Raw genomic sequence first — 49,587 nt, 5'->3', positions numbered from 1 at the left:
AGAAGAATGAGATCTTCGCCGGGATTTTTGACTTGCCCGAAACCCTTGACAGAGGCCCGCCCCATTACGGAAGCGGGTTTACTCCGGATCGACGGAGCCGCGCAGCGCCTTTTTCTGGCCCGTCGCTTTCTTCGCCTCGATCCGGCGGCGCTGACTGGCGCGGGTCGGCTTGGTCGGGATGCGCCGCTTGGGGCGATGAAGGGCGGCGCGGATCATGTCGATCAGCTTCTTTTCCGCCTCCTCACGGTTCATCGCCTGCGAGCGGTGTTTTTCGGCGGTGATGATGAGCGCGCCATCTTTCGTCCATTTGCGCCCCGCGGCCCGGCGCAGGCGCGCCTTCACGTCGCCCGGCAGATTGGGGGAGCGTTCCGCCTCGAACCGCAATTCCACCGCTGTAGAGACCTTGTTGACGTTCTGGCCACCGGGACCGGAGGACCGGACGAACTGTTCCGTCAGCTCCCAGTCCTGCAACGTTATCTTGTCATTGATGACGATCATCCGGTTTTCCCCGCAAAGAGAAAGGGGCCACATCGTGCGGCCCCCTTCCATATCTGAATTCGTGAGCTGGGGCGAATGACCGGAGGTCACTGACCTGAGCGAAAGGACGCTGATGGGGGCTGCCCCTTCAGCTAACAGCCTCGCACTTGAACCCGACCACATGCTCCTGCATCTCACTCGACATCAGGTCACCTCCTTTCTGTTGTTACGTTCAGAGAGGAGCCTGCCATATCTTGTGGATAAATCAAGTCTCGACCTGCCGCACCGCGATGCGGAACGGGATCAGCGCCACAGCCGCCAATGACAGCTTCACCGCGAAGTCGGCCACGGCGAGGCTGATCCACAAAGGCAGAACCGGTCCGACGCCCAGCAGGGGGACAGCCTCGCGCGCCCAGGCGTTCGGCTGACCGGGGTCGAGGAACACGAACAGGGCCGAAAACGCGATGCCGAAGAAGATCGCGGTGTCGAGCGCGGAGCCGATCAGCGTGGAGGCCAGCGGCGCCCGCCACCATTCACGCGCCCGCAGCCTGTCGAAGATCGCCACATCCACCAGTTGCGCCACGATGAACGCGATCCCCGAACCCAGCGCGATGCGCAATGTGACCAGGGGGCCGAATTCCCCCTGTATCTGGCTTGCGATCAACGAACAGATGACGCCGACGGCAAAGCCCACGATCACGACGCGACCTGCGGCATCGCGGCCCAGAAAGCGGTTCGTCAGATCGGTGATCAGAAACGCCACCGGATAGGTAAACGCACCCCAGGTAAGCCAGTCACCCAGAAGGTGCTGCACCAGAATGTTCGATGCAACGACGACGGCGGCCATGGCGGCGACGCCAATGAAAAATCCACGGGACATGAGTGATCCTTTCCGTTTTTTATAGAGGGTCGCGGAAGACCTCTCCCACCAATATGGGGGATTGAGGGGGCTTAGTGCGAACAGGGCGTGGGTGCAAGTCCCGCAGGAACGGCGAAATTCTCCGTTGAAGTCCCTCGGGCCAATTCTAATTCCGATTCATCGGAGGACACGACATGAAGACACTACATTTTATTGCAGTGCTGGGCTTTGCGACCTCGGTCGCAGCATCCGCTGCAAGTGCGCAAAACTGGACGTTCGGTCTGGGAACGGACGGGGCGTATTCCAGCGATGAACAGGAGGCCGCTTCGCTGGAGGGTGTCTGGACAGACGCGCCGCGCGGAACCTTTGCCGGGTTCGATTACGGATGGGGCGCAGGGTTCGAGGTGGACGCCGACGGCGACGTCTGGGCCGGCGCCGGCCTGCACGCTCAACGCGATTTCGATGCGGTGCGACTGTCGCTGAGCATCATGCCGGGTCTGTACGAGGCCGGGACGAGTGACACCGAACTGGGCGGACCGGTCGAGATTCGCAGCAGGCTGGGCGTGTCGGTCGCGGCGGGACAGGGACGTCTGGGTCTGTCCTACGCACATATCTCGAACGGGGGTCTGTATGACGACAACCCGGGCAAGAACGCGGCCTATCTGACCTATGGCTGGGCCTACTGAACCGGCAAACCTGCCTTGATCAACGCCGCACGCAGGCTGGTGGGGTCGGTGAACAGATGTGTCTGCCAGCCACGGCTGGCGGCCGCCTCGATATTGTCGGCCCGATCATCGGTGAAGAACAACTGGTCCCCTGACAGACCGCAATCCGCCTCGACCATCTGATAGATCTCGGCATCGGGTTTCGCCGTACGCATATGGCCCGAGATGTAGCGGCGGTCGAATTCCGCCAGCAGGGGATAATGCGTTTCGGCATAGGCGAAGCTTTCGACCCCGAAATTGCTGAGCGCATAGCACGCCACACCCGATGCGCGAAGCTGTCGCAGGATCGACACGGAGCCGTCGATTACCGGGCTGGCCATCTCGATCCAGCGATCGTGCCACAGGCGGATCATCTCAGACCATTCGGGATGCGCGTCGGCATGGGCATAGATCGTATCGCGGAACGGAGCGCCCCGGTCGATGCGGTCATTCATCAGGTGGGGGTCCACCTCCGCAAAGAAGCGGGCCATATCCTCCGCCGGCATCAGTTGCGCATAGAGACGTTCCGGTCGCCACTGGATCAGAACATTGCCGATGTCGAAAATCACGGCGCGGGGGCTCTCACTCATGCAGGGTCAGCCATTCTGACAGAGGTGCGCGTTCCGTTTGAAACGTGGCGAGCGGGTGGTCGGGGTCCGGTATTCCGATCGACAGCCCGCAAAACAGCATATGATCGGCTGGCGCGCCGCAGAATTCGGCCACGGCGGTATGTTGCATCGCCCAAGCCTCCTGCGGGCAGGAGGCCAGACCGTCCTCCACCAGCAACAGCATCAGGCCGTGCAGGAAACCACCCAGATCGGACCATTGTGCCGCACCCATCGCGCGATCCACAAACAGGAACAGACCGGCGGGGGCGTCGAAGAACCGCCAGTTGCGGCGAAACCAGTCGAGGCGGGCGGCCTTGTCCGTGCGCGGAATGCCAAGGCGGTCATACATCTGTTCCCCCACGGCAAAACGGCGCGTGCGGTAGGGTTCGCTCAGGGACTCCGGATATATTGGATATTCGGTTGCTTCGACCTGACCAGCATCCAGCCGCGGTTCCATCATGGTGCGAAACCGGGTCATGCCCTCACCGTTCAGCAGATGCACATGCCAAGGTTGCAGGTTCCCCCCCGAAGGCGCACCGGCGGCCTGTTCGATCAGACGGGTCAGGCGGGAGGTGTCCACCGGGCTGTCCAGAAAGGCCCGGGTGGACCGGCGGGCGGCGATGGCGTCATGTACCTGCATTGTGCCCCTCACTATTTTGGCGACGACGATTTGATGCGTCCGTGATAAGCGAGCCCTCGCTGGACGGAAAGGTGATGCGCGTGGATTTCAGAGCTTTGATGATGGGCTGCGGCTTCGCGCTGATGTGGTCCTCGGCGTTCACCTCGGCCAAAGTGGCGGTGGCCTATGCGCCGCCTTTCGCCATTTTGGGGGTGCGGTTCCTGATTTCGGGCCTGCTGGCGGTCGGCATTGCGTGGGCGATGGGTCAGCGGGCGCGATTGAGCCGCAGGCAATGGGCCGCGCTGGCCGCGTTTGGCGTCTTGCAAAACGTGATCTATCTGGGCGGAAACTTCTACGCCGCGCAGGTTATCGATGCCTCGCTGGCCGTCATCATTGCCAGCCTGCTGCCGCTGCTGGTCGCTGGCGCGAATGCGTTGCGGGGGGAGCGGTTGGGTGCGATGGCAACGCTGGGGCTGTTCGCGGGGCTGGCCGGGGTCTTGCTGATCATGGGCGCGCGGCTGGATGGAGGCGCGGACGTGACCGGCGTCCTCATCATCGTGTGCGCAGTGCTGGCCCTGACCCTCGCAACATTGCTGGTGCAGGGCGCATCCTCGGGGGACAACGTCATCATGGTGGTGGGGTTGCAGATGCTGGTCGGCTCCACCGTGTTGCTGCCGCTGAGCCTGGCCACGGAATCGTGGATCATCGACTGGCAATGGCAGCTGATCGTGGCATTCACCTATACGACGCTGGTGCCCGGCCTGCTGGCAACGATCACGTGGTTCATGCTGGTGAACCGGATAGGCGCCACGCGGGCCGCGACGTTCCATTTCCTCAACCCGTTTCTGGGTGTCGCTATCGCCAGTTTCATCCTAGGCGAGGCGTTGGGACTGACAGACATGCTGGGTGTGGTGGTCATCATGGCGGGCATTCTGGCGGTACAACTGTCCCGCCGTGCCTGAGCCTTCCTTATTCCGGCAAGCAAATGCCCCTCAGGACAGCGCCAGCGGGGGGGATGAGCCGTCATCCTCGAATTCCCATTCCGCGGTCCAATCCTCACCCCGGCGGCGAATGCGCAGATAATTGCGTTGCGAGACGTAGCGGTTGCGTTGGCCCGCAGGGGGGCGAATGGTGATCGGATAGCCTGACAGCGGATCCTCACCGAAAATGGCCAGCGCACCCAATGTGCGGGCGTAACCCGTACCCGGCGGGGTATGGCTGATCCCCGAGGAGACGAGCTGATGGATCACGCTGCCGGATTTCAGTTTCATTGTCGCGCGGGTGGCCACGTGGATCTCCCCTGAGAGCAGCGTCACCGGTTGATCGTTCTGCTCTACCTCCCGCACCATGATGCCGAGGAAGCGTTTCCATTCCTCGCGGTGAGCGCGGCTTTGCCACTGGTCGCGCAGGTCGTCCTCGTACTGGTTCACGCCCGGCCAGAAGGTGTCGATCATGAATTCCACCCAGCTGAGCCGGGGACCGAGGGCGGGAACCGACGACATCACCAGGCAATGATTGCCGTCACGGCGTTTGAGCATGACCTGATCGAACCACTCCCATCCGGCGTCGTTCATCACCCGCTCCGGCGTGCGGGCGGTGCGCAGATCCGGCGCGATAACGGAAAATCCGGGCGCGTCCAGCTTTACCCCAGCGCCGACAGGGGCGATATTGTCTGCCGCGCCCCGTTGGAACAGGTTGAACATGCGTTGGGCGATTTCGAACAGACCCTGCCCGACCGGGCTGTTCTGCTTGGGGGCGGGATGGCTGCCATATCCATCGAAGATGTCGTGATCGTCCCACATCATCACGGATGGCACACGGGCCAGCATGTGCGCGATGGCCGGGTGCGCGTAGAGGTCGATATAGCGGTTCAGCAGATGTTTTTCCGCCTGTTGCTGCATGTCGTGGGTCCACTCGAAGGTGGACTTTCCCTCGGGCTCGGCCTCTTCCCATTCGACGATTTTGGGGTGGGAGGCGAGGATATCATCGGCGTAGATCTGATCGCCGCCATGCAGGAACAGACCGAAGGGCGTGGCCTCGTGATCCCGGGCGAGGCGGGACCACAGGGCGTCGCGATGCTCCACCGGCCAATCGGCGTCCTCGTCTTCCTCCCCGTTGCATGAAACATAGGCGATGTTCGCGTCCCCGGTCAGGTCGGTGCAAACCTGATAAGAGGTTTCGTCCACACGATAGGACGTTTGCGATGCAACCGGCAGGGTGAGATCGGCACGGTATATGACGCGACCATGCCCGGACCACAATATTTCGACCTGCGCAGGATCGCCTCCCTCAGCCGCGATTTCCGGCAGGGGACCACCATCCTCGTGCACCAGGATCACGCTGATCTGGTAGCGCACACTATCAACATCGCGTGCGAAAAGGATCGGTCCTGCTAGGGGGGTGCGTGTCATCTGGCGTCCTGTAAGTCGGGTGACCACGGCATAAGGCCGGGTCGTTGCAGTTCAAGAAACGCAACGACCCGCGTATGGTTCGTTTTTAAGTCGTTTGGCCGATTTAGGTCGCTTGGCCGCCCGTGCGAGTCAAGGCATCCGCGATGGTATCGCAGAATGCGTCCAGATCGTCGGGATTGCGCGACGTGATGACATTTCGATCCGTCACGGCAGGTTGGTCCACCACATTCGCGCCCGCATTGCGCAGGTCAGTGCGAATGGATGGGAAGGATGTCAGCATGCGCCCCTCGGCCAGTCCGGCCTCGATCAGCAGCCACGGCGCGTGGCAAATCGCGGCGACGGGTTTGTCAGCCTTGGCGAAGGCTTCGATGAATTTTATCGCATCGCCGTTCGTGCGCAGAATATCGGGATTGATCTGACCGCCGGGCAGGACCAGTGCGTCGTAATCGCCGGGATTCGCGGCCGACAGGCCCTTGTCCACCGGAACGGTGTCGCCCCAGTGATCCTCGTCCCAGCCCTTGATCGAATCTTGTTCGGGGCTGACCACGTGCACGGTCGCGCCTGCTTCGCGGAATTTTTCGAGGGGGACGGTCAGTTCGACTTGCTCGAACCCGTTGGTGGCCAGGATCGCAATCGAATAGTTGTTCAAATCTTTCATTCTCAATTCCTCCGTTCAGGGGCCGGAATATGACCCGTGTGATCCTAACGGATGGACTATGGCTGGCGTTCCGGCCCTGCGACGATGTGATCCGTGATGAGGATGCCATCGAGGTGATCGACCTCATGCTGAAACGCCCGCGCGGCGAAACCGTCCAGCGTGCCGCCGATCGCTGATCCGGTCAGAGACGATCCGCGCCAGACGATCCGCGGCGACCTGCGCACGTCGATGCGCCCCCCGGACACCAGGGTCGAGGGGATGGAGAGGCACCCCTCCGCCCCGGTGACGGGCTCCCCCTCATGGTGGATGATGCAGGGGTTCGCGACCACCAGCCGTTCGATGCCCGCGTGGCGCGGCAGGACGGTCCCATCGCGTTGCGCGGCGTCCAGCAGAAACAACCGCACGCCCTCACCCACCTGCGGGGCGGCAATGCCGGCACCGCCCATCGCGCGGCGGATGCGCGCCATGTCCGCCACCAGATCGTACAACCACGGGGTTGCGAAATCCTCTATCGGTTTGGCGGTCGCGGACAGGATGGCGGCGGGTGCAGTGACGATGCTGCGCATGATCTCTCCAGTTTTTGGCCACGCCGCATCTTCCGTCGGGGCGTGGGCTGTGTCCATATGGTGCGACGATGGAGGATGAGATGAGCGGATATCTGACGACACATGTGCTGGACACGGCGCGCGGCGTGCCCGCGGCGGGAATGCGCATCACCCTGACCCGCCTGACCGGCGGCGCACGGGTGGTGCTGACCACCGTGACCACCAACGCAGACGGGCGCACGGATGCGCAGATCCTGCCCGCCGAAGCCTTCGCCACCGGGGAATACGAACTGGAATTCGCGGTGGGGGATTACCTGGCGGCGAACGGATTGCCGACGGGGTTCCTGGACACGGTGCCGTTGCGCTTCACCATGGGGGCCGAGGAGCATTATCACGTGCCGCTGCTGGTCAGTCCGTTCAGCTATTCCACCTATCGGGGCAGTTGAGATGTACGAATTTGCCATCATGTGGGACTGGCTGGCGTTGAGCGTGCGCTGGCTGCACGTCGTCACCGCGATCGCGTGGATCGGGTCGTCGTTCTATTTTATCGCGCTCGACCTGGGGCTGAACCGCGATATCGACGGTCCGGCGGATGGTGAGGAATGGCAGGTCCACGGCGGCGGCTTTTACCACATCCAGAAATATCTGGTCGCCCCCTCGGCCATGCCCGAGCATCTGACCTGGTTCAAGTGGGAGAGCTACGCCACCTGGTTGTCGGGCGTCGCGATGCTGGCGGTGGTCTATTGGACGGGGTCCGAGCTGTACCTGATCGACCCGGCCAAGGCGGATCTGGCGACGTGGCAGGCGATCCTGTTATCGGCGGGATCGCTGGCCGTGGGCTGGGTGGTCTATGACTTCCTGTGCAAGTCGAAACTGGGGGAGCGCCCGACCACGCTGATGCTCCTGCTGTTTGGCCTGCTGGTCGTCATGGCGTGGGGATACGATCAGGTGTTCACGGGCCGCGCGGCGCTGCTGCATCTGGGGGCGTTCACCGCCACGATCATGACGGCAAACGTCTTTGCCATCATCATGCCCAACCAGCGGATCGTCGTCGCGGACCTGAAGGCAGGGCGCAAGCCCGATCCGAAATACGGCAAGATCGCCAAGCTGCGCTCGACCCACAACAACTACCTGACGCTGCCGGTGATCTTCCTGATGCTCAGCAATCACTATCCGCTGGCGTTCGGCACGAAATACAACTGGATCATCGCGGGACTGGTGTTCCTGACCGGGGTCACGATCCGGCACTGGTTCAACTCGCAACACGCGCGGTCGGGCAAGCCGACTTGGACCTGGCCCGTCACGGTCATCCTGGTGCTGATCATGGCGTGGCTGTCCACGGAGCCCGATTTCGTGGCGGAGGCGAACGCCGCCATCCCCGCGCGGACGCAAGGCTTCATGCAGCATGAGCAGTTCGAGGCGGTCGCCAACACCGTGCGCGGCCGCTGTTCCATGTGCCATGCGGCGGAGCCGTTCTATGACGGTATCCGCTGGGCACCCAAGGGCGTGATGCTGGAGACGGACGCGCAAATCGCCACACGCGCCCGCGAGATCTATCTGCAATCGGGTGTCACCCACGCGATGCCGCCTGCCAATGTCAGCTATATGGAACAGACCGAGCGGGACATGATCGCGCAGTGGTTCGAGGATGCCAGATGACCGATTACGCCACCCCGCCCGCCGGATTGCCCGGACAGAACGTGATGAGCACGGACCGCGCCATGTTCACCACCGCCTATGCCGTGATCCCGCGCGGGGTGCAGCGCGATATCGTTACCAGTTATCTGCCCGGTTGGCACGACACACGCCTGTGGGTGCTGGCCCGTCCGCTCAGCGGCTTCGCCGAGACGTTCAGCCATTATATCATGGAGGTCGCGGATGGCGGCGGCTCCACCACGCCCGAGCCGGAGGGGGACGCGCAGGGTGTCCTGTTCGTGGTCGCGGGCACGGGAACGTTGACGGTGGCGGGACAGGACCATGCGATCGCGCCCGGCAGCTACGCCTATCTGCCGCCGGGCTGCGACTGGGCGGTCAAGGGGGAAAGCGGCCCGCTGACCTTCCACTGGTTGCGCAAGTTGTGGGTGCCGGGCGTGGGTCTGGAACCTGCGGCGGCCTTCGTGACGCGTGAGGCCGACGGCACCACGGTTGAAATGCCGGGCACAGACGGTGCGTGGTCCACGACGCGCTTCGTCGATCCGGGCGACCTGCGCCATGACATGCACGTCAATATCGTGAACTTCGAGCCGGGGGGCACCATCCCCTTTGCCGAGACACATGTGATGGAACACGGCCTCTACGTGCTGGAGGGCAAGGCCGTCTACCGCCTGAACACCGATTGGGTGGAGGTCGAGGCCGGGGATTACATGTGGTTGCGCGCCTTCTGCCCGCAATCGTGCTATGCGGGCGGGCCGGGACGGTTTCGCTATCTGCTCTACAAGGACGTCAACCGGCACATGCCGTTGAGGCCGCTCTAGTGGAGCCGGGCTATGACGTTCCCGCCAGCATCGGCATGGCCGAGGTGGACGTGCAGACCCCCGCGTTGATCGTCGATATGGATGCGTTCGATCACAATCTGAAGGTGATGCGCGGCATCGCCGCGGCCTCGGGTCTGCGGTTGCGCGTGCATTCCAAGACCCACAAATCCGTCGATATCGCGCTGGCGCAAATGTCGCGTGGCGGGGCCGTGGGGATATGCTGTCAGAAGGTGAGTGAGGCGGAGGCGATGGTGCGCGCCGGCCTGAACGCTGGCCCGCACACCGATCTGTGCGATATCATGGTCTCGAACCAGGTGCGCGGCGCGGCCAGGGTCGCGCGGCTGGCCAGGCTGGCCGGACAGGCCGACATGTCGGTCTGCGTGGATGATGTGGAGGGTGTGGCAGAACTGTCGAGAGCCTGTCACAGCGCCGGAACGCAGTTGACAGTGCTGGTCGAAATCGAGGTCGGGCAGAAACGGTGCGGTGTGCAACCCCACGACGCGGCCCGTCTGGCAGGGGCCATTCTTGCCGCGCCCAACCTGCATTTCGGCGGCTTGCAGGCCTATAACGGCGCGGCGCAGCATCAGACACTGGAAACGGAACGCGCCGAAATGATGGGCAACGTCACCGCCGCCGTGAGGGAGGCCTTGGCCGCCTTGGACGCAGCGGGCATTCACTGCCCATGCGTGACCGGCGCGGGCAGCGGCAGCTATCCGGCGGAGGCGTCGAGCGGGCTTTATACCGAGCTGCAATGCGGGTCGTATATCTTCATGGATGCCGATTACCGCGCAAGGGGCGGTCCGGGGGTGGAGCCGTTTCGCCACGCGCTGTTCGTGCTGTCCGAGGTGATGAGCACGGCAGTGCCGGGGCGTGCGACCTGCGACGCAGGTCTGAAATCCATGTCGATGGAAAGTGGCGTGCCGACCGTCTGGGGCCGGACGGATGTCAGCTATGACCAACCCTCGGATGAGCATGGCGGCCTGGCCGATCCGCTCAACATGTTGCGCGTCGGGGATCAACTGCGGCTGGTGCCGGGACATTGCGACCCCACCTGCAACCTGCACGACTGGTATGTCGGCATTCGCGATGGCCGCGTCGAATGCCTGTGGCCTGTAACGGCGCGGGGAAAGCTTTGGTGAGGTCCGCCTAAGCCGTGACGGTCAGCGGCGTGTCGAACCAGTGCTCCTGCAGATTCTCACCGTCACCGATCCGGTCCACCACCGCGAACAGGCCGGGGGCGTGCAGCGGCGTCAGCACGCCGTGCCACGTGTTGCGGTGATAGTTCACGCCTTGGCCAGCCTGGGTCAGGAACGCGCGGGGTGTATCGGGCCGCCCCCCGGCATCCGCCGCGACGATTACCAGAAACGGGGTGTGGGTCATCGGGATGAAGGCCTGCGATCCCAGCGGATGCCGCTCCATCATGTCCAGCCTGTGGGGCAGGCTGCGTGGCTGCGCGTCGAACAGGCTGATCCCCGCGCGCCCAGCACCGAAATCGAGGGTCGCGCGGTCGTGGTAGCGCCCGCACAGGCCCTGATTGATCAGCTTGTCCGGCTTGCCCGCCACCTCCAGCACGTCCCCGAACGGGGCGAAGGCTGTCTGGGTCAGCGGCTCCACCACTATCATGGCAGCATCTCGGCCAGACGCAGTTCCGCGATCCGCTCCACCTGAGTGCAGGCGGTGGCGAATTCCGTATCGCGGTCATTGTCGATGCGGCTGCGAAAGGCGGCTAGGATGCCGGCCTTGTCGTGGTCGCGCACGGCGATGATGAAGGGAAAGCCGAATTTCGCGACATAGGCATCGTTGAGGGCGGTGAACTCCGCCCGCTCCGCGTCGGTCAGCGCGTCCAGACCGGCGCTGGCCTGTTCCGCCGTGCTTTCCTGCGTCAGACGTTTTGCGGCGGCCAGCTTGCCCGCCAGATCGGGGTGAGCGGTCAGAACGCCAAGGCGCTGTTGCGGTGTCGCGGCGCGAAAGACGCGGGCCAGTGCATTGTGCAGACCGATCGCGCTGTCATGCGCGGGGCCAAGCTCCAGATCGTGGGCGCCTTCGGTGATCCAGGCGGAATGCTCGAAAACACCACCATAGCGCGCGACGAAGGTGTTCCGGTCCATCTGGCTGGGACGCTCGCGCCGGATATGGGGGTGCTGGCGCATCCAGTGCTCGGCGATGTCGATGCGGCGTGCGAACCACACATCGTCGAAGCCGCTGGCATATTCGATGAACCGTTTTAGAGCCATTATCCGCCCCGGTCGCCCGATCAGACGGCAGTGCAGCCCGATGGACATCATGCGCCCGCCCTCCGCGCGCAGGCAGTCGAAACTGTCCTTGAGGTATGAATAGAACTGATCGCCGGAATTGAACCCCTGCGGGGTGGCGAAACGCATGTCGTTGGCATCCAGCGTATAGGGCACGATCAGCTGGTCATGTGCGTCGAACTCCATCCAGTAGGGCACATCGTCGGCATAGGTATCTGCCAGATAGGCGAATCCGCCTTCCTCCGCCGCCAGACGCACGGTGTTGTCGGAGCAGCGCCCGATATACCAGCCCTTGGGCCGGGTTCCCGTCACCTCGGTATGCAGCCGGATCGCCTGCATCATGTCGGCACGTTCGACCTCGGGGTCGGCGTCCTTGTACTCGATCCATTTCAGACCGTGGCTGGCGATCTCCCACTGAGCGTCCTGCATTGCGCGGACCTGTTCGGGGGACCGCGCCAGCGACGTTGCCACGCCGTAGACCGTGACGGGAACGTTCATCGCGGTGAACAGCCGGTGCAGGCGCCAGAAGCCGACCCGTGCGCCGTACTCGTAAACCGATTCCATGTTCCAGTGCCGTTGCCCGGGCCATGGGGTGGCGCCGACGATTTCGGACAGGAATGCCTCGGAGGCGGCATCACCGTGCAGAACGTTGTTCTCGCCACCTTCCTCGTAATTGATGACGAACTGCACGGCGATCCGCGCATCGCCGGGCCAGTTCGCTCGGGGCGGGGTTTGGCCGTGGCCACGCATGTCTCTGGGATAACGGTTCATCAGGTCCTCCACGTGCAGGTTCCCTGCATTTGTGCGGCAGGCGCGGGCGACGGGCAAGGTCGTGGCGCGTTTCTAACGCAGAATGGATGAGGGTGGTCGCAGTACGGTGGCGCTGATAGCGTACGAGTGATCTGGACCGCCGCAGGGATTTATCTGATCCCGGCCCGCCTTAACCGGTTCCGCAAGCGAGATCGCGAAAGCCGCTGTTTGCGAAACAGCGGCCTCGCCGGGCAGGGGTCAGCCCTCTGCCTGAGTCACCTGGCGCAGGATGGCGCTGTAGTTTTCCACGCCCTGCGCCCCCGTCACCAGATGCTTGCGGTCCAGAACCACGGCGGGAACACCGGTAATGCCCTGATTGATCCAGAACTGTTCCTGTTCGCGCACGACCTGCGCGAACCGCTGGTCCTGCATCACCGCGAGGGCTTCGTCCCGGTCCAGACCGATTTCGCCCGCCACGTCCGCCAGCACCGTGTTGTCCGACAGGTTGCGCCGATCGGTGAAATGCGCCGTGAACAGCGCCATCTTCAGATCGTGCTTCCGACCTTGCTGATCCGCCCAGTGCAGCAATTGATGGGCGACGAAGGTATTGTGCATCCGAAATTCCTCCGTAAACCGGAAGTCGAAGCCGAGTTGCGCGCCCAGAGCCGTCATCTGCGCCCGGTTCTGTTCCGATTGTTCGGGCGTGGCGCCATATTTCTCGACGATATGTTCGCGCATGTTCTGCCCCTCGGCCGGCATTTCGGGGTTCAGTTCGAACGGGTGCCAGTGAATCTCGTGCGGTACGCCGGTTTCCTCCAGCGCGCGGGCCAGTTGGCGATAGCCGATAATGCACCATGGGCACATCACGTCCGATACGATGTCGATCACAAGAGGTTGGGTTGTCATGGTCAGTTCCTTTCGTCCGGCGCTGTTCTCGCAGCCAGAGCAAGTCGTTCCGCCTTGGCTGGCACATCCACGGGGGGAGCGGCGCTGAAATCCGTCTCAGGTGACCGACACGACTGCGTCGATCACCTGGCCCCGATCATGTTCAGCCCGCCATGGCTGATCCGGAAAGCCCGATCAGAAATCGAGGTTCTGGACGCTCAGGGCGTTTTCCTGAATGAACAGGCGGCGCGGTTCGACCACGTCACCCATCAGCTTGGTGAAGATTTCGTCCGCGCTGTCCAGATGGTCGATCTTGACCTGCAACAGGGTGCGGGCGTCGGCGTCCAGCGTGGTTTCCCACAGTTGGTCGGGGTTCATTTCGCCCAGACCCTTGTACCGTTGCAGACTCAGACCACGCTCCCCCTCCGCGATCACCAGGTCGAGCAGTTCGGTGGGCGCGTTGACCGTCGCGTGCTTGTCGCGACGGTGCAGCTTGGCAGGGCCGGAATAGATCTCCTGCAAGGCTTCGGTCATCTGGGCCAGACGCCGCCCCTCGACCGAGCGGAAGACCCCGCCCTCCAGAGTACGGGTTTCCTCGACGCCGCGCAGAACGCGTGAGAACCGCAAGCCGCTGTCCTGTGTCGGGCGTCCGGTCCAGCCGCGCTCCGTATCGGGGGCGATCAGGTTCAGACGGTCCGCCACACGGTCGGCGGCGGCCTGCGGTTCGCCCTGAATGTTTTCGGGCAACAGCGCACCGGCGATCGCGGCCTGTTCCAGCACCACACGCGGCACATGCGTGGGAAAGGCGTTGACGATGTTGCGCACCTGACGCGCGGTGCGCACGACCTCCGCCAGATCGGCACCGGAGCGTTGCTCACCCGTAGCCAGTTCCAACGTCGCCTCGTTCAGACCCTGGTCAATCAGGTAATCGTCGAGCGCGGCCTGATCCTTGAGGTATACCTCGGACTTGCCCCGCGCCACCTTGTAGAGCGGCGGCTGCGCGATGTAGATGTGACCGTTCTCGATCAGTTGCGGCATCTGCCGGTAGAAGAATGTCAGCAGCAGCGTGCGGATATGCGCGCCGTCCACGTCTGCATCCGTCATGATGATGATCTTGTGATAGCGCAGCTTTTCGATATTGAACTCATCACGCCCGATGCCGGTGCCGAGCGCCATCACAAGGTTGCCAATCTCCTGCGAGCCGAGCATCCGGTCGAAACGGGCGCGTTCCACGTTCAGGATCTTGCCGCGCAGGGGCAGGACGGCCTGCGTGCCGCGATCACGGCCCTGCGTCGCGGACCCACCGGCGGAATCGCCCTCCACCAGCAGCAGTTCGGTCTTGGACGGATCCTTTTCCGAGCAATCCTTGAGCTTGCCCGCGAGGTAGCTGACATCCATCGGGCTTTTGCGGCGGGTCAGTTCGCGGGCCTTGCGCGCAGCCTCCCGCGCCTGGGCGGCCTCGACGATCTTGCTGACGACCATGCGCGCCTCAGCCGGGTTTTCCTCGAACCACTCGGACAGCTTCTCGTTCATCAGGGATTCGACGGCGGGGCGCACCTCGGACGAGACGAGCTTGTCCTTGGTCTGGCTGGAGAATTTCGGGTCCGGCACCTTGACCGACAGAACGCAGGTCAGCCCCTCACGCGCGTCGTCACCGGTCAGCGTGACCTTTTCCTTCTTCGCGATGCCCGAGGAGGCGACGTAACTGTTGATCGTCCGCGTCAACGCACCGCGGAAGCCCGCGATATGCGTGCCGCCATCGCGCTGCGGAATGTTGTTGGTGAAGGGCAGCACATTCTCATGATAGCTGTCGTTCCACCACATCGCGACCTCGACCGCGATATCGTCCTTCTCCCCCACGATGAAGATCGGATCGGGGATCATCGCTGTTTTGGAACGGTCGAGGTAGCGGACGAATTCCCGTACGCCCCCCTCGTATTCCAGTGTGGTTTCAAGCGGTTCGACCTCACGCTCATCTCGGACGGTGATGCGAACGCCGGAGTTCAGGAACGCCAGTTCGCGCAAGCGGTGTTCCAGCGTCGCAAACTTGTAGTCCAGGTTCGAGAAGGTCTGGGTCGAGGCGAGGAACCGAACCTCGGTTCCGGTGCGGTCCGTCGGAGCCAGCCGTTCGAGATGCTTGACGGTATCGCCATGCTCGAACCGTGCCACATGCTCGTACCCCTCACGCCAGATGCGCAGTTCCAGCCAATCGCTGAGCGCGTTGACGACCGAGACGCCGACGCCGTGCAGACCGCCCGAGACCTTGTAGGAATTGCTGTCGAACTTCCCCCCGGCATGCAGCTGGGTCATGATGACCTCGGCCGCGGAGACGCCTTCTTCCTCATGCAAGCCGACGGGAATTCCCCGGCCATTGTCGCTGACGGAAACGGAGCTGTCCTCATGCAAGGTCACGCGAACCTCGTCGGCATGGCCTGCCAGTGCCTCATCAATGCCGTTGTCCACGACCTCGTACACCATGTGGTGCAGGCCCGATCCGTCGTCCGTGTCGCCGATATACATGCCGGGGCGTTTGCGGACGGCCTCCAAGCCTCTGAGAACCTTGATGGAATCCGCGCCGTAATCGCTCTGGTTCGCGGGTGTGTCCGCCATGTCCGAAATCCCTTATATTGTGGCCTTCCTTTTATCCGCTGCGGGGGGGATTGTCACGCCTTTGCCATGAAATTGCAGGGGGTGCGGTGCGACGGGGATATGGCGGACGGTTTTCGGTGTGAACATGGCGAAGCCCCCCGATGCGGGGGGCTGCCTGCGGCGCGGATATTTAGGGAAAGTGAACGCCCGTGCTCAGTGCGGAACAGTCAGCGAATGCTGCGCTGCGGTGCCGGAGACATAGGTGTGCACCGAATCCGGACGGCGGGTCCAGGCTGCCGTTTGCGCCACCTTCGCCTTGAGGTGCAGCACATCGAAACCCGCGATGATCCGGTAGCCGTGGGCGAAGCGTTCCGCCGCGTCCTGCTCCGTCATGGCAATGCCCCCGAGCGGGATGCCGGCGCCACGTGCGGCCTGCTCGACCTTGGCACAGGCCTTGACGAAATGCGGGTGGTCGAACTGGCCCGGAATGCCCATCGTCGCGCTGAGGTCGAAGGCCGCGAGGATCATGTAGTCGATGCCTTCCTCCGCGACGATGGCGTCGATATTGGCCACGGCCTCAACAGTTTCGATCAGAATGCCGCAGGTCAGACGATCCTCGATTGTGCGCGCGTAAGTCATCATGTCGGACGGCCAGCGCGAATGGGCGATGAACGGTCCGAACCCGCGCGCGCCCATTGAGCCGGGATAGCGCATCGAGGAAACGGCAAGGCGCACGTCCTCCACATCGCGGACCAGCGGGAAGATGATGCCCTCGGCCCCCAGATCGAGCACGCGCTTCACCTCGGCCGTGTTGATGTCCGACACGCGCACGACGGGGGCGCATTCGGTTCCCTGGGTTGCGGCGATCATCGCGTGGCAGGTGCCGTAATCGACCGCGCCATGTTCCCGGTCGATCACGACCACATCAGCGCCCGAGGCGGCGATCGCCTGGGTCGTTACGGCGGAGGGGATGACGTTGACATGCATCGAGAGGCGCTTGGCCGGGTCAGCGAGCTTGGCTTTGAAGTGGGTCATGTTACTCTTCCTTAAGTTGATGATGAGATCATCGACAAATGGTTAATCCGAGTAAATCCTATAAGTTGTTATCATTTTTACTAAAATTTTAACTTTTAAGTAACCGTTGCCTCGCAGGCTATACTGGGGCCTTCCGTGTCTTCGGGAGGTGAAAGTATGGTTAACGCAGGCCGGATCAGTGGCGCGTAATGGTGGAGTGGCCGTCGCTGTCGGTGACTTCCAGATTCAACGCATGGTTGTTAAGCTCGCTGAAAAGCGTAGCGTCCGTGCCGGTCATCCAGGCCTGAATCCCAAGCTCCAGAATCTCCGCATACAGCGCCCCCCGGCGCGAGGGGTCGAGATGCGCCGCGACCTCATCCAGCAGCAGGACCGGTGTGCCCTTGCCATCCGCGGACAACGCGCGTGCATTGGCGAGCACGAGGGAAATCAGCAGGGCCTTCTGCTCCCCGGTGGAACAGTTTCGGGCCGGCACGCCCTTCGCAGCGTAGAGCGCGGTCAGATCGGCGCGATGCGGCCCGATCAGCGACCGCCCGGCAGCCAGATCGCGGCGACGGTGATCGGCCAGACGCGCGGTCATCTCGTCGCTCTCCTCCGGCAGACCGTCGGGCCCGGTGAGGCTGAGGGTGGAGGACGGAAAGGCGGTGGTGGCATTTCCCTGCGCCTGCGCAAGCCGTGCGATGGTGTCGCGTCGTGCGGCGGTCACCCGTACGGCGGTGTCACCCATCTGCTGTTCCAGGGCGGCGTACCAGGATGGATCGGTGACCTGATCGCGCAGCAGGCGGTTGCGTTCGCGCATCGCCTTTTCATATCGCAGTACGGTGTCGCCATGTTCGGGGTCGAAGCTGAGGGTCATGCGGTCCAGAAACCGCCTGCGATCCGCCGCACCCTCCAGCCACAAACGGTCCATCACGGGAACCAGCCAGACGACACGCAGCAATCGGCCGAGCGCGGCCTGCGAGGTCGCCTTGTCGTCGATGCGCACGGTGCGCGGGTCGCCCCCCGTCGCCCCGGTGACGATCCGGTGATCCGCATCGGCGGTTATGTCGGCCCGCACCCGCCAGCCCAGGTCGTCAGGTCTGCGGCCCAATTCGTCCGCCGTGGCGCGCCGCAGCCCCCTGCCGGGCGACAGAAGGGAGATCGCTTCGAGGATATTGGTCTTGCCCGCGCCGTTCGCCCCCCAGATCGCCACCGGACGCATATCCGCCTCGATCGTGGTCTGGATATGCGAGCGGAAATGCGACAGGCGAAGCGAGGTGATGTGAGGCAAGGTGGCCCGCGTCAGACCCGCATCGGCATGACGACGTAAATCGCGCTGTCGTCATTGCCTTCGCGCATCAGGGTCGGATCGCCGGAGGAGTTGAACAGGAACACCGCGTTTTCGCGGTCCACCTGACTGGCGATTTCCAGCAGGTACTTCGCGTTGAAGCCGATTTCCAGCCGTTCATCCGCATAGGCGACGGCCAGTTCCTCATCCGCGGCTCCGGAATCGGGCGCGTTGACGGACAGGATCAGGCGATCCTCATCCAGGGCGAGCTTCACCGCGCGTGAGCGTTCGGAGGAGACGGTGGAAACCCGGTCCACCGCCTTGGCGAAATCGGAGGCATCGACCTCCATCCGCTTCTGGTTCTGCTGCGGGATCACACGGGTATAATCGGGGAACGAGCCGTCGATAACCTTGGATGTCAGAGTGATTTCCGGAGTGGCGAAGCGGATCTTCGTCTCGGACACGGACACCGCGATGTCGGCGTCGTCATCGGCCAGCAATTTGAGCACTTCGGTCACGGTCTTGCGCGGAACGATCACGCCGGGGATCGCATCCGCACCATCGGGCAGTTCGGCGTCGATGCAGGCAAGGCGGTGCCCGTCCGTGGCCACGGCGCGCAGCATCTGGCCGGCCGGGGCGGTCGCGGAATGCAGGTAGATACCGTTGAGGTAATAGCGTGTTTCCTCGGTCGAGATCGCGAATTTCGCCTTGTCGAACAGGCGGCGCAGGATCGCGGCCTTGGTCGAGAAGTTGGTGTCGTACTCGCTCGACGCCATCACGGGGAAATCCTCACGCGGCAACGTGGCCAGCGAGAAGTGCGAGCGCCCCGCGCGGACTTCCATCCGGCCGGTTGCGGCATCGGCGTGCAGCTCAACCGTGGAGCCGTCGGGCAGCTTGCGCACGATTTCGTGCAGCAGGCCCGCCCCCACGGTGGTGGAGCCTGCCTGCGAGACCATGGCGGCGGCCTTGTCCACGACCTCGATGTCCAGATCGGTGGCGCGGAAGGAGATGTCGGCGCCGTCCGCCTCGATCAGCACGTTGGCGAGGATCGGAATGGTGTTGCGACGCTCGACGACCGATTGTGCGCGGCTCATCGCCTTGAGCAGGGCGCTGCGTTCGATGCTGGCTTTCATCGGTCGGGACTCCATTCCGGGGGTAATTCGGACGGAAACGGTAAGGGGAACCGGGGCGGAGTGCAAACCCCTTTCGCTGAGCAACGCGATTTGCCCGGCTGATCGGGTCAATCGGCCCCGCCGCGACGGTCCCGGGATCGGGGATCGGATAAGATGATCGGATCAGCGCGCCTGCAGATCGTCGATCAGGAATTTCATCTCGTCGATCTCCTTGCGCTGTGCCTCGATGATCTGCTGCGCCAGTTCCGCCACACGGGGGTCGGAGATGTGCGCCCGCTCCGATGTCAGGATCGCGATGGAATGGTGCGGAATCATCGCCTTCATCCACGCCACGTCACCCACCGTATCCTGCGAGCGCACCAGATAGAGCGATGCCGCGAACACCAGCGCGGACCCGGCGAAGATCGCCATGTTCACCTTGCGGTTCGAATACATGCCCAGCATGAACGCCAGCATGATGATCGCCATCACGGCGCCCATGTACAGCGCCATCCACGATCTGGTCTGACTGAAGTAGACATGATCAATGGCATAGGTGTTCAGGTACATCAGCCCGTACATCACCAGCGTCGACGTTGCGATCATTGCGAAAAAGCGGCCGTAGGACATGGGATCTTCCTTCCTGCTGTCAGTTCCATGCAGGAGAAACGCGATTCCAGCGCTGGAGGGTTCCATGACAGCGGCTGGACCGCACCCTGTCCCTGGGTCTAACCTGTGCCGGACGGAGGTATTCATGGATTTGAACGAGGCGATCGAGGCGCGGCGCGAGGATTTGATCGCACTGACGCAGGACCTGATCCGCATGCCCACGTTGAACCCGCCCGGCCGCGGATACCGCGAGATTTGCGAGTATCTGCGCGACCGGCTTGCCGGCTCCGGCTTCGACGTGACGCTGGTCCGCGCCGAGGGGGCGCTGGGTGACAGTGACAGGTATCCCCGCTGGAACGTCATCGCCAGGCGTGAGGGGGCGCGGGCCGGGGAGTGCGTTCACTTCAACTCCCACACAGATGTGGTCGAGGTCGGGCACGGCTGGACCGTCGATCCGTTCGGCGGCGAATTGCGTGATGGCAGGATCTATGGCCGTGGGGCCTGTGACATGAAGGGCGGGCTGGCAACCTCGATCATCGCGGCGGAGGCGTTCATCGCCACCTATCCCGATTTCGCAGGCGCGATCGAGATCAGCGGCACGGCGGATGAGGAATCCGGTGGTTTCGGCGGGGTGGCCTATCTGGCCGAACGCGGCTGGTTCGATCCGGCGCGCGTGCAGCATGTCATCATCCCCGAGCCCCTGCACAAGGATCGTGTCTGTCTGGGCCATCGCGGCGTCTGGTGGGCCGAGGTCGAGACGCGGGGCCGCATCGCCCACGGCTCCATGCCGTTTCTGGGCGATTGCGCGATCCGGCACATGGGCGCGGTGGTGGCCGAAATGGAGGCCAGCCTGTTTCCCGCACTGGCGCTGAAACGCACCGCGATGCCGGTGATCCCCGAGGGGGCAAAGCAATCGACGCTCAACATCAACTCCATCCATGGGGGCGCACCGGTGCCGGAAGAAGGCTATACCGGCCTGCCCGCGCCCTGCGTCGCGGACCGGGCCAGCATGATCATCGACCGGCGTTTTCTGATGGAAGAGGATATCGCGCAGGTAAAGGCCGAGATGCGCGACGTGCTCGACCGGGTGGCGGCGCGGCGGGATGGCTTCGACTACACGCTCAGCGATATGTTCGAGGTGCAGCCGAGCATGACCGACCGCGCGGCCCCGGTGGTTACGGCTGTCAGCGATGCGATCCGTGACATACTGGGCAACGAGCCGGATTATGTCGTGTCCCCCGGAACCTACGACCAGAAACATATCGACCGGATCGGGCGGCTGAAGAACTGCATCGCCTACGGCCCGGGGGTTCTGGACCTCGCCCATCAGCCCGACGAATGGATCGGCGTGCAGGATATGCTGGATTCGGCGAAGGTGATGGGACAGGCTTTGAAAACACTGCTCGGTTGTGCGGATGCGAAGTAGTATTGCGCATGCGTGCGGTCCCGGTGGATTTTCGATATGGTCTGGCGCATGCTTCGGACCGACTGTCGAAAAAGGCAGATAATAGGGGAGATACCGATGAAGCAACTGGGCCTGACCTTCGCCGCCGCGATGTTCGCGACCACGGCGATTGCGCAAGAGACGTCGATCACGCTGGGTATGCAGCTGGAGCCGCCGAATCTCGATCCGACGGGCGGTGCCGCCGCCGCCATCGACGAGGTCGTCTATGCCAATATCTTCGAGGGGCTGACCCGCTTCGGACCCGATGGCGCAATCCTGCCCGGGCTGGCGCGCGCATGGGACATCAGCGATGATGGCACCGTCTATACCTTCACCCTGGTCGAGGGCGCGACGTTCCATGACGGCACCGCCTTCGATGCGGAGGACGTGAAGTTCACTCTGGATCGGGCGCGGGCGGAGGATTCGACCAACGCGCAAAAGGCGCTGTTCGACGGCATCACCGCGGTCGAGGTGATCAGCCCGAGCCAGGTGCGCGTGACGCTGGAGGCACCCAACGGTGCGCTTCCGTTCAATCTGGCATGGGGCGACGCGGTGATCGTGGCCGAAGAATCCGCCGCCGACAATGCCACCTCTCCCGTGGGCACCGGGCCGTTCCGATTCGCGGACTGGGTGCAGGGCGATCGGGTGGAGTTGGTGCGCAACGATGCCTATTGGGGGGATCCGGTCGCGCTCGAATCCGCGACGTTCAAGTTCATCTCGGATCCCACGGCGGCGTTCGCGGCCATGATGGCCGGCGATCTGGATGCATTCCCCGTCTTCCCCGCGCCGGAAAATCTGGTGCAGTTCGAATCGGACCCACGCTATACGGTCATCGTCGGCTCGACCGAGGGTGAGACGATCCTCGCCATGAACAACGGCGTCGAACCCTTCGACAACCCGCTGGTGCGTGCGGCCGTGGCCCATGCCATCGACCGGCAGGCCATCATCGACGGGGCGATGTTCGGCTATGGCACGCCCATCACCACCCATTTCGCGCCGCACCATCCCGCCTATACGGACCTGTCGGATCTGTCGAACCATGACCCCGAGCGGTCGCGTGAACTGTTGGCGGAGGCAGGCTATCCCGACGGTTTCACCACCACGCTGAAACTGCCGCCGCCCGTCTATGCCCGCCGTGGGGGTGAGATCATCGCCGCACAACTGCGTGAGGTCGGCATCGAGACGGAGATCACCAACGTCGAATGGGCCGACTGGTTGGAAACCGTGTTCAAGGGGCGCGACTACGGGCTCACCATCGTCAGCCACACGGAGCCGATGGATATCGGCATCTACGCGCGCGAAGACTACTACTTCGACTATGCCGCGCCGGAGTTCGTCGCGATCATGGAGGAACTGAGCGCCACCACCGACGACAGCGCCCGGACCGCGTTGTTGAAGGACGCCCAGACGATGATCGCGGAGCAGCACGTGAACGCCTATCTGTTCCAGTTGGCCAAAACCGGTGTCGCGGATGCGCGGCTACGCGGGTTGTGGGAAAACTCTCCCACGCAGGCGACCGATCTGACCGGCGTAAGCTGGGCGGAGTGAAACCCGCGACGATTCCGCGAAGGGTCCGGGCTTGACCCGGGCCCTTTTCCGTTGCGCAGTGCACAAAACGAACCAAAGGAAGCCCTATGTCCTATGACGCCCTGATCGCGCATGTGAAGCAAACGGAGGCTTTGTCACAGGCGCAAGGTCTGCTGGGTTGGGATCAGCAGGCAATGATGCCACCGCGCGGCGCGGATCAGCGGGCCGATCAGATCGGGGCGCTGGAATCGGTGATCCACGCCCGCCGCACCGATCCGCGCATCGGGGATTGGCTGTCTGACATCGACGGGGGCGCGCTGGACCCGGCGCAGGCCGCGAATGTCCGTCTGATCAGCCGCGACTGGTCGCGAAACCGCAACATGCCCGGCGATCTGGCCGAGGCGATCGCCCGCGCCACCAGCAAGGGTCATAACGTCTGGGCGGCGGCCCGTGCTGCGTCGGACGTGGCGGCCTTCGTGCCCGCCTTGACGGAGATCGTGAACCTGAAACGACAACAGGCCGAAGCACAGAAGCTGGACGACGAAACCCGCTACGACACTCTGCTTGACGGATTCGAGCCGGGAATGAGGACCGCGCCGCTGGAGGCGATCCTTGGATCGTTGCGGGCGCCCTTGTCCGATCTGCGCGAACGCATCGCGGACAGCGGACGCGATCCGCGTGATCTGGACGGTACGTTCGAGGTCGAAGGGCAGATGAGCATCGCGCGCGACCTCGCCGGAGTCTTCGGCTATGATTGGCAGGCGGGGCGCATGGATCTGGTGGCTCACCCGTTCTGCGCCGGCACATTGGGGGACGTGCGCATCACCACCCGCGTGGACACGGCGCGCCCCTTCGATTGCCTGTATTCCGCCGTGCACGAGGTCGGCCACGCCGTCTATGAGCAGGGGCTGCCCCCGGCGTTGGAACGTACCCCCGCCGGGGCACATGTCAGCATGGGCGTGCACGAAAGCCAGAGCAGGCTGATGGAAAACCAGTTGGGCCGGTCCCGCGCGTTCTGTGGCTGGTTGCACGGCCGCATGGTACAAACGTTCGGCATCGACATGGGGGAGCAGGAATTCTACGCGGCGGTGAACCGCGTCACCTCCGGCTTCATCCGGACGGAGGCGGACGAGGTCCACTACAACCTTCACGTCATCATGCGCTTCGATCTGGAACGGGCCCTGATCGCCGGCGATCTGGAGGTTCCCGATCTGGAGGGCGCTTGGAACGAGCGGTTCGCGGCCGATTTCGGACAGCAGGTGACCGATCCCGCAAAGGGTGTCCTGCAGGACGTGCACTGGGCCATCGGTCTGTTCGGCTATTTTCCGACATATGCGCTGGGCAACATCTACGCCGCCGCCCTGTATGAGAAGCTGACCACCGCCATACCGGATCTGAATGCGAGACTGGCGCAGGGCGATACTTCGGCTGCGGTGGCTTGGCTGGGGCAGAACGTGCACCGGCACGGCGCGGTTCTGCCCGCGCCCGCGCTGATGCGGCAAGCCGTGGGCGGCGAGGTGACGAGCGCACCGCTGATTGCCTATCTGGAAACGAAATTCTCAGACCTCTACGGGGTGTGAGGGTGCAGGCCTGCGGCGATATCCGAACCACCGGAAAGGCGCATTTATACTTTTGCGACCAGCGCTGCGCGCGTTGGTCCTATGCTATATCCGGGCGTAGAAGGCTGCCTTTCCATAACGCTGCTGGGAGGCTCAGACGCCTCCCGGTCGCGGCAAATATCCTCGCGCGATGGCGCGAAACCGTCAGGGCCATCCCATGCTGATGCGGTTCATGCAGCGGCTGTTCTCGCTCATCGTGACATTGATCGTGGCGTCGATCCTGATCTTCTGCGTAATCGAGGTTCTGCCCGGTGATCCGGCGGCATTCATGCTGGGCATGAACGCCGAGCCCGAGGCCGTGGCGGCGCTGCGGGCGCAGATGGGTCTGGATGCGGGGCTGGTGGCACGGTATTTCACCTGGATCGGTGGTTGGCTGACCGGGGATTTCGGAACGTCCTACACCTACCGCGTTCCGGTGGCCGAACTGATCGCGGATCGCGTCTGGGTCAGTTTGCCCCTGGCGCTCTATGCGCTGGGGCTGTCCACGGTGATCGCTTTTCCCATCGGGATCGTTGCCGCCATGCGGCGGGGCAGGGCGGCGGATTACGGGATCATGGGGGCGACGCAACTGGGCATCGCGATCCCGAATTTCTGGTTCGCGATGTTTCTGGTGGTGATCTTCGCCATCAACCTGCGTTGGGTGCAGGCGGGTGGCTTTCCCGGCTGGCATGATCCTGTCGCCGCGATCCGCGCGTTGACCCTGCCCGCGATTTCGCTGGCGCTGCCACAGGCGAGCATCCTCGCGCGGATCATGCGTTCCGCCCTGATCGACACGTTGGACGAGGATTACGTGCGCACCGCCCGCGCCAAGGGGTTGAGCCGCAGCGGCGTCGTGCGCGCACACGCATTGCGCAATGCGATGATCCCGGTTCTGACGATCATCGGGCTGCAATTCTCGTTCCTGCTGGCCGGTGCGATCATCATCGAGAACGTCTTCTATCTGCCGGGACTGGGGCGGCTGTTGTTTCAGGCCATCAACCAGCGCGATCTGATCGTGGTGGAAAGCACGGTGATGTTGCTGGTCATGGCCGTGGTGGTGGTCACCTTTCTGGTCGATCTGGCCTATGCCATCGTCGATCCGAGGTTGCGGCGATGAGGGCGCGCAATCTGATCCTGGGCGGGACGTTGAGCGGTGCGTTCGCGCTGGTGGCACTGCTGAGCTTCGTTTGGACCCCGCACGATGTCGGTGCGATTTCGATACCGGATCGGATGCTGCGCCCCTCGGCGGATCACTGGCTGGGCACGGATCAGTTGGGGCGCGATATCTTCTCGATGCTGATGGTGGGGGCGCGTACCTCGCTGGCCGTGGCGCTGGCCTCGGTCGGGATCGGCATGGGGCTGGGCGTGCCGCTGGGTCTGACGGCGGCCGCACGGCGGGGCGGACTGCTGGACGATGTGATCATGCGGGGCAACGACCTGATCTTCGCGTTTCCGTCGATCCTGATCGCCATCCTGATCACGGCCCTGACGGGGCCCAGCGTCTGGAACGCCATCCTGGCCATCGGCATCTTCAACATTCCGGTTTTCGCCCGTCTGTCACGGGGCGCAGCGCTGAGTCTGTGGAGCCGCGAATACATCATGGCGGCACGAGTGGCCGGCAAAGGCGCGGCGCGGATTTCGGCGGAGCATATTCTGCCCAACATCGCGAACCTGCTGATTGTGCAAGGGACGATCCAGTTTTCCGTCGGCATTCTGGTCGAGGCCGCGTTGAGCTATGTCGGACTTGGCGCGCAGCCGCCCCTGCCCAGTTGGGGCCGAATGCTGGCGGATGCGCAGACGCTGATCTCTCTCGCGCCCCATATGGCGCTGTTTCCCGGCCTTGCCATCGTGTTGAGCGTACTGGGGCTGAACCTGATGGGGGACGGCCTGCGCGATGCGTTCGATCCGAAGTTGAGCCGGGGGCGCGCGCAATGAGCCTTCTGTCGGTTCAGGGGCTGTCGGTCAGGATCGGCGCGCTGGATATCCTGCGCGATGTCTCGTTCGAGATGGAACCGGGGGAGGTTCTGGGCCTGGTCGGGGAAAGCGGATCGGGCAAATCCATCACCGCGCTGGGCATCATGCGTCTGCTGCCTGAGGTCATGAGCGTAGAAGGCGCGATCCTGTTGCAAGGCGAGGCGCTGGATAAGCTGTCCGAACGCCGGATGTGCGCCCGTCGCGGGCGCGATGTCGGGATGGTGTTTCAGGAGCCGATGACCGCGCTGAATCCGCTTCACACCATCGGCGACCAAGTGGCGGAGACGGTGCGCCTGCACACCCGCACCGGCCGCCGCGCCGCAAGGCAGCGCGCGCGTGAGGTGCTGGATCGCGTGGGATTGGAGCATATCGGGCTGGCGCGGTTCCCGCATGAACTGTCCGGCGGACAGCGGCAGCGGGTGGTCATCGCCTGCGCCATCGCGCTGGCCCCCAAGCTGTTGATCGCGGATGAGCCGACGACCGCGCTGGACGTGACGACGCAGGGTGAGATCCTCGACCTGCTGCGGCGGCTGGTGCGTGAGGACGGGATGGGTCTGATCCTGATAACCCATGACCTGGCAGTGGTGGCCAAAATGGCTGACAGGATCGCGGTGATGCAATTGGGCCGGATCGTGGAACGAGGTCTGGTGACTGAGGTTCTGCACCGGCCCACCCACGATTATACCCGTGCCTTGCTGGCGGCCTCGCGGCACCAGCCCGTCCGCGCCGCGCGGGCTGAGGCCGCGACGGTGCTGGACGTACGCGATGTTGTCCGCAGCTATCCCGGCACCCGCCGCCTGCTGGGCCGCGCGCCCCCGGTCGAGGCGGTGCGCGGGGTCAGCTTCAGCTTGCATCAGGGGGAAAATCTGGGGCTGGTCGGGGAAAGCGGATCAGGCAAATCAACATTGGCGCGGGCGCTGCTGGGGCTGGAACCGGTGCAGGGCGGCGCCATCACGCTGGGCGGTCAGGTGATGGATGCGGCGGCCCCACGGGCGTTGCGGCGGCGCATCGGCGTCGTGTTTCAGGATCCGTTCGGCAGCTTCGACCCGCGCTGGACGGTGGAGCGTCTGATCGCGGAACCGTTCCATCTGCTCGACAACGCGCCGCCGCGCCGCCCGGCGGTGGAGGAGGTTCTGCGCAGCGTCGGATTGCAGCCCCGCGATGCGGACCGGCACATCCATGCCTTTTCCGGTGGTCAGCGGCAGCGCATCGCCATCGCGCGAGCCTTGATCATTCGCCCCGACGTGATCTTGCTGGATGAGGCCGTCAGTGCGCTGGATGTCCAGGTGCGAGCACAGATCCTCGACCTGCTGGCGGAGTTGTCCGCGAGATTCGAGGTCAGCTATCTGTTCATCAGCCACGATCTGAGCGTTGTGCGCGCGATCACCGACCGGGTGATGGTCATGCAGGCAGGCCGCATCGTCGAGAGCGGTCAGACGGAGGCGGTTTTCGCCGCACCGCGCGAGGCCTACACACGGCAATTGTTGGCAGCGACACCGCGCCTGCCGGACGGTATCGCGACCTGAGGGCACGGATTCGGATATTTCAGGAGCAAAGTCAGCTGAGCGTCGCGCGCAACGCCGCTGTCAATCTGTCCGCCGTTCGGGTGATCCGGGCGGCACGCAGATCGTCCTCATGCCGGATCAGGTGGAAACTGCGGGTGAAGGCGATCTGATCCGGCAGAACCTGTATTAGCTCGGGCCGCTTGCGGGCAACGAAATCAGGCAGGATACACGCCCCCTCGCCTGCGGCGGCCCAGTCGAGCTGGATGCTCAGCGAGGTCGATGTCAGTTGCGGGCGCAGCCGCGCCCCGACCAGAGGAACGTAGTCCAGTTCCTTGTCAAAGATCATGTCCGCGATATAGCCGATGAACCGCACGTCGCGCAGCGCCGGCCGGGTGGTGAGGTCATGGCGGGCGATCACCTCTGCCGTGGCATAGAGGTGCAGACCATAATCCGCGACCCGCCGCGTGCGCAGGCGTCCGGCCGTGGGCGGGGTCAGCGCGATGGCAATGTCCGCCTCACGCTGGCTGAGGGAGAAGACCCGTGGCAGGGCCACCAGCTCCAACCGCAGATTCGGGTGATCGCTTGCGATCCGGGCGCAGGCCGGAGCGAGGATGCTGGCGGCCACGCCCTCGGGCGCGCCGATGCGCACGGCGCCCGACAGGCGTTCCGTCTGGTTGGACAGGCGGTCGGCGGCGGTGCTGGCCGCGGCCTCCATCGCGATGGCCGGATCGGTCAGGCGGCGGCCTGCCTCGGTCAGCGCGTATCCGCGTTGCGAACGGTCGAACAGACGGGTGTCCAGCGCGCGTTCCAGCGCGGCGACACGCCTGCCGACGGTCGCCGCGTCAATGCCGAGCGCACGCGCCGCGCCCAATAGGGTGCCGCGCCGCGACAATTCGAGAAAGACGCGCAGATCGTCCCAGTTCGGTTTGGTCATGGCAGCCTTCTTGCAGATTTGCAGGATTGGTCTGAGGAATTAACGGTCGATCCCGCGCGGACGCAAGGTTAAGGTGACGCAAATTCTGGGGAGTACGACCATGCAACAGCTTTGGCATTTCATCGACGGCAAGCGCGTTTCCGGCACTTCGGGGCGGAAAGCGGACATTTACAATCCCGCAACCGGCGAGGTTCAGGCACAGGTGCCGCTGGCCAATGCGGCCGATATGGACAGCGCCGTGCAGGGCGCGGCCCGCGCGCAAGTCGCGTGGGGTGCCACCAACCCGCAGCGCCGCGCGCGTGTGCTGATGGAGTTCATCCGGCTGCTGCATCGTGACATGGACAAGCTGGCCGAGGCGCTGAGCCGGGAGCATGGCAAGACCCTGCCCGACGCCAAGGGTGACGTGATCCGTGGTTTGGAAGTGGCGGAATTCTGTCTGGGCGCGCCGCATCTGCTGAAGGGCGAATATACCGACGGTGCTGGCCCAGGCATCGACATGTATTCCATGCGGCAGCCGCTGGGCGTGGCGGCGGGCATTACCCCGTTCAACTTCCCCGCGATGATTCCGATGTGGAAATTCTGCCCGGCCATCGCGGCGGGCAATGCGTTCATCCTCAAACCGTCCGAGCGTGACCCCTCCGTGCCGCTGATGCTGGCCGAACTGATGCAGGAGGCGGGCCTGCCCGACGGTATCCTGCAAGTCGTCAACGGCGACAAGGAAGCGGTCGACGCGATCCTGGACCATGAGGGGATTTCGGCCGTGGGCTTCGTCGGATCGACCCCGATCGCGGCCTATATCTATGAGCGTGGCTGCGCCAACGGCAAGCGGGTGCAGTGCTTCGGCGGGGCGAAAAACCACATGATCATCATGCCCGACGCGGACATGGATCAGGCGGCGGATGCGCTGATCGGCGCAGGATTCGGCGCTGCGGGGGAACGCTGCATGGCGATCTCCGTCGCGGTTCCGGTGGGTGAGGGTACGGCGGACAAGCTGATGGAGAAGCTGGCGCCCAAGGTCGAGGCGCTGAAAATCGGGCCCTATACCGGCGGCGATGACGTCGATTTCGGCCCTCTGGTCACGGCGGAGGCGAAGGCCCGCGTCGGCGGACTGGTGGAATCCGGCGTTGAGGCGGGCGCAAAGCTGGTCGTGGATGGACGCGGCTTCTCGATGCAGGGCTACGAGGACGGCTTCTTCTTCGGCGCGTGCCTGTTCGATCACGTGACGCCGGACATGGACATCTACACGCAGGAAATCTTCGGCCCGGTGCTGGTCACCGTGCGGGCGGAAAACTACGAGGATGCGCTGAAGCTGGCCATGGATCACGAATACGGCAACGGCACCGCGATCTTCACCCGTGACGGTGACGCGGCGCGGGACTTCGCGGCGCGTATCAACGTCGGGATGGTGGGCATCAACGTGCCGATCCCGGTGCCGCTGGCCTATTACACCTTCGGCGGCTGGAAAAAGTCGAGCTTCGGCGATCTGAACCAGCACGGACCGGATGCATTCCGTTTCTACACCAAGACCAAGACGGTTACGGCGCGCTGGCCCAGCGGCATCAAGGACGGGGCGGAATTCTCCATCCCGGTGATGAAGTAAATGGACTTCGCGCTGAACGAGGAACAGGCGGCGATCGCGGACATGGCCGCCGATTTCGGGCGGGACCGGCTGGGCCCCGCCGCGATTGCAGCCGAAAGCACCGGCATCGACCGGGGATTGCTGACGGAAATCGGGGCGCTCGGCATGGGGGCGATCTATTGCGCCGAGGATCACGGCGGGTCCGCGCTCAGCCGTCTGGATGCGGCCCTGATCTTCGAGGGGCTGTCCCTGGGCGATCCATCGGTCGCCGCGTTCGTGTCGATCCACAACATGTGCGCATGGATGATCGACAGCTTTGCCAATGATGAGTTGCGGGCCGAGGTGATCCCCGGTCTGGCCTCGTTCGAGACGGTCGCCAGCTATTGCCTGACGGAGCCGGGCTGCGGCTCGGATGCTGCATCGTTGAAGACGACGGCGCGACGCGACGGGGACGACTACGTTCTGAACGGGACCAAGGCGTTCATCTCGGGCGGTGATTATTCCGACTGGTATGTCGTGATGTGCCGCACGGGCGGCCCGGGGCCGAAGGGGATTTCCACGGTTCTGGTGCCAAAGGGCGCACCGGGTCTCAGCTTCGGCGCGCAGGAGCGCAAGATGGGCTGGAAGGCGCAGCCAACCGCCCAGGTGCAATTCGACGATTGCCGCATTCCCGCCCGCTATCTGATCGGGGCGGAGGGCGACGGGTTCCGTTTTGCCATGAAGGGTCTGGACGGCGGCCGCCTGAACATCGCCGCCTGCAGCATGGGAGGCGCACAGGGCGCCCTGACGAAAACGCTGACCTATATGGGTGAGCGCAAGGCCTTCGACGAGACGCTCGATTCGTTCCAGGCGCTGCAATTCCGGGTCGCGGACATGGAAACGGAACTGCAAGCCGCCCGCATCTTTCTGCGGCAGGCCGCGTGGAAGCTGGACCAGAGGGCACCGGACGCCACGCAACATTGTGCGATGGCCAAACGTTTCGTGACCGATGCGGCCTTCAAGGTCGCGAACGATTGTCTGCAACTGCATGGCGGCTACGGCTATCTGGAGGATTACGGCATCGAGAAAATCGTGCGCGACTTGCGGGTGCATCAGATTCTCGAAGGTACCAACGAAATCATGCGTATGATCGTCGCGCGAAAGCTGCTGGCGGATCGCGGCAAAGGCTGAGGGGCAGAACGTGGACACTCTCTTTCGCATAGAAGGCCGTGCAGGCCGGATCACGCTGAACAGACCGAAGGCGCTGAACGCGCTGGCCCATGACCAGATTCCGGAGATCGAAAAGCATCTGATCGCATGGCGCGACGATCCGGCGGTGGAGCTGATCCTGATCGACGGCGCCGGGGACCGGGCGTTTTGCGCCGGTGGCGACATACAGAAACTGTACGAGACGGGCCGCACCGGCGACTACGCCTATGGTCGGCAGTTCTGGTCCGATGAATACCGGCTGAACGCGCTGATCTGGAACTATCCCAAACCCTATGTCGCGATCATGCATGGGTTCGTCATGGGGGGCGGGGTCGGGTTGTCGGCGCTCGGCTCGCACCGGATCGTGACGGATGACACGCAGGTGGCAATGCCCGAATGCGGCATCGGGCTGATCCCGGATGTCGGCGGCTCCATGCTGCTGAGCTGTGCGCCGGGGCGACTGGGCGAATATCTGGGCACGACCGGCACCCGGATGGGTCCGGCGGATGCGATCCACGCAACCTTTGCGGACACCTATGTTCCGCAGGCTCATATGGAGGAGCTGAAATCCGCGCTTTGCGCCGATGGCATCGACAGGATCGGTGATTTCGCACAACCGCTTCAGCCCGGGCCGCTGATGCAGGAACAAGCGCGGATCGACAGCCATTTCGGCGGCGAAACGGCAATGGATATCGTGAACTCGCTGGAGCATGTGAACGGAGAGTGGGAGCAGGCGACCCTCAAGACGCTGCGCCGCAATGCACCGCTGTCCGTGGCCTGTACGGTCGATGCGGTACACCGGGCGCGGACCTTGCGCCGGATCGAGGACGCGCTGGCGCTGGAATACCGCTTTACCGCCCGCTGCATGGAACATGGCGAGTTTCTGGAGGGGGTGCGCGCCGCCGTGATCGACAAGGATCGCAATCCGCAATGGGCCGTCCCCCGGCTGGAGGATTTGCCGCAGATCCGTGTCAGTCAGATGCTGATGCCGTTGGGCGAGGACGGGTTGAAACTGTAGAAAACGCTTCCGCACGCCGCTCTCTTCCGCGCAAGGCGGAAGCGGTGGCCGGGGGGTCTGTCAGGAGGGAACGACATGAAGATCGGCTTTATCGGATTGGGCAATATGGGGGCGCCGATGGCGGCGAACCTGGTTGCGGCGGGCCACGAGGTCACCGGCTTCGACGTGGCGGGCGTGACCGTCGAGGGTGTGGAACAGGCGTCAGACGCCGCGCAGGCCGCCGCAGGTCGCGACGCGGTCATCACCATGCTGCCGAACGGCGATATCCTGCGCGATGTCTATTCCACGATTGTCCCCGCAGGACAGGAAGGCGCGGTCTTCATCGATTGTTCCACTGTCGACGTGGACAGTGCCCGCGCCGCAGCAAGCCTGGCGGAGGATGCAGGTTTGCTGCCCGTGGATGCCCCGGTTTCGGGCGGGATCGGCGGTGCCTCGGCGGGAACGCTGACCTTCATGGCGGGCGGATCGGACGCGGCCTTCGCCAAGGCGGCGCCGTTGTTCGAGATCATGGGCCAGAAGGCCGTGCATTGCGGCGCGCCCGGCAACGGTCAGGCGGCCAAGATCTGCAACAACATGATCCTCGGCGTCACGATGGTCGCCACGTGCGAGGCATTCGCGTTGGCGGACAAGCTGGGCCTGGACCGTCAGGCGATGTTCGATGTGGTGTCCACGTCCTCGGGCTATTCGTGGTCGATGAATGCCTATTGCCCGGCCCCCGGCATCGGCCCGCAAAGCCCGGCGGATAACGATTACGTACCCGGTTTTGCCGCGGACCTGATGCTCAAGGATCTGCGGTTGAGCCAGCAGGCCGCCGACAGTGCCGATGCGGCAACACCGATGGGTACGCGCGCAACCGCCTATTACGAGGCTTTCGTCAACGACGGCGGCACGGGCAAGGATTTTTCCGCCGTGCTGCCGCGCCTCGTCGCCAAACATCGCGACGACGCGGATTGAGGCCAGACACGCCCCGTGCGATACCGCGAATAAAGGAGACCCAGCATGTCCAATGCCCAGACCGGGGGCCATGGCCCCTCACTCGCGTCCTTCAAATGGGAGGATCCGTTCCTGCTCGACGATCAGTTGACCGAGGAGGAAAGGATGCTGTCCAACAGCGCCCGGACCTTCGCGCAGGACAACCTGATGAAACGGGTCACGGACGCCTATCTGAACGAAACCACGGACCCCGAGATTTTCCGTGAAATGGGTGCGATGGGCCTGCTGGGCGCGACCGTGCCCGAGGAATATGGCGGGCTGGGCGCGGGCTATGTCAGCTACGGCCTGATCGCGCGTGAGGTGGAGCGGGTGGATTCCGGCTATCGCTCGATGATGTCGGTGCAATCGTCCCTGGTGATGTACCCGATTCAGGCCTACGGATCGGAAGAGCAGCGCCGCAAATACTTGCCGAAGCTGGCCTCGGGCGAATGGATCGGGTGCTTCGGCCTGACGGAACCGGATGCGGGCTCCGACCCCGCCGGAATGAAGACGGTCGCCAGGAAAACCGATGGCGGCTACGTGCTGAACGGCGCGAAGATGTGGATCTCCAACGCGCCCATCGCGGATGTGTTTGTCGTTTGGGCAAAGTCGGAGGCGCATGACGGCAAGATTCGCGGCTTCGTTCTGGAAAAGGGCATGAAGGGGCTGAGCGCACCAAAGATCGGCGGCAAGCTGTCGCTGCGCGCATCCATCACGGGTGAAATCGTGCTGGAAGGGGTTGAGGTCGGTGACGACGCGCTGTTGCCGAATGTCGAGGGCCTCAAGGGGCCGTTCGGCTGTCTGAACCGCGCCCGCTACGGTATCGCCTGGGGCGTGATGGGATCGGCGGAGGAATGCTGGCAGCGTTCGCGGCAATATGGCCTGGACCGTCACCAGTTCGGCCGCCCGCTGGCACAGACGCAGCTGTTCCAGAAGAAACTGGCCGACATGCAGACGGAAATCACGCTGGGGTTGCAGGCCGCCCTGCGGGTCGGGCGTCTGATGGATGAGGGCCGCGCCGCGCCCGAGATGATCTCGCTTATCAAGCGCAACAATTGCGGCAAGGCGCTGGATATCGCACGTCAGGCCCGCGACATGCACGGCGGCAACGGTATTCAGGCGGAATATCATGTCCTCAGACATGCGCAGAACCTGGAAACGGTGAACACCTACGAGGGCACGCATGACGTTCATGCGCTGATTCTGGGCCGTGCGCAGACCGGACTACAGGCGTTTTTCTGAGAAACTTACCCTATCGGGTAAAGACATAAGGGGGGCGTACGTGTCTATATTGGCGCAAGCGCGTCGATGGAGCATGTTATGAAAACCTCTTTTTTGCCGGTTCTGGCCCTCCCACTGGTTCTAAGTGCCTGTGGGGGGGGATCCACCCCATCGACGGCGATCAATCTGCCGGTTATCGCGTCGGGCACGATTTTGGCGGCGCAATTGGGTGCCACGCAAACCTCTTCCACCGGGGCGAACGGCACGGAATACACGACCACCCCGACTGAGGTTCAGGCCAGTGACCGGACATCCTCCGGTCTTGCAATCACTGTATCATCGACGGCTGATCCGTCGGGCAGCACCACGAGGCCCAGACGGCAGGAAGCCCTGGTCGATACGCTGACCGACGTAGCGGTCACGGGTGCGCTGGACCGTGGCGCGACCTTCACGGATGTGGCCGGGGTCGAGGGAACCACCTATTTCGAGGAAAGCAGCTTCGGTGACACGAACGCGCGCACCGATGCCAGAACGCAGATCGCGGGGTTGAGCGTCTATCTGGTGGGCAGCCCGCGTGAACTGGTGCTGCACGATGTCAGCGCGATCGAGGTCAGCAGCTTTGACAGCGGCACGAATGAGGGCATCTTCGGCGTCGGTTTCATCGGGAACGAGACGGCCAGCGTTCCCACCGCCAATCAGGCGACCTATTCCTCCGCCATACTGGTGCAGAACGGATATTATCGCCGGGGCGCAAACGCCATCGCCTCCATGCGGTTACAGGATGCCAGCACGAAGGACGCGCCCAGCTTCGACATCATCGCAGATTTCGGCGCAGCTACGCTGACAGCCGATATTGCGAACCTGGAGCTGGTCGGGGAGCAGATCGGCAACACGAACGACGATAACCTGCTGACCGATCAGGTGGCCGGATTGTTCATGCAGGCCGACATCACGGGCAACTCGGCCTCGGGCACCCAGATGTGGTTCACCGATGCGGCGGGCAATCAACTCGACATCTTCAGCGGCCCGCCCGTTGGCGAAACGGCGGCTCTCGTCTCGGGCGGGTTTTTCGGCGAGGACGCGGCCGAGGTCGCGATGAGCGGCATTCTGGAGGGGACGATCTTCATCGACGACATGGATTCGGGGGATTCCAGCGTCACTCCCACGGGCCCCGTCGGCTTCATCCTTTCGCTCACGGCCGGTGGCGCTCAATAAACATGGGCGCCGATTTCAAGTTATTCGTCCGGGTTGCACTGGTCATGGCGGCCTGCTGCCTCACGCTGCCCGCAGCCGCCCAGCAGCCCGATCAGGGGCGTGAGGTCCTTTACGTCGATCTGAGCCAGGCTGAGCAGATCGGCGTAATCCGCACGTTGGTCGAAAACGGTCAGGTCGCGCAGGCACAGTTGCTGCTGAACGGCTCGATCTTCGATGAGCGCGATTACGGCTATCAGGCGGCCTATCTGCAAGCGATCATCTATCGCGTGACCGGGCGGCTGGAGGAAGCGTCGGTCCTGCTTCGCCAGATTCTGGCCGAGCAGCCGGAGTTTCGCCTGGTGCGGTTGGAGCTGGCACAAGTCCTCGCCCTGATGGATCAGACGGACGGGGCGCAATTCCACCTCAACATTCTGGCCGAGGCCGCGGAAAATGCCGGTGAGCGGGAGTTCTTTGAGGCGGCGATCGATGCCGTAATGCCTGACAACCGGTTGAGCTTCTCGACCTTTCTGACCATCGCGCCGTCCACCAACCTCAACAGCGGCGCCGGTCAGCGTACCGTCGTTCTAGATTTCAATGGCCTGCCGCTGAACTTCATCGTAGGGGCAGAGCAGGAATCCGGGGTCGGTGTCAGTTATGGTGGCACTGCGATCTACGCCATACCGATGATTCAGGATCGCCAGCTCTATTTCGCGGGCGCGGCGCAGATCAACGATTACCCCAATTCACAGTTCGACAACCAGATTCTCACCGGTCGCGTGGGGATGCATTTCGGCCCGCCGACACGCCGCGCGACGGTCGAACTCGTCAGCGATCAGCGTTGGGTCGACGGCAATTCCTTCGACTCGGGGCTGGGCGCGCGGATCGCCGGGCGTCTGTCCTTCGGTGATGGAATGCGCATTCAGGGCGAATATTCCTATACCGATCGTGATTTTCGTCGGAACCCCGACCAGATCAACCAGAACGCCGAGGTGACCTTGCACAAGGCGCTGTCCGCCCGGCAGGGCGTCAGCTTCGGCGTGCTCGCGGGAACCTCCGAGACGCTTTATGAGGCCGAGAGCTATGACGCGTTGGGGTTCGAGCTTGGCGCCTATCGCGGCTTTGCCAACGGCATGGTGCTGGATGGATCGGTGGAGTTCAGGCGCCGGACCTATCGCGGCGTCAGTTCGCTGGTTGGCGGCATTCGTGAGGATGACATCACCCGTCTTCGCATCAGTGCCTTGTCCTCTCGCATCCAGTTCCGGGGTGTGACGCCTCGGGTCAGTCTGACATGGACGAACAGTTCGTCGAACGATGTGCGATATGACTATGAGGCCTATGGTGCGGAGTTTTCGCTTACGACCAGTTTCTGAATGATCCTGACGCCCGATGTTCTGATCGTGGGGGGCGGTCCTGCCGGGCTGGCCGCGGCCGAGGTCGCCTCCGCCGCCGGGGCCAGCGTTTTGCTGACGGAACAGAAACCCAGCGTCGGCCGCAAGTTTCTGATGGCCGGAAAATCTGGTTTGAACCTGACCAAGGATGAGAGCGCGGACCAGATCGTCTCCGCCTGCGGGGCCCCTTGGCTGGCCCCGATCCTGCGCGACTTTGATGCAGATGCCATGCGGGCATGGGCCGCTGGATTGGGGCAGGAGGTCTTTACCGGGTCGAGCGGACGGGTGTTTCCGGTCGCGATGAAGGCCTCACCCCTGCTGCGGGCTTGGCTGGCCCGGCTCGCCCCCGTCGATATCATGGTGCGCTGGCGCTGGCTGGGGCAGGATGACGGCACCCATCGGTTCGACACGCCACGCGGGGCTGTGGCGGTCAGACCACGGGCCAGCGTGCTGGCGATGGGCGGTGCCTCGTGGTCGCGGCTCGGCTCGGACGGGCTGTGGGTTGAACGGATGGGGGATCTGGCCATTGCGCCGTTTCGTCCTGCCAACATGGGGTTCGACGTGGACTGGTCGCCGCATATGGCACGGTTTTCCGGCACGCCGGTCAAGGATGTGGCGCTGATCCATGGCGACACGCGACGACAGGGCGAATTCGTCATCAGCAAGACGGGCGTGGAGGGCAGCCTGATCTACGCGATGTCCTCCCTGCTGCGCGACGCGCCGGATGCCGCCCTCGATCTGGCCCCCGGGCGGGATGGAGCGGCGCTGGAACAGGCGATTGCCAAACCGCGCGGCAAGCAGTCGATGAGCAACCATTTGCGCAAGGTGACAGGTCTGCCACCGGTCAAGCTGGCCCTGTTGAGGGAGGCGGGGCCGCTGGGCGACGCGCCTGCCATTGCGGCTCGGATCAAGGCGTGCCCGCTGCGGCTGATCCGACCGCGCCCGATGGATGAGGCGATCTCCGTCGCGGGGGGCATCAAGGCTGGCGAACTGGACGAGGGGCTGATGCTGACTGCGTATCTAGGTACCTTCGCCGCGGGGGAGATGCTCGATTGGGAGGCTCCGACCGGGGGCTACCTGTTGACGGCCTGTATCGCCACGGGGCGGCACGCAGGGGCCGCCGCCGCGCGATGGGCGCGGCGGTAGCGACCATTCGACGGTGATTACTCGGCGGCGACGGTCCGGTCGGGATCGACCAGATCGACCAGATCGAACATGATGCGGTTCAGTTCGAAATCCTTGGGCGTATAGACCCGCGCCACGCCATCCTTGCGCAGTTGCGCGGCGTCTTCCTCAGGTATGATGCCGCCGACGACGACGGGCACCGTCAGGTTTTCTGCCGCCAGACGGGCCAACATGTCGCGGACCAGCGGCAGGTGTGAGCCGGACAGGATCGACAGGCCGATCACATGGGCGCGCCCCTCGCGCGCGGCGGTGACAATCTGTTCGGGGGTCAGACGGATGCCATCATAGATCACGTCCATCCCCGCATCGCGGGCGCGACAGGCGATCTGCTCGGCGCCATTGGAATGCCCGTCCAACCCCGGCTTGCCCACAAGAAAAGTCAGCGGGCGGCCCAGACGGGCGGCGACGTCACCGACGGCCTCACGCAGGTCGTCCAGTCCGGTGGCAGCGTTGCTGACAGCCTTGGAGACGCCGGTGGGCGCGCGGTACTCACCGAATTCGGCGCGGATCGCAGTGCCCCATTCGCCGGTGGTAACGCCTGCTTTCGCACAGGCGATCGACGGCGGCATGATGTTGCGCCCCTCACGCGCGGCGCTGCGCAGATCGTCGAGCGCGCGGCGCACGGCCAGATCGTCACGGTCATCGCGCCAGGCCTGCAAACGGTCGATCTGTTCCTGCTCCACCGCCGGATCGACGGTCATGATGCCGCCCTGCTCATCAACCAGGGGGGATTTTTCACCGCCGGTGAAGGCATTGACGCCGACAACGGTGGTGTCGCCCCGCTCGATCCTGACCAGCCGGTCGGCGTTGCTCTCAACCAGACGCGATTTCATGTAGTCGATGGCCGCGACAGCGCCGCCCATCTCGTCGATCCGTGCCAGTTCCTCACGCGCGCCGGTTTTCAGCGCCTCGACCTTGCGATCCACAGCGGGGTTGCCGTCGAACAGGTCGTCATATTCCAGCAGGTCCGTCTCATACGCCATGATCTGCTGCATCCGCAGCGACCATTGCTGATCCCACGGGCGCGGCAGACCCAGCGCTTCGTTCCACGCGGGAAGCTGTACGGCACGGGCGCGGGCCTTCTTGCTGAGCGTGACGGCCAGCATTTCCATCAGGATCCGGTAGACGTTGTTTTCCGGCTGCTGCTCGGTCAATCCCAGCGAATTGACCTGCACGCCATAGCGAAAGCGCCGCAGCTTGGGATCCTCAACGCCGTAGCGTTCGGCGCAAATTTCGTCCCACAAGTCCACGAAGGCGCGCATCTTGCACATCTCCGTCACGAACCGGATGCCCGCGTTCACAAAGAAGGAAATCCGCGCGACGAGGCCGGGGAAGTCCTCCTCCGACACACGGGGGCGAACCTCGTCCAGCACGGCGGTCGCGGTGGCCAGCGCGAAGGCCAGCTCCTGCTCGGGCGTGGCGCCGGCCTCCTGCAAGTGGTAGGAACAGACGTTCATCGGGTTCCATTTCGGAACGGATGTGTAGCAATACTCCGCGATGTCCCCGATCAGCTTGAGGCTGGGCGCGGGAGGGAAGACATAGGTGCCGCGCGACAGATATTCCTTGATGATGTCGTTCTGCACCGTGCCCTTGAGCGCGGCGATATCCGCGCCCTGTTCCTCCGCCACCGTGACGTAGAGTGCGAGCAGCCACGCGGCGGTGGCGTTGATGGTCATCGAAGTGTTCATCTGGTCCAGCGGAATATCCGCGAACAGGGTGCGCATGTCGCCAAGATGGCTGATCGGCACGCCGACCTTGCCAACCTCGCCCCCGGCAAGCACGTGATCGCTGTCATAGCCTGTCTGTGTGGGCAGGTCGAACGCCACGCTCAACCCTGTCTGGCCCTTTGCCAGATTTGACCGGTAAAGCGCGTTGGATGCGCTGGCGGTTGAATGTCCCGCATAGGTGCGGAAAAGCCAGGGGCGGTCTTTCTGGGCCATGATGGGACTCACGTTTGATGGTGCACTGCATCAGGAGATAACGCGGGACATATTGTTGCGCAAGTCCCGTGTGCCGCGACCAGACGTTGCGCGCGAGATCGAGGAATTTCCAGAAAAGCGGTACTTATCGCGCTGGAATACGCAGCAGAGCCAGGCTGCCCGTTGGGATGATGATCAACGCCGCCCAATGTCGGCAGGCGTGACCTCAGCCACATCCGCGACGATCAGATCGGCCAACTGATCGAACGCGGCCGATTGCGCGATGGAGATCGCCGTAAACCCGATGCCTTCGACAGGCTGTGAGATCGCGAAGCTTTGCGCGCGTTCATATTCGCCCAGATTGCCAGCGATTATGAAATACTGACCGTCCAGATTGTAGTCGCCGCCGATCTGGCCCAGCGCCCGAGCGACCTGAATCTCGATCCGCAGATCGGCGCGGCTGAGCAGGGGCCAGGGTTCCGCCGCGACGGCCGTCTCGGGCAAGCGGGCGGCCAGTGTTTGCGCCAACCGCAAGGTCAGCGCCCGGGGGGGCAGGTCGGCCCACAGAATGTCGGTGCGCAAGGCCACGCTGCCATCCGCCTCGACAATGCCGATCTCCTCACCCTGCGCGTAATATGGCAGCGAGATTTCGCGCAGCTCGATGTATTGCACCACGCTGTCCGTGGTTTCGGCAGCGGGTGCGATCGGGGCCAGCTGAATGCGCGGTTCCGGCGCGGAGCTACAGGCCATCAGTGTAATTGCGAGGGCGAGCAAGAGAAAACGCATGGGGTCGATCCTTTGCGAGGGGTGCGTCAGCGCCCGGTGAGAAGGGAGTTGGGGTTGCGTTCGATCTGCCTGACCAGCGCGGTGATCGCACGGGCGGTATCGCGGAATTCGCGGATGGCACGAATGGCCTCTTCGTTCAGGAGCGAATCCTCGTTATAGGCGGCGATTGTCGTTCCAGCCTGAGAGGTCAGTGCATCCAGTCGCGACAACAGCGCCGGTACATCGAGCGCGGCCAGACGAATGGCCTCCGCCGCGCGTTCCGCCGTACTCAGCGTATCGCCCAGACCCTGCGCCACACCGACACCGCGCAATTCGGCCAAGGTTACGCGAACTTCGTTCAGTGCGCCGTTCAGCGAGGCGGGCAGATCCTCCGCACCGGGGGCGGACAGGATGTCATCGGCACTGCGCAGCAGATCCTGCGCGGTTCGGGCCAGAACGTCCAGTTCCACCTGTTCGGCATCCTTCACCACGGCGTCGATGCGCGCGATCAGGTCGGGAACGCCGTCGGACGCCTCCGCCACGCTGGCCGCAGCGCGGCCCGCATCGGCGAGCGCATCCTGCAGGCGCTGGCCCAGTTCCGCAGCGATCAGATCGTCCAGCAGGATACGGGCACTGCGCAGTCCGGCCCCGATATCGGCAGGCAATGCCTGCGTCTCGGGATCCTCCAGCAAGGTGCGCAGAGCGCTCAACGCGGCTGTGGCCTGCTTGGGCAGCGCCTGCGTTCCGGGATCGGTCAGGATCGAGTCAGCATTCGCGATCAGATCGTTCAGCGCACCGGGAACAGGCTCCGCCGCTTCAGCGATCTCGGCCAGACGGGCCGCTGCCTGCGTGGCAGAGGTCAGCGTTTCGTCCAGCAGGGTGGCGATGTCCGCCTCCTCGATGGCGGCCAATGTGCGGTTGATGGTCGCGATCCCGGCCAGCGTTTCCTCAGGCAGGGCGCGGGTCGCCTCGTCGTCCAGGATTTCCCGGGCGGAACGCAGCAGCCCCGTCAACTCCGCCGGGGCGGCGGTCACCTCGGGGTCGGACAGGAATGCGGTGGCCGTGTTCGTCAGTTCGTCCACCTCCTTGATCACAGCGGCCAGGGTATCAGGCAGGTCGGCCGCGCCGGTGGTCAGATCGGCGATTCCGTTGGCGGCAGACGCGCCCTCATCCAGGGCGGTGGCCAGGCGGGTCGCGATGTCCGCATCGCGGAACTCGTTCAGGATCGCCTCGGCCTGGGCCAGGGCGGTTTGCAACGTTTCGGGCGCAGCTTGCAAGGCCGGGTCGGAGACGATGGCCTGCACCTCCGCCAGCAGGGCCTCCGCCCGCATCGGGATCGCGCGGGTCGAAGGATCGTCCAGCACTTCCTGCGTCGAGGTCAGGAATGCCTCGGTGGCGATCAGGGTCGATTCCAGTTCGGGCGTGATCTCCTCCGCGGTCTGGTTGAGGGTGCCCGCCAGGGTGGAGATATCAGCCACCGCGGTTGAGAAGGCCTCGATCAGAGCGGCCTGCTGCGCGTCCTCCAGCAAACCGCGCAGCGCGGTCAGACCGGCGAGCAATTCGTCCGGGGCCTGCGTAATGCCATCCGATTGCAACAGATCGCGCAGATCCGCGATCGCGCCATTTGCGCCAGCGGGAATTTCCCGCAGCTCGGGATCGTTGAGCAGGGACGTGACAGCCGTCAGGGCCTGTGTCGCCGCGTTCAGAACAGCCTCGATGGGCAATTCGTCTATGCGGGTCATCAACCCCTCGGCTGTTTCGGCCAGACCGCTCGCGTCCGTCTCCACCGTGGGAATGCGGGGGAAGGGTTGCACATTCGTGTCAAGCACGGCCGCCACAGCGTCCGGCACTTCGGTCAGCTCGATGTTCTGCGCCCCGCTGAGGATTGATGGCGCGCTGAGCTGGGCGCGAAGCCCGTTATCCGCAACCAGCTCCGCCAACAGATCAAGCGTGATGCTGGTGTCGGAGCCCGCCGGCAGGCCGAGCCGCCCCGGCTCGATCTCGAACGCGGCAATCAACTCGACCGTGCGGTGTCCTTCCTCGCCGGCCAGTCGCGCGGACAGGCTGGTGACGGTGCCGACAGGGATCCCGCGATAGGACACTTGCGCCCCCACCCGCAGGCCGCTGACCGAACCGGGAAAGACCGCTGAGACGGTGACCGGCGCGCGTTCCAACGTATCGAAAAGCGAGGAGCGGGCGGTTTCGGGGTCCGGATACAGACGGAATCCGCGATCCTGCGTGACGGCCGATCCGCCCTCGAAAACCGTGTCGAACGTGACCCCCCCGCGCAGCAGCGCGGCCAGACTGCCCACATTCAGCGATGCGCCGCTGGTATCCAGCGTGAAGTTGAATCCCGACGCATCCCAGAACCGCGTCCCATCGGTGATGAGGTTGTTATAGGGCTCACGTATGAAGGCGGTATAGATGATCGTGCGCCCATTACTGGAAAGCTCCAGATCCTCGACCTGACCGACCTCAATGCCCTTGTACAGCACCGGGGAGCCCAGAGAGATGGAACTGGCCAGCGCGGTGCGCAGCGTGACGCGCAGGCCGGGTTGGTCGATCGGCGTCAGGGGCGCGCGCTCCAGCCCCGTCAGTTCGGTCACCTGCTCGCCCGGTTCATCGGGCAACTGAGCCGCGAGATAGGTGCCGCTGACCACCGTTCTGAGGCCGGAGATCCCCTGCGCGGTAATCTCTGGCTGCACGATCCAGATCACCGCCTCCTCGGTCAGATAGGATGCGATATCGCGGTCCAGCCGAACATGGACCAGAACGTCGTCCAGTCCGGGGCCAAAGCTGATATCCTCGACCTGGCCGATCCTCACATCGCGATACCGCAGCGGGGTCTGCCCGATCACGATGCCCGCCGCATTGGTGAAGTGTACGAAAATGACCGGTCCCCGCGATGCATAGGTCCGATAGGTCACTGCTGCGGCCACGATCAGGGCAACCAAGGGGATCGCCCACACCAGAGACACGCGTTTCCAGTAGGGCTGCTTGGCGTCGGTCTCGATCCGGGGGGCGGGGGGCGGCAGGTCGGTCAAATCAGGTTTCCTTCGGCGAAGTGTCGGGACGATCCCAGATCAGGCGCGGGTCGAACGCTTGCGCGGACAGCATGGTGAAAACGACTGACAGGGCGAAGCATACGGCAGCGGGCCCCGGATGCACACTGGCCGCCGCACCCAACTGGACCAGTGCCGTCAGCAAGGCCACGACGAACACGTCGATCATTGACCAGCGGCCCACGAATTCGATGACCTCATGCAGGTGAAGCCGCGAATGCTGGCTCAAACTGTTCGGGCGCGTCACGGACCACGCCAGCAGGGCGATCACCCCGAACTTGGAGAGCGGAACCACCACGGACGCAAAAAAGACGATCCCCGCGATGCCGTAGGCGCCGGTATCCGCCAGAACGATCACGCCGCCGACGATGGTGTCCTCATGCGTCGTGCCCAGTTGCCGTGTTACCAGCATCGGGTACAGGTTGGCCGGAATATAGGCGACGATCCCCGCGATCAGCCATGCCCAGACCCTTTGCAGGCTATAGGGTTTTCGCGAAGACAGGTGCGCATGGCACCGCCGACAGCGCGCGACCCCCTGATCGTGGACCAGTTCGCACCGATGGCAAGAAACGAGGCCGGCCTCGCGCGCGGTCAGGACGTTCATGGCTCATTGTCCAGCATCGACCAGATCGAGGCGGCATCGGTGATCTGCCGCTCGAACGCGATGATGAAGACGGCGGCGCAAAACGCCCAGAAGGCCGGACCGAAACCGATCGTGGCCAGGTCCGCGACCTTGACCAATGCCACCGCTGCGCCCAGCACGAAGATCTCCGCCATCGACCAGGGGCGCAATGCCTCTGACCAGCGAAAGGCGCGGGCGGCGTGGGGCGCGGGGGGGCGGCCGCGCCAGATCGGGAACAGTGCATAGATCAGCAAGGCCACCCGGATCAGCGGAATCGCCACGATGCTGGCGGTAACGGCAAGGGTCAGCGGAATCAGCCATCCATCCAGAAACGCCGCGGCCACGCCCAGCAAGGTGGTGGTATTGGAAAAGCCAAGTTCCTCGATCGACAGGAACGGAAAGAACAGCGCGAACACGATCAGGATGGCAATCGCGAAACCTGTCGCCAGCGTTCGGTCGAGCGAGGTGTGCCGCCCCGAAACCAGCATGTGATTGCAGCGCAGGCAATAGGCCCGACGGCCCTGCGGCAGGTCGGGTACATCGTGGAGCATATCGCAGGAAGGGCAGGCGAGCAGTGTCATGGGGTGAAGATAGTCTATCCGTGACAGGAGGCCAGCGCCGCATGAGCGGGACACGTCATCATCCTGTCCGGCGACTGCCATGTGCCGCCTTTTCTCGCGTCAGCTTCCGCAAATATCCCCGCCCGAAGCACCTGATCACACGGGCAGGGCGGGGATGTGTTCAGCAGGAAAGCCGCAATGTCAGAGCACGTAGCGGCTGAGGTCGTTGGATCGGCTCAGTTCGCCCAAGTGTTTTTCCACGAATGCGGCATCGACCTGGACCGTTTCCCCGCTGCGGTCGGGCGCGGTGAAGCTCAACTCCTCGAAAACCCGTTCCAGCACGGTGTAGAGCCGTCGCGCGCCGATATTTTCGATATTGGCGTTCACCTCCGCCGCGATCCGCGCAAGGTTCGAGATGCCCTCCTCGGTAAAGGTCACGGTGACGCCCTCGGTTCCCAGAAGCGCGGTGTACTGACGGGTCAACGCGTTGTCCGTCTCCGTCAGGATGCGCACGAAATCAGCTTCGGTCAGGGCACGCAGTTCGACCCGGATCGGCAGGCGGCCCTGCAGTTCCGGCAGCAGGTCCGACGGTTTCGCGACGTGAAATGCGCCCGAGGCGATGAACAGGATGTGATCGGTCTTTACCGGCCCATGCTTGGTGGAAACGGTGGTGCCTTCGATGAGGGGCAGCAGATCACGCTGCACGCCCTCGCGGCTGACCTCTCCACCACGCCCGTCCTGCTTGCTCGCGACCTTGTCGATCTCATCTATGAAGACGATGCCGGATTGTTCGACGACCTGCACGGCCTCACGCGTCAGGGCCTCCTCATCCAGCAGCTTGTCCGCTTCCTCTGCGATCAGAATCTCATAGCTGTCGGCGACGCGCAGGCGTTTCTTGGTCTTGCGTCCGCCCATCGCCTTTCCGAACAGCGAGCCGAGGTCCATCATCTGACCACCGGGCGGCATACCGGGGATGTCCATGGCGCCCAGCGGGTTCGAGGTGTCGGACACTTCAACCTCGATTTCAGTATCGTCGAGCAATCCGTCACGCAGTTTCCGGCGGAACATATCGCGGGTCTGCTCGCGCGCGCCCTCACCGGCAAGTGCGGCGATGACGCGAGCCTCTGCTGCCTCATGCGCCTTGGATTTGACCTCCTCACGCCGATATTCGCGGGTCATCACGATGGCGGCGTCCACCAGATCGCGGATGATCTGTTCGACATCGCGACCGACATAGCCGACTTCGGTGAACTTCGTCGCCTCGACCTTGATGAACGGGGCGCGGGCCAGCTTGGCAAGCCTGCGCGAGATCTCCGTTTTGCCCACGCCGGTGGGTCCGATCATCAGGATGTTCTTGGGGTACACTTCCTCGGCCATGGTGTCGTCCAGCCGCTGGCGCCGCCAGCGGTTGCGCAGGGCCACGGCAACGGCACGTTTCGCGTCGGCCTGGCCGATGATGAAGCGGTCGAGCTCGGTGACGATTTCGCGCGGGGTCAGGTCGGTCATTGGATGTCCTCTCAAAGGGGCAGGCAAGGGCGGGAGGTCAGATGACCTCAACCGTCGCGTTGCCGTTGGTGTAGACGCAGATCTCGGAAGCGATGGACAGGGCGCGCCGGGCGATCGCCTCCGCATCCATGTCCTGATCCATCAGGGCACGGGCGGCGGCCAGCGCGAAGTTGCCGCCGGATCCCACGGCGGCGATGTCGTGTTCGGGTTCCAGCACGTCGCCCGCACCGGTCACGATGAACAGATCGGAGCCATCGGTGACGATCAGCATCGCCTCCAGATTGCGCAGATACTTGTCGGTGCGCCAATCCTTGGCCAGATCGACACAGGCGCGGGCCAGCTTGCCCGGTGTCGCCTCCAGCTTGGTTTCCAGCCGTTCCAGCAGGGTAAACGCATCGGCGGTCGAGCCGGCGAAGCCGCACACCACGTCCGAGCCGCCGGGGGTCAGGCGACGCACCTTGCGGGCGGTCCCCTTCATCACGGTCGGGCCAACGCTGACCTGACCGTCACCGACGACCGCAACGCGGCCGCCCTTGCGCACCGCGACGATGGTGGTTCCGTGCCAGCCGGGGAAGCGGGTGTCATCGGTCATGGGGCTCTCCTCATCTCGTGTTGAGGTGGCACATAGGGATTGCCGCTGCACTTTGACAAGATCGCGGCGCGATCAGGCAGGTCGGCGCGGTGCCCGCAGAAGGGGGGCCAGAACCCATCCCGCCAGCGCACCGCCGAGATGCGCCTGCCATGCCAATGTGCCGCCCAGCCCGAAATGCAGCGCCACGTTCAGGACGGTCAGCGACGCGATGAATTTCCAGACGGGCGCGGTGGACCGCCCGGTGGAGCGCAAAGCGATGACTTCCCAGCGCTTCCACGCGCCCATGAAGCCGAACACCGCCCCCGATGCGCCGACCATCGGCACCAGTTCCTGCGGTCCGAACAGGGCGAACCCGGCCCCGCCCGCGATTGCGCTGAGCACGAACAGCGCCAGCATCCGCGCCTCACCGCAAATGGTGACGATCAGGCGCCCTACGCTGAGCAGGATCACCGCATTCATCACGACATGCAGAATGCTGCCATGCAGAAAGGCATGGCTGATGAACATGGTGAAAGGTTGCAACGCGAAGACCGGCTCGACCTCGGCAAACACCAGCGGGCGCCAGAATGCGCCGTATGTATAGGCGATCCTGCGCGACAGCACCGACAGGCCGATATCGTTGAGTTGAAGCAAAGCCTCGATGGCGAAAAGAACGAGGGTCAGCGTCCACAGGGCACGCATCGGAGGGGTCACGGAGGATTGCATGTTTATCATGAGCACAGCTTTACGTCAGTTCGGAGAGTTTGGAAAACGCTCTTGTTGTCCGATATGCGCAGCGACGATTCATCACACCCAACCATGTGGAGCACCTGGTCCCGCAGGGTGGCTGCATGGCCGGCGCCGGGCTTCTGCCAAGGTGCACGCGCGCTCCTCAAAGCAGAGGTTTCCATAGCGGATAGCCGCTATTTCCTGCCCGCGCCGCACGGCTCGCAGCAAATCTGACGGAACGCGGGATGGGTGTGATTCGAGAGCCAGCAGTCACTACACCCTCAGTAGGTCACCTCATCCGGCGCATCCTCCGGTATGGTTTCATCGTTGAAATGTCCGACATCCGGTTCGGCACTGCGCAGGCGCAGATATCCCAGAACGCGATTGTTCCGCTTGGGGTCGATCACCAGAATCTCCCCCTCGTAGACGTGGAAATTCGTAACCTCGTCGATATTGGTGAAGTGGGTGATAATCAGAAGCGGGCCCTTCTCATCCCCCTCCCATGAGGAAATCCGTTCCCGCAGAGGCACCGCGTCACGTGCACCTTGCAGCGAGAGCAGCAGGTTCATGCCGGGATCAACCTCAACGTCGATGGAATTGGCATAATCGGGGTCGATCCGCTCGAATCCGATCATCAGGTTGTCGAGCGTCTGGCGATTGCGGCACCATTCGGACACCACGATAGAGCCTGGTCGAACCTCATTCGCGGCCAGCAGCGTACCCAGTTCGCGCATGCGCGCCATGCCGTAACTGGTCATGATGCGCTGGTTTGCGCAATCGGTCGGTGCGACGTTCGAGGCGTCGCGCTTGGACCAATCCGTCGGCCCATGGCGCATCAGCAACACGATGTCGTCGCGAAACAGATCGTCCAGCATCTGCCACGGTTCGAACTGCAGGGTGGTAACCGGCTCCCCTTCGTCCAGCTCCTTGACGAAGGATGCGGTCATCGTTCCCATATGCGTTGAAACGCGCGTTATTTCCCGCATGTTCGGCGCGTCCTGTGCATGAAGGGACGCGGGCAGCATCAACGCGGCGCATAGCAAGACGAAATTTTTGATAATACGATCCACGATGGACCTCCTGTGATGTCCATAACAAGATGAAGGTGGAACGCCGAAGTTCAACCGCGATGTCTTGCTTCTGACACAGAATAGTCGTGCAGGCATTATCCTTGCGCCGCCCTCTCCAAGTCGTGATAGCCTAGGGCCTGTCCCCATAATCAGGCTTCCCCATTCGTTCGTCGCGTGATTCAGTATCTCCGACAGAGGAGGTTGT

General features: G+C 63.8%; 45 protein-coding genes. 20 read left to right on the top strand and 25 right to left on the bottom strand.

The window, feature by feature from the left end; all coding sequences use genetic code 11:
* Positions 1-78: 78 nt before the first annotated feature.
* On the bottom strand, positions 79-498 hold the full coding sequence (gene arfB / locus H1S03_RS14525) for an alternative ribosome rescue aminoacyl-tRNA hydrolase ArfB (RefSeq protein ID WP_166187992.1): 420 nt from the start codon (positions 496-498) through the stop codon (positions 79-81).
* Positions 499-742: 244 nt separating this feature from the next.
* Positions 743-1,357 carry a queuosine precursor transporter gene (locus H1S03_RS14520; protein ID WP_166187987.1) on the bottom strand — a complete coding sequence of 205 codons (615 nt, stop codon included), beginning with the start codon at positions 1,355-1,357 and terminating at the stop codon, positions 743-745.
* A gap of 173 nt (positions 1,358-1,530) precedes the next feature.
* Between H1S03_RS14520 and H1S03_RS14515 the strand changes: the two genes are divergently transcribed.
* Positions 1,531-2,022 carry an acyloxyacyl hydrolase gene (locus H1S03_RS14515; protein WP_185805038.1) on the top strand — a complete coding sequence of 164 codons (492 nt, stop codon included), beginning with the start codon at positions 1,531-1,533 and terminating at the stop codon, positions 2,020-2,022.
* Here H1S03_RS14515 and H1S03_RS14510 read toward each other — a convergent pair.
* On the bottom strand, positions 2,016-2,630 hold the full coding sequence (locus tag H1S03_RS14510; protein WP_185805037.1) for an HAD family hydrolase: 615 nt from the start codon (positions 2,628-2,630) through the stop codon (positions 2,016-2,018). The two genes, H1S03_RS14515 and H1S03_RS14510, sit on opposite strands and share 7 nt — an antisense overlap.
* Positions 2,623-3,288 carry a nitroreductase gene (locus tag H1S03_RS14505; protein ID WP_185805036.1) on the bottom strand — a complete coding sequence of 222 codons (666 nt, stop codon included), beginning with the start codon at positions 3,286-3,288 and terminating at the stop codon, positions 2,623-2,625. The genes H1S03_RS14510 and H1S03_RS14505 overlap by 8 nt, the downstream gene beginning before the upstream one ends.
* Positions 3,289-3,368: 80 nt before the next feature.
* Between H1S03_RS14505 and H1S03_RS14500 the strand changes: the two genes are divergently transcribed.
* Positions 3,369-4,229, top strand: a complete 861-nt coding sequence (locus tag H1S03_RS14500; protein WP_185805041.1) for an EamA family transporter — start codon at positions 3,369-3,371, stop codon at positions 4,227-4,229.
* 30 nt (positions 4,230-4,259) lie between these two features.
* Here H1S03_RS14500 and H1S03_RS14495 read toward each other — a convergent pair whose 3' ends face one another.
* The 3 genes from H1S03_RS14495 to H1S03_RS14485 all read right to left on the bottom strand — a co-directional run bounded on the left by H1S03_RS14495 (position 4,260) and on the right by H1S03_RS14485 (position 6,902).
* Complete coding sequence (locus H1S03_RS14495) at positions 4,260-5,678, bottom strand: alkaline phosphatase D family protein (RefSeq protein ID WP_185805035.1); 1,419 nt, start codon at positions 5,676-5,678, stop codon at positions 4,260-4,262.
* Between the two features lie 103 nt (positions 5,679-5,781).
* Entirely contained in the window at positions 5,782-6,336 is a 555-nt protein-coding gene (locus H1S03_RS14490) for a type 1 glutamine amidotransferase domain-containing protein (RefSeq protein ID WP_166187971.1), read from the bottom strand.
* A gap of 56 nt (positions 6,337-6,392) precedes the next feature.
* Entirely contained in the window at positions 6,393-6,902 is a 510-nt protein-coding gene (locus H1S03_RS14485) for a peptide deformylase (RefSeq protein WP_185805034.1), read from the bottom strand.
* Positions 6,903-6,982: 80 nt separating this feature from the next.
* On the opposite strand from H1S03_RS14485, the gene uraH reads away from it, so the two are divergent.
* Genes uraH through H1S03_RS14465 form a run of 4 tightly spaced genes read left to right on the top strand, consistent with a single transcriptional unit; the run spans position 6,983 to position 10,494 of the window.
* Entirely contained in the window at positions 6,983-7,327 is a 345-nt protein-coding gene (uraH, locus tag H1S03_RS14480; RefSeq protein ID WP_166187966.1) for a hydroxyisourate hydrolase, read from the top strand.
* A gap of 1 nt (position 7,328) precedes the next feature.
* On the top strand, positions 7,329-8,540 hold the full coding sequence (locus H1S03_RS14475) for a urate hydroxylase PuuD (RefSeq protein WP_185805033.1): 1,212 nt from the start codon (positions 7,329-7,331) through the stop codon (positions 8,538-8,540).
* Complete coding sequence (locus tag H1S03_RS14470) at positions 8,537-9,355, top strand: bifunctional allantoicase/(S)-ureidoglycine aminohydrolase (RefSeq protein WP_185805032.1); 819 nt, start codon at positions 8,537-8,539, stop codon at positions 9,353-9,355. The genes H1S03_RS14475 and H1S03_RS14470 overlap by 4 nt, the downstream gene beginning before the upstream one ends.
* A complete protein-coding gene (locus H1S03_RS14465) occupies positions 9,355-10,494 on the top strand; it encodes a DSD1 family PLP-dependent enzyme (RefSeq protein ID WP_347339235.1) in 1,140 nt (379 codons plus the stop codon). The genes H1S03_RS14470 and H1S03_RS14465 overlap by 1 nt, the downstream gene beginning before the upstream one ends.
* Before the next feature lie 7 nt (positions 10,495-10,501).
* Here H1S03_RS14465 and H1S03_RS14460 read toward each other — a convergent pair whose 3' ends face one another.
* The 8 genes from H1S03_RS14460 to H1S03_RS14425 form a co-directional block, all read right to left on the bottom strand.
* Positions 10,502-10,978 (bottom strand): ureidoglycolate lyase, encoded by a 477-nt coding sequence (locus H1S03_RS14460; RefSeq protein WP_185805031.1) that lies wholly within the window; start codon positions 10,976-10,978, stop codon positions 10,502-10,504.
* Entirely contained in the window at positions 10,975-12,378 is a 1,404-nt protein-coding gene (gene puuE / locus H1S03_RS14455; RefSeq protein WP_185805030.1) for an allantoinase PuuE, read from the bottom strand. The genes H1S03_RS14460 and puuE overlap by 4 nt, the downstream gene beginning before the upstream one ends.
* 237 nt (positions 12,379-12,615) lie before the next feature.
* Entirely contained in the window at positions 12,616-13,263 is a 648-nt protein-coding gene (locus H1S03_RS14450) for a DsbA family oxidoreductase (protein WP_185805029.1), read from the bottom strand.
* A gap of 174 nt (positions 13,264-13,437) precedes the next feature.
* Positions 13,438-15,852, bottom strand: coding sequence for a DNA topoisomerase (ATP-hydrolyzing) subunit B (gene gyrB, locus H1S03_RS14445; protein WP_185805028.1), 2,415 nt, complete (start codon positions 15,850-15,852; stop codon positions 13,438-13,440).
* Positions 15,853-16,044: 192 nt separating this feature from the next.
* On the bottom strand, positions 16,045-16,866 hold the full coding sequence (locus H1S03_RS14440; protein WP_185805027.1) for an HpcH/HpaI aldolase family protein: 822 nt from the start codon (positions 16,864-16,866) through the stop codon (positions 16,045-16,047).
* 175 nt (positions 16,867-17,041) lie between these two features.
* Positions 17,042-18,133, bottom strand: a complete 1,092-nt coding sequence (recF, locus tag H1S03_RS14435) for a DNA replication/repair protein RecF (RefSeq protein WP_185805026.1) — start codon at positions 18,131-18,133, stop codon at positions 17,042-17,044.
* Positions 18,134-18,144: 11 nt separating this feature from the next.
* The gene (dnaN, locus tag H1S03_RS14430) at positions 18,145-19,263 is read right to left on the bottom strand and encodes a DNA polymerase III subunit beta (protein WP_166187939.1); all 1,119 of its coding nucleotides are present in this window, start codon (positions 19,261-19,263) and stop codon (positions 18,145-18,147) included.
* Positions 19,264-19,425: 162 nt separating this feature from the next.
* The gene (locus H1S03_RS14425; protein WP_185805025.1) at positions 19,426-19,872 is read right to left on the bottom strand and encodes a DUF305 domain-containing protein; all 447 of its coding nucleotides are present in this window, start codon (positions 19,870-19,872) and stop codon (positions 19,426-19,428) included.
* Positions 19,873-19,996: 124 nt separating this feature from the next.
* Between H1S03_RS14425 and H1S03_RS14420 the strand changes: the two genes are divergently transcribed.
* From H1S03_RS14420 to H1S03_RS14395, 6 genes are all read left to right on the top strand, one after another.
* Positions 19,997-21,277, top strand: coding sequence for an acetylornithine deacetylase/succinyl-diaminopimelate desuccinylase family protein (locus H1S03_RS14420; protein ID WP_185805024.1), 1,281 nt, complete (start codon positions 19,997-19,999; stop codon positions 21,275-21,277).
* 96 nt (positions 21,278-21,373) lie between these two features.
* The gene (locus H1S03_RS14415) at positions 21,374-22,843 is read left to right on the top strand and encodes an ABC transporter substrate-binding protein (RefSeq protein WP_185805023.1); all 1,470 of its coding nucleotides are present in this window, start codon (positions 21,374-21,376) and stop codon (positions 22,841-22,843) included.
* 86 nt (positions 22,844-22,929) lie between these two features.
* The gene (locus H1S03_RS14410; protein ID WP_185805022.1) at positions 22,930-24,402 is read left to right on the top strand and encodes a carboxypeptidase M32; all 1,473 of its coding nucleotides are present in this window, start codon (positions 22,930-22,932) and stop codon (positions 24,400-24,402) included.
* Positions 24,403-24,571: 169 nt separating this feature from the next.
* The gene (locus H1S03_RS14405) at positions 24,572-25,537 is read left to right on the top strand and encodes an ABC transporter permease (RefSeq protein ID WP_430700919.1); all 966 of its coding nucleotides are present in this window, start codon (positions 24,572-24,574) and stop codon (positions 25,535-25,537) included.
* Positions 25,534-26,355 (top strand): ABC transporter permease, encoded by an 822-nt coding sequence (locus H1S03_RS14400; protein ID WP_185805021.1) that lies wholly within the window; start codon positions 25,534-25,536, stop codon positions 26,353-26,355. Before H1S03_RS14405 ends, H1S03_RS14400 begins: the two co-directional genes overlap by 4 nt.
* Positions 26,352-27,920, top strand: a complete 1,569-nt coding sequence (locus H1S03_RS14395) for an ABC transporter ATP-binding protein (RefSeq protein ID WP_185805020.1) — start codon at positions 26,352-26,354, stop codon at positions 27,918-27,920. The genes H1S03_RS14400 and H1S03_RS14395 overlap by 4 nt, the downstream gene beginning before the upstream one ends.
* Before the next feature lie 31 nt (positions 27,921-27,951).
* Here H1S03_RS14395 and H1S03_RS14390 read toward each other — a convergent pair whose 3' ends face one another.
* A complete protein-coding gene (locus H1S03_RS14390; RefSeq protein ID WP_185805019.1) occupies positions 27,952-28,833 on the bottom strand; it encodes a LysR family transcriptional regulator in 882 nt (293 codons plus the stop codon).
* 100 nt (positions 28,834-28,933) lie between these two features.
* Between H1S03_RS14390 and H1S03_RS14385 the strand changes: the two genes are divergently transcribed.
* From H1S03_RS14385 to H1S03_RS14350, 8 genes are all read left to right on the top strand, one after another.
* Complete coding sequence (locus H1S03_RS14385; protein ID WP_185805018.1) at positions 28,934-30,433, top strand: CoA-acylating methylmalonate-semialdehyde dehydrogenase; 1,500 nt, start codon at positions 28,934-28,936, stop codon at positions 30,431-30,433.
* Positions 30,434-31,582, top strand: a complete 1,149-nt coding sequence (locus H1S03_RS14380) for an acyl-CoA dehydrogenase family protein (RefSeq protein ID WP_185805017.1) — start codon at positions 30,434-30,436, stop codon at positions 31,580-31,582.
* Positions 31,583-31,592: 10 nt separating this feature from the next.
* A complete protein-coding gene (locus H1S03_RS14375; protein WP_185805016.1) occupies positions 31,593-32,618 on the top strand; it encodes a 3-hydroxyisobutyryl-CoA hydrolase in 1,026 nt (341 codons plus the stop codon).
* Positions 32,619-32,693: 75 nt separating this feature from the next.
* Positions 32,694-33,572, top strand: a complete 879-nt coding sequence (mmsB, locus tag H1S03_RS14370; RefSeq protein ID WP_185805015.1) for a 3-hydroxyisobutyrate dehydrogenase — start codon at positions 32,694-32,696, stop codon at positions 33,570-33,572.
* A gap of 45 nt (positions 33,573-33,617) precedes the next feature.
* Entirely contained in the window at positions 33,618-34,832 is a 1,215-nt protein-coding gene (locus H1S03_RS14365) for an acyl-CoA dehydrogenase (RefSeq protein ID WP_185805014.1), read from the top strand.
* 78 nt (positions 34,833-34,910) lie between these two features.
* The gene (locus H1S03_RS14360) at positions 34,911-36,026 is read left to right on the top strand and encodes a transferrin-binding protein-like solute binding protein (protein ID WP_185805013.1); all 1,116 of its coding nucleotides are present in this window, start codon (positions 34,911-34,913) and stop codon (positions 36,024-36,026) included.
* A 2-nt stretch (positions 36,027-36,028) separates the two neighbouring features.
* Entirely contained in the window at positions 36,029-37,375 is a 1,347-nt protein-coding gene (locus tag H1S03_RS14355) for a porin family protein (protein ID WP_185805012.1), read from the top strand.
* Positions 37,376-38,539 (top strand): TIGR03862 family flavoprotein, encoded by a 1,164-nt coding sequence (locus tag H1S03_RS14350; RefSeq protein WP_185805011.1) that lies wholly within the window; start codon positions 37,376-37,378, stop codon positions 38,537-38,539. It abuts the gene before it with no gap.
* Between the two features lie 17 nt (positions 38,540-38,556).
* Here H1S03_RS14350 and H1S03_RS14345 read toward each other — a convergent pair whose 3' ends face one another.
* The 9 genes from H1S03_RS14345 to H1S03_RS14305 all read right to left on the bottom strand — a co-directional run bounded on the left by H1S03_RS14345 (position 38,557) and on the right by H1S03_RS14305 (position 49,382).
* A complete protein-coding gene (locus tag H1S03_RS14345) occupies positions 38,557-40,518 on the bottom strand; it encodes a protein meaA (protein WP_185805010.1) in 1,962 nt (653 codons plus the stop codon).
* 174 nt (positions 40,519-40,692) lie between these two features.
* Positions 40,693-41,283: a PqiC family protein gene (locus tag H1S03_RS14340; protein ID WP_185805009.1), complete on the bottom strand. Its 591-nt coding sequence runs from the start codon at positions 41,281-41,283 to the stop codon at positions 40,693-40,695.
* Positions 41,284-41,309: 26 nt separating this feature from the next.
* Positions 41,310-44,306, bottom strand: a complete 2,997-nt coding sequence (locus H1S03_RS14335) for an MlaD family protein (RefSeq protein WP_185805008.1) — start codon at positions 44,304-44,306, stop codon at positions 41,310-41,312.
* 1 nt (position 44,307) lies between these two features.
* Complete coding sequence (locus tag H1S03_RS14330; protein WP_166187895.1) at positions 44,308-44,928, bottom strand: paraquat-inducible protein A; 621 nt, start codon at positions 44,926-44,928, stop codon at positions 44,308-44,310.
* Positions 44,925-45,497 (bottom strand): paraquat-inducible protein A, encoded by a 573-nt coding sequence (locus tag H1S03_RS14325; protein WP_249777942.1) that lies wholly within the window; start codon positions 45,495-45,497, stop codon positions 44,925-44,927. Before H1S03_RS14325 ends, H1S03_RS14330 begins: the two co-directional genes overlap by 4 nt.
* A gap of 210 nt (positions 45,498-45,707) precedes the next feature.
* Entirely contained in the window at positions 45,708-47,012 is a 1,305-nt protein-coding gene (gene hslU / locus H1S03_RS14320) for an ATP-dependent protease ATPase subunit HslU (RefSeq protein ID WP_185805007.1), read from the bottom strand.
* A gap of 37 nt (positions 47,013-47,049) precedes the next feature.
* On the bottom strand, positions 47,050-47,604 hold the full coding sequence (hslV, locus tag H1S03_RS14315) for an ATP-dependent protease subunit HslV (RefSeq protein ID WP_166187890.1): 555 nt from the start codon (positions 47,602-47,604) through the stop codon (positions 47,050-47,052).
* 72 nt (positions 47,605-47,676) lie between these two features.
* Positions 47,677-48,318: a rhomboid family intramembrane serine protease gene (locus H1S03_RS14310; RefSeq protein ID WP_185805006.1), complete on the bottom strand. Its 642-nt coding sequence runs from the start codon at positions 48,316-48,318 to the stop codon at positions 47,677-47,679.
* A 275-nt stretch (positions 48,319-48,593) separates the two neighbouring features.
* Positions 48,594-49,382: a histidine phosphatase family protein gene (locus tag H1S03_RS14305; RefSeq protein WP_221892716.1), complete on the bottom strand. Its 789-nt coding sequence runs from the start codon at positions 49,380-49,382 to the stop codon at positions 48,594-48,596.
* Between the last annotated feature and the right edge of the window lie 205 nt (positions 49,383-49,587).

Origin of the sequence: Pontivivens nitratireducens, from assembly GCF_014235845.1 — a bacterium.
GTDB lineage: Bacteria > Pseudomonadota > Alphaproteobacteria > Rhodobacterales > Rhodobacteraceae > Pontivivens > Pontivivens nitratireducens.
The sequence above is the reverse complement of the archived record's forward strand: the minus strand, read 5'-3'. Positions and strand labels throughout refer to the sequence as shown.

What these genes read in the sequence shown, in the direction of transcription:
- arfB (WP_166187992.1), bottom strand. Translation starts at nt 498, where the DNA reads ATGATCGTCATCAATGACAAGATAACGTTGCAGGACTGGGAGCTGACG.
- H1S03_RS14520 (WP_166187987.1), bottom strand. Translation starts at nt 1,357, where the DNA reads ATGTCCCGTGGATTTTTCATTGGCGTCGCCGCCATGGCCGCCGTCGTC.
- H1S03_RS14515 (WP_185805038.1), top strand. Translation starts at nt 1,531, where the DNA reads ATGAAGACACTACATTTTATTGCAGTGCTGGGCTTTGCGACCTCGGTC.
- H1S03_RS14510 (WP_185805037.1), bottom strand. Translation starts at nt 2,630, where the DNA reads ATGAGTGAGAGCCCCCGCGCCGTGATTTTCGACATCGGCAATGTTCTG.
- H1S03_RS14505 (WP_185805036.1), bottom strand. Translation starts at nt 3,288, where the DNA reads ATGCAGGTACATGACGCCATCGCCGCCCGCCGGTCCACCCGGGCCTTT.
- H1S03_RS14495 (WP_185805035.1), bottom strand. Translation starts at nt 5,678, where the DNA reads ATGACACGCACCCCCCTAGCAGGACCGATCCTTTTCGCACGCGATGTT.
- H1S03_RS14490 (WP_166187971.1), bottom strand. Translation starts at nt 6,336, where the DNA reads ATGAAAGATTTGAACAACTATTCGATTGCGATCCTGGCCACCAACGGG.
- H1S03_RS14485 (WP_185805034.1), bottom strand. Translation starts at nt 6,902, where the DNA reads ATGCGCAGCATCGTCACTGCACCCGCCGCCATCCTGTCCGCGACCGCC.
- uraH (WP_166187966.1), top strand. Translation starts at nt 6,983, where the DNA reads ATGAGCGGATATCTGACGACACATGTGCTGGACACGGCGCGCGGCGTG.
- H1S03_RS14475 (WP_185805033.1), top strand. Translation starts at nt 7,329, where the DNA reads ATGTACGAATTTGCCATCATGTGGGACTGGCTGGCGTTGAGCGTGCGC.
- H1S03_RS14470 (WP_185805032.1), top strand. Translation starts at nt 8,537, where the DNA reads ATGACCGATTACGCCACCCCGCCCGCCGGATTGCCCGGACAGAACGTG.
- H1S03_RS14460 (WP_185805031.1), bottom strand. Translation starts at nt 10,978, where the DNA reads ATGATAGTGGTGGAGCCGCTGACCCAGACAGCCTTCGCCCCGTTCGGG.
- puuE (WP_185805030.1), bottom strand. Translation starts at nt 12,378, where the DNA reads ATGAACCGTTATCCCAGAGACATGCGTGGCCACGGCCAAACCCCGCCC.
- H1S03_RS14450 (WP_185805029.1), bottom strand. Translation starts at nt 13,263, where the DNA reads ATGACAACCCAACCTCTTGTGATCGACATCGTATCGGACGTGATGTGC.
- gyrB (WP_185805028.1), bottom strand. Translation starts at nt 15,852, where the DNA reads ATGGCGGACACACCCGCGAACCAGAGCGATTACGGCGCGGATTCCATC.
- H1S03_RS14440 (WP_185805027.1), bottom strand. Translation starts at nt 16,866, where the DNA reads ATGACCCACTTCAAAGCCAAGCTCGCTGACCCGGCCAAGCGCCTCTCG.
- dnaN (WP_166187939.1), bottom strand. Translation starts at nt 19,263, where the DNA reads ATGAAAGCCAGCATCGAACGCAGCGCCCTGCTCAAGGCGATGAGCCGC.
- H1S03_RS14425 (WP_185805025.1), bottom strand. Translation starts at nt 19,872, where the DNA reads ATGTCCTACGGCCGCTTTTTCGCAATGATCGCAACGTCGACGCTGGTG.
- H1S03_RS14420 (WP_185805024.1), top strand. Translation starts at nt 19,997, where the DNA reads ATGGATTTGAACGAGGCGATCGAGGCGCGGCGCGAGGATTTGATCGCA.
- H1S03_RS14415 (WP_185805023.1), top strand. Translation starts at nt 21,374, where the DNA reads ATGAAGCAACTGGGCCTGACCTTCGCCGCCGCGATGTTCGCGACCACG.
- H1S03_RS14410 (WP_185805022.1), top strand. Translation starts at nt 22,930, where the DNA reads ATGTCCTATGACGCCCTGATCGCGCATGTGAAGCAAACGGAGGCTTTG.
- H1S03_RS14405 (WP_430700919.1), top strand. Translation starts at nt 24,572, where the DNA reads ATGGCGCGAAACCGTCAGGGCCATCCCATGCTGATGCGGTTCATGCAG.
- H1S03_RS14400 (WP_185805021.1), top strand. Translation starts at nt 25,534, where the DNA reads ATGAGGGCGCGCAATCTGATCCTGGGCGGGACGTTGAGCGGTGCGTTC.
- H1S03_RS14395 (WP_185805020.1), top strand. Translation starts at nt 26,352, where the DNA reads ATGAGCCTTCTGTCGGTTCAGGGGCTGTCGGTCAGGATCGGCGCGCTG.
- H1S03_RS14390 (WP_185805019.1), bottom strand. Translation starts at nt 28,833, where the DNA reads ATGACCAAACCGAACTGGGACGATCTGCGCGTCTTTCTCGAATTGTCG.
- H1S03_RS14385 (WP_185805018.1), top strand. Translation starts at nt 28,934, where the DNA reads ATGCAACAGCTTTGGCATTTCATCGACGGCAAGCGCGTTTCCGGCACT.
- H1S03_RS14380 (WP_185805017.1), top strand. Translation starts at nt 30,434, where the DNA reads ATGGACTTCGCGCTGAACGAGGAACAGGCGGCGATCGCGGACATGGCC.
- mmsB (WP_185805015.1), top strand. Translation starts at nt 32,694, where the DNA reads ATGAAGATCGGCTTTATCGGATTGGGCAATATGGGGGCGCCGATGGCG.
- H1S03_RS14365 (WP_185805014.1), top strand. Translation starts at nt 33,618, where the DNA reads ATGTCCAATGCCCAGACCGGGGGCCATGGCCCCTCACTCGCGTCCTTC.
- H1S03_RS14360 (WP_185805013.1), top strand. Translation starts at nt 34,911, where the DNA reads ATGAAAACCTCTTTTTTGCCGGTTCTGGCCCTCCCACTGGTTCTAAGT.
- H1S03_RS14355 (WP_185805012.1), top strand. Translation starts at nt 36,029, where the DNA reads ATGGGCGCCGATTTCAAGTTATTCGTCCGGGTTGCACTGGTCATGGCG.
- H1S03_RS14350 (WP_185805011.1), top strand. Translation starts at nt 37,376, where the DNA reads ATGATCCTGACGCCCGATGTTCTGATCGTGGGGGGCGGTCCTGCCGGG.
- H1S03_RS14345 (WP_185805010.1), bottom strand. Translation starts at nt 40,518, where the DNA reads ATGGCCCAGAAAGACCGCCCCTGGCTTTTCCGCACCTATGCGGGACAT.
- H1S03_RS14340 (WP_185805009.1), bottom strand. Translation starts at nt 41,283, where the DNA reads ATGCGTTTTCTCTTGCTCGCCCTCGCAATTACACTGATGGCCTGTAGC.
- H1S03_RS14330 (WP_166187895.1), bottom strand. Translation starts at nt 44,928, where the DNA reads ATGAACGTCCTGACCGCGCGCGAGGCCGGCCTCGTTTCTTGCCATCGG.
- H1S03_RS14325 (WP_249777942.1), bottom strand. Translation starts at nt 45,497, where the DNA reads ATGCTCCACGATGTACCCGACCTGCCGCAGGGCCGTCGGGCCTATTGC.
- hslU (WP_185805007.1), bottom strand. Translation starts at nt 47,012, where the DNA reads ATGACCGACCTGACCCCGCGCGAAATCGTCACCGAGCTCGACCGCTTC.
- hslV (WP_166187890.1), bottom strand. Translation starts at nt 47,604, where the DNA reads ATGACCGATGACACCCGCTTCCCCGGCTGGCACGGAACCACCATCGTC.
- H1S03_RS14310 (WP_185805006.1), bottom strand. Translation starts at nt 48,318, where the DNA reads ATGATAAACATGCAATCCTCCGTGACCCCTCCGATGCGTGCCCTGTGG.